Genomic DNA, 56,514 nt, shown 5'->3' on the forward strand with positions numbered 1-56,514 from the left:
GGTCGATCTCACCGGCGACGAGCTTTCGAAGCAGCACATCCGCTACATGGTGGGCGGGCGCTCGCCGCTCGCGCACGACGAGCGTCTGTTCCGCTTCGAGTTTCCGGAGCGGCCGGGCGCGCTCATGCGCTTCCTGTCGTCGATGGCGCCGAACTGGAACATCAGCCTCTTCCATTACCGTAACCAGGGCGCCGACTACAGTTCGATTCTGGTGGGCATCCAGGTGCCCGCCGCCGAGGACGCCGAATTCCGCCGCTTCCTCGCCACGCTCGGCTATCCGCACTGGGAAGAGACGAGCAATCCGGCGTACCGGCTCTTCCTCGCCTAACTGGCCGCCATCGTGTCCGTTTCGCTCTCCGACAAACTCGTCGTCGCCATTTCGTCGCGGGCCCTCTTCGATTTCGAGGAGGAAAACCACGTGTTCGAGGGCGGCGACCTGCAAGCCTACGAGGCGCTACAGCGCGAGCGCCTGACCGTGCCCGCGCGGCCGGGCGTGGCGTTCGCGCTCATTCGCAAGCTGCTCGCGCTCAACAACGGCGCGCATCACGTGGAAGTCGTGATCCTCTCGCGCAGCGATCCCATCAGCGGCTTGCGCGCGTTCAGTTCGTGCCGCGAGCACGGGCTCGACATCCAGCGCGGTGTGTTCACGCGCGGGCGCGAGCCCTGGCACTACCTCAAGCCGCTCAACGCGTCGCTCTTTCTCTCCGCGAACCCGGCGGACGTGAAGAGCGCGCTCGACGCCGGCTTCCCCGCCGCACGCGTCTTTCCGGAATCGGCGACAATGGCGGAACGCAACGCGCACGAGATTCGCATCGCGTTCGACGGCGATGCGGTGCTGTTTTCCGATGAAGCCGAGCAGATCTTCCAGAGCAAGGGCCTTTCCGCCTTCGTGAGCCACGAGCGCGACAACCGCGAACTGCCGCTCGCGCAAGGCCCGCTGCAGCCGCTGCTGGCCGCGCTCAACCGTCTGCAGAAGCTCGCCGACGCGAACGCGCAGATGCGCATTCGCACCGCCCTCGTCACCGCGCGCTCCGCGCCCGCGCACGAGCGCGCAATCCGTACGCTGATGGCCTGGAACATCGAGATCGACGAAGCGATGTTCCTTGGCGGACTCGACAAAGGCCCGTTCCTGCGCGAGTTCGAACCCGATTTTTTCTTCGACGACCAGATCCGCACCTGCGAATCCGCGCGCTCGGTCACGGCCACCGGGCACGTGGCAAGCGGCGTGACCAATCTCGCTACCGAAGCCAACGCATCATGACTCCCGACCAATCTCCGCTCGGCAAGGCCTCCACCTACACCGAGCAATACGACGCCTCGCTCCTGTTCCCGATCCCGCGTGCCGCCGCGCGCGAGCAGATCGGCATTGGCGCGCAACTGCCCTTCTTCGGCAGCGATATCTGGAACGCCTACGAGCTTTCGTGGCTCAACGCGCGCGGCAAGCCGCAGATCGCGATCGCCACGTTCTTCATTCCCGCCGATTCGCCGAACATCATCGAATCGAAGTCGTTCAAGCTGTATCTGGGTTCGTTCGCGCAAACGCCGTTCGAATCGGCCGACGTGGTGCGCGACACGATCAAACGCGACGTGACGGCGGCTTGCGGCGCATCGGTTTCGGTGAGGCTCGAGCAGCCGGGCGCGTTCGGCAAGATCCCATTCGAGGAATTCGACGGCCTCTCGCTCGATCGCCTCGATCTCGACACGGAGATCTATCACCCGGAGCCGACGCTCCTGAAAGCGGCTTTCGACGAAGCGCCGGTCGAGGAAACGCTGATCTCGAATCTGCTCAAGTCGAACTGCCCGGTGACGGGCCAGCCCGACTGGGGCAGCGTGCAGATCCACTACGTCGGGCCGCAGATCGATCAGGCGGGCCTCTTGCGCTACATCATCTCGTATCGCAATCACACGGGCTTTCACGAGCAGTGCGCCGAGCGCATCTTCATGGACATCCTGCGCGAGTGCAAACCGGACCGGCTCGCCGTCTACGCGCGCTACACGCGGCGCGGCGGCCTCGACATCAATCCGTTTCGCACCAACTTCAACATGCCGATGCCGGATAACGCGCGGCTCGCGCGCCAGTAAGCGCAACATCGAAGCACCCGGTAGAAAGCAAAACGCGCCGCAAATGCGGCGCGTTTTTTATTGGCGTACCAGCGTGCCTCAATGCGGCAATTCAGCCGCACCCATGCGCCGCGCAATCACAGCGGTGCGCTGCGCGAGATACGCCGAGTTGCGATGCTCATCGAAGTACTTGGGACGCGGCAGCATCACCGCAAGCCGCGCCGACTGCCACGGCGTGAGCTTCGCAGCTGTCGTGCGGTAGTAGTAGCGCGCGGCGGCTTGCGCGCCGTACACGCCGTTGCCCCACTCCACCGAATTCAGATAGATCTCGAAGATGCGCTCCTTGTCGAGCAGCGCCTGCAGCATCCACGTGATGATGAACTCCTGACCTTTGCGGATATAGCTCTGCTCGCGCGAGAGGAACAGGTTGCGCGCGAGTTGCTGCGTGATGGTCGAGCCGCCGCGCACGATATGGCCACGCTTCTTGTTCTTCTCCCACGCCTGGAGGATGGCGTCGGTTTCGTAGCCGTTGTTGTTGACGAAGTTCGCGTCCTCGGACGCGATGATCGCGCGCTTCAGGTTGCGCGAAATCTGGTCGTACGGCACCCATTCGTGCTGGATCGAAAGACCGGGCCGCTCGGCGGAAAGCCGCGCGGCGTCGGTGCGCATGAACGCTGTGGTTTGCGGATCGACGAAGTTCCACAGCGCGATTTGCGCGAAGTAGAAGAGTTGCGTGGCGATCCAAGCAATGGCGAACACGCAGACGATCCAGGCGAGCCAGCGCCGCGCGCCGGGACGGTTGCGGGACTGCGCACGCCGCCCACTGCCGCTCGCGACCGTCGCGGCTTGCGCACCGATGGCTTGCCTGCGCATGGCGTCGTCTCCGTGTTGTGCGAGCTTGTCCGAGCAGCGCCGGGCGTTACGCGGCCTGCGCGGCCAACTGCGCGCGCAATGCCGCCAGCACCGGTGCGCCCTCGGGCCGCACGCCGCGCCAAACGAAGAACGACTCCGCAGCCTGCTCGACGAGCATGCCGAGGCCGTCGGCCGCGCGCGCGCCGAGTGCCTGCGCATGGCGCATGAATACAGTGGGCTGCGCGCCGTACATCATGTCGTAGGCAAGCGTGCCCGTGCCGAACGCGCGTTCGTCGCACTCGGGCAACGCTGCGTCGAGGCTGCCCGCCGTCGCGTTCACGATCACGTCGTAAGGCTTGGGGTCAACGGCTTGCGGGCCTCCGCCGTTCAGCAGAGTTCCAAACTCGCCCGCCGCGCCTGCGAACTGCTCGATGAGCGCGTGCGCCTTGGGCGCCGTGCGGTTCACGATCGTGATCTCGCGCGGACGGCGCTCGAGCATCGGCAGCACGACGCCGCGCGCCGCGCCGCCCGCGCCGAGCAGCAGCACACGCGCGCCTGCGAGCGATACACCCAGGTTCACCTCGATGTCGCGCACGAGGCCGAAGCCGTCGGTGTTGTCGCCGAAGATGCCGTCTGCGTCGAAGCGCAGCGTGTTCACCGCACCCGCCGCCGCCGCGCGCGGCGAGAGCTTGTGCGCCAGCGCGTGCGCTTCCAGCTTGAACGGCACGGTCACGTTCAGGCCGCGTCCGCCCGCTGCGTGAAATGCCTGCACGTGCTCGACGAAACCGTCGAGTGGCGCGAGCAGACGATCGTATTCGACGCGCTCGCCGGTTTGCAGCGCAAACTGCGCGTGGATGAACGGCGACTTGCTGTGCGCCACCGGGTTGCCGACGACGGCGTAACGGTCGGCGTGCACAACGGGCTTCGACTCGCTAACGCTCATGCGCGCGGCTCCGTGGCGTGCTGTTCGCTCGATTGTTCTTCTGCCGCCGGCGCATCGCCTGCCGCTTCGTCTTCGGCTTCGCCCGCTTCCGCGACGGCTTCCGCTTCGCTTTGCGCAGACTCGTCGGCGGCTTCGATCAATTCTTCGTCTTCGCCCGCATCCTCTTCCGCCTGCTCGCCGCTCGTCACGACGGGCGCGTCGAGCACGCGCAGCATGCGCACCGAAGCCTCGATGGTCAGCTCGTCGATCGACAGCACTTCCATCATCAAACGCGTACCGCGCGCGTGCACGCCAAGCGCGGGCACATGCATGAGCAGCGGCACTTCCTCAAAGCGCACGAGGTCGTCCTTCACCACGCTCGCCGGGAATTCGCGGCGCGGTTCGCCACCGCCCTCTCCGCGCATTTCCTGCTGCAGCCAGCGCAGGCACCAGAAGTACTCCATGCGGCGCTGATGGTCGGCGTAGGCGGTGTAGGTCTCGTCGAAGCCCTGCACGACGGCGAACAGATCGGCGTCCTTGGGCTTGAACGGCGCGACGAGCTTGGCGGCCACGCCATGCTCCACGCATGCGAGCAATTGCCACTGGTTCACGAGGTCCACATAGCGGCGCAGCGGCGAGGTGCTCCACGCATACTGCGCAACGCCGAGACCTTCGTGCGGGGCGGCGTTGGTCTGCATGCGCGTGCGCTTGGGGCCGCTCGGCGCGCCGAACGCACGCTGCGAGCGATAGATGCCCGGCACGCCATGATCGTGCAGGAAGGCGCCCCACGTGGAGTTCGCGAGAATCGCCAGTTCCGCGACGATCATGTCGAGCGGCGAACCGCGGCGGCGCGGCGAGATGGTCACATGCTCGCCTTCCACGTAGAAGTTGAAGTCCGTATTGCGCTGGACTTCGCGGCGCAGGCCGTAACCCGCGCGCGCCTGCTGGCGCTTCTCGAACAGCGCCTGCGCGAACGGCCACAGCACGGCGATGTCGTCCTTGTGCGCATATTCGCCCGTGCCCGCCGCGAGCGTCTCTTCGGTCACGACCTCGTCGAGCGTGTTGTGGCGCAGATTGTTCTTCACGAACACGCGCTCGGCGCGCGTTTCGGTCGCGACGATCTCCTGCGTCTCGCGGTTCACGATGCAGTAGAGCGAAAGCGCCGGGCGCAGGCCGCCTTCCTTGAGCGTGAAGGCGTCGACGAAATCGTCGGGCAGCATCGTGATCTTGTCGCCGGGCATGTAGACCGTCGAAAGACGCGTGCGCGCGATCGTATCCGCCGTGTCGCCGCGCTGGATGCCAAGCGCCGGCGCCGCGATGTGAATGCCGATGCGCACGCGGCCGTCAGCCAGATGCTCGATGGAAAACGCGTCGTCGATTTCGGTCGTCGTGACGTCGTCGATCGAGAAAGCCTGCACGTGCTCGGCGGCGGTGGGCAGATCCTCGGGCAGCGTGCCCACTTCGACGGGCGGGAAGCCCGTACCGTGCGGGAAGAAGTCTGCGAGGAAGCGCGCCTCGTGCAGCGCGCGCGGCGAAGCAATGCCACCGCATTCGAGCATGAGGCGCGGCATCGAAATGCCGCGCGCGGCCGCCGCCGCTTCGAGCGCCTTATATTCGATCGAATTCTTGTCGGGCTTCGTGAGGAGTCCGAGTGCCTTGCCCTTGAACGCCTCGGGCAACCCGCCCGCCTTCAGCTCATCTTCGTAGCCAGCCTGAACCAGCGCCTGCTGACGCTTGCGCTCGAGCGAGGCCAGCGCCATCTTGAGCTGCTCTTCAGGCGCGCGCTGATACTGGCCGCGGCCCTTGCGGCGGAAGTACACGGGCGATCCATGCAGGCGCAGCACGAGCGCGGCGCGTTCGACAGGGCCATACGTTTCGCCGAAGTACTCGCTCGCCAGCGCCGTGTAGGCGAATTCCTCTGCGGGCGCGCACTCCCAGAGGAAGTCGAGATCGATCTCCTCGGCAGCGGCGTCCGCCTGCTCCAGCAGTTCGCTTGCTGCGGGCTTCTCGAACTCGATCAGCACGTCTTTCGCGCGCACCTTGGCGCGCCGCCCGCCGGGCAGTTCGACCTGGAACGCGTCGCCCTGACGCGACAGCACGCTGCCGGCCTTGAAACTGCCCGATTCCTCAAAGAAAACGTTCACTCAATACTCTCGTTCAGACTTGCTTCGACCGCCGGCGCGGCGCGCGGGCGGTGCTGTATACATATAGATATAGGCGTTCGCACGCATCAAGCGGCGTCGCAGAAACGGATCACTTCGTCGACGTAATCGGCGAACTCGCTGATGCCATGATCGCTGCCTTCGATCAGGTGTGTGGGCACACCTGGATAATGCGCGAGCATCTCGCGGTAATCGAGCACTTCGTCGCCGGTCGCGGCCATCAAATAGTAGCGCGCGGGCTGCGTCACCCTCGCGACGGCCAGCGCACGCAACTCTTCCAGATGGCGCGGTTCGACGACGATGCTGCCGCCGCCGTGCCAGAGCGGCTGCTCGCCGAGATACTTCGACAGATCGCGGTCGGGCACCACGGCGGGGTTCAGCAGCGCGGCGCGCCAGCCGTGCTTTTCCGCGAGATGCGTGGCGAAGTAGCCGCCAAGCGAACTGCCGATGAGCGTGACGCGCTCGCCCGGCTTCAACTGCGCGCCGATGTCCTGCTCAGCGAGCGCAATCGCCTCCTGCGGCGAAACCGGCAGCGTCGGGCACAGCCATTCGCCGCTGCGGCCCAGCTCAGCCATGCGCGCCGCGAGCAGGCGCGCCTTGAACGACTGGGGCGACGAACGAAAGCCGTGCAGATAGACGATCACGCCGCGCTCCGTACCGAAAGGGCATCGAGCAGCTTTTGATGCACGCCGCCGAAGCCGCCGTTGCTCATCACGAGCACCTGGTCGCCGGGGCGCGCCGCCGCTGCGACCGCCTTCACGAGCGCTTCGAGATCGTGGTACGCGCGGGCCTTCTCGCCTAGCGGCGCGAGCGCACCCGCGAGATCCCAGCCGAGCGCGTCCTTGCCGCTCGGGGCGCCGTAGCCGAACACGAGGTCGGCGTCGGCGAGACTGGCAGGCAGTTGCGCCTTCATCACGCCGAGCTTCATCGTGTTCGAGCGCGGCTCGAGCACGGCGAGGATGCGCGTGTTTTTGTGGCCGACGCGTGTACGCAGGCCGGCGATCGTCGTTTCGATGGCCGTGGGATGGTGCGCGAAGTCGTCATAGACGGTCACGCCGTCCACGCTCCCGCGCACTTCCATGCGGCGCTTCACGTTGCGGAACGTGCCAAGCGAGGCCGCAGCCTGCGCGGGCGGCACGCCCACGCTGCGTGCAGCGGCAATGGCGGCGAGCGCGTTCAGGCGGTTGTGTTCGCCCTGGATCTGCCAGTCCACCACGCCCACGCGTTCGCTGTTGTGATACACGGCGAAGCGCTCGTCCACGGCCACGCCGTCTTCCGCGGGTAGCGCCTGCCAGCCGCCGTCCACGCCGAAGCGCTCGACGTCGCTCCACACGCCGCGCGTGAGCACGCGCTCGAGCGCGTCCGAACGGCCATTCGTGACGATGCGGCCCACGCCAGGAATCGTGCGCACGAGGTGATGGAACTGCGTTTCGATTGCGGCGAGATCGGGGAAGATGTCGGCGTGATCGAACTCGAGGTTGTTGAGCAGCGCCGTGCGCGGACGGTAATGAACGAACTTCGAGCGCTTGTCAAAGAACGCCGTGTCGTACTCGTCGGCTTCGATCACGAAGAAGCTCGAGTCGGTCAGGCGCGCCGACACGCCGAAGTTCAGCGGCACGCCGCCGATCAGGAAACCTGGGTTCAGGCCAGCGTCTTCGAGCAGCCACGTGAGCATCGAGCTCGTGGTGGTCTTGCCGTGCGTGCCCGCCACCGCGAGCACCCATTTGTCGCGCAGCACGTGCTCGCCGAGCCACTGCGGGCCCGACGTATACGGCAGGCCGCGATTGAGGATCTCTTCCATCAGCGGGTTGCCGCGCGTGACCACGTTGCCGATCACATAGAGATCGGGGTTCAGTTCGGTCTGGCTCGCGTCGTAACCCTCGATGAGGCGGATGCCCTGCGCTTCGAGCTGGGTGCTCATCGGCGGGTACACGCCGGCGTCGCAGCCGGTCACCGTGTGGCCCGCGCTGCGCGCGAGCACCGCGAGTCCGCCCATGAACGTGCCGCAGATGCCGAGGATATGGATGTGCATAAGCCTGTCGCGCCGCGCGGGCGTCGTGAACGCGTCGATCGGATTGATCGGGTTGAAGGATGCAGAAGCTGGAACGGCGGCAGTCCTGCGCCGCCGCAGCAAAGACCGGTATTGTACCCGAGGCCCCGAGCCCTATTGGCTCGACCTCGGCCCGTCCACCGACGGAAAATCCCTGGCGCACCCGACAGCGGGCGCGGCTCAATGGCCAGTGCCCGGAGCCCAGGGCGATCTCTAGTATCATTGAAGGATGGTTCGCAGATCACATTTCGATCCCCAGCGCGTGCGCGAGGAAATCGCCATCGCGGCAGCAAGGATGATTGCCGAGGACGGCCTCGACTACGCCACCGCCAAACGCAAGGCAGCCCGGCAGGTGGTGGGGGAAACGCGTATCGAAGGCACCTGGCTGCCCGACAACGACCAGATCGAGGAAGAGATCCGCGAATATCAGGCCCTCTTTCAGAGCGACAGCCAGCCCGCGGTGCTGCGCCGCCTGCGCGAAATCGCGCTCGAATGGATGCAGCGGCTCCAGCCGTTCAATCCGTTCCTGACCGGCGCGGTGCTCAACGGCACGGCGGGCGAGCACTCCGACATCCATCTGCAGATTTTTTGTGACAACGCGAAGGATGTCGCGATCTGGCTCCTGAATGCGAACGTGCAGTACGACGTGTCGGAAACGCGCCATTTCGCGGCGCGCGGCCTCGTGGAAACGCTCAGCTTCATGTGGCGTCCGTCACGCGCCGAGGAGCCGGTGGGCATCCACGTTGCGCTCTACAATACGGACGACTTGCGCGGCGCCGTGCGCGCCGATGCGCGTGGCAGGCTGCCACGCGCCAACGCGCAGGCCCTCCAGGCGCTGATCGACGAGAGCGGCGCCACTTCTTCCACAACCTGAAAACGGCAGCGATGAATACGAAGCGGATTCTGGCCGGCGTGGCAGTGGCGGCAATCGCCGCAGGCGGCGGCATACTGGCTGGGCACTGGGCCACGAGCGGCAGCGCCGGCGTGGCCGACGCGGCCTCGGTGAGCAGCAACGCGGCCTCGGCGAGCGGCAAGCAGAATGCGGTCGACCAGCTCTGGTCGGCGGCGGTCACGAACCCGGACGGCAAGGCGCAATCGCTCGCCATCTACAAGGGCCGGCCCATCGTGGTCAACTTCTGGGCCTCGTGGTGCGGTCCGTGCGTCGAGGAGATGCCGGAGCTTTCCGCGCTCCAGCGTGAATACGCGAAGAAGGGCATTCAGTTCGTGGGTGTGGGCGTGGACTCGGCGGCGAACATCAAGACGTTCCTCAAGAAGGTACCCGTCGATTACCCGATCTACATCGCCGGTTTCGGCGGCGCGGACGTCGCGCGCGCGTTCGGCAACAACGCGGGCGGCTTACCTTACACGGTGGTAATCGACGCGAACGGCACCGTTCGTGCGACAAAATTAGGACAAATCAAGCCGGACGAGCTTCGGCGCACGCTCGACGCGCTTTGACGCAGTGGATCGTCTGACAAGATCTTAAGCGCCGTATCGCTGGTTTTGCCGTGGAAATCCCGTCATTTGACTGAAGATCGGCCCAAACCTTCGCTGCAAAGCGCAGTCGGGGCCATATCCCCTTATCGGAAAACTAGACAAATTTCTCTAATCGGCGCTAAAGTTCGCGCAATTCCACGGAAAAAGAAGCGACCATGACGCGACTGCTGGTTCTGCACGGCCCCAACCTCAATCTTCTCGGCACCCGGGAACCGGAGGTGTATGGGCGCGTGACGCTGCCGCAGATCGATCAGGCGCTCTCGGACCGCGCGGCGGACGCCGGCGTCGAACTCGCGACTTTCCAGAGCAACCACGAAGGCGCGCTGGTCGACCGCATCCAGTCGGCCCGCACCGAGCAAACCGACTTCATCCTGATCAACCCGGCCGCGTACACGCATACGAGCGTCGCGATTCGGGATGCGCTGGCAGGCGTCGGCATCCCGTTCGTCGAGATTCACCTGTCGAACGTGCATCGCCGCGAGTCCTTCCGGCACCATTCGTATTTCTCCGACCAGGCCGAGGGTGTGATTTGCGGCCTCGGCTGGAAGGGTTATCTCTACGCGCTCGAATACGCGCTCGACCGGCTCGCTGCCCGGTCGGCGGACTGATTCCTGCGCCGGATGACCGTCAATACCTGAACAACAACCCGTGTCGGGACGCGCGCGCCCCGGCACTTCACGTATTCAAAGTAAAAGGGGCTGCACCATGGATCTACGTAAGCTGAAGACTCTGATCGACCTCGTCTCCGAATCGGGCATCTCGGAGCTCGAAGTGACCGAGGGTGAAGGCAAGGTGCGCATCGTCAAGAACGCGCCGCCCGTTTACGTGCAGCCGGCCCCCGCGCAATACGCGGCACCGGCCATGGGCGCTCCGCTCGCCGCTCCCGGCCACGTCGGCGAAGCCGCCGCAGCGGCCCCCGCCGTGCCGCAAGGCCACATCGTGACCTCGCCGATGGTGGGCACGTTCTACCGCGCGCCGTCGCCGGGCGCCGACCCGTTCGTCCAGGTTGGCGACACGGTCAAGGAAGGCCAGACGCTTTGCATCATCGAAGCGATGAAGCTGCTCAACGAGATCGAGTCGGACGCGGCTGGCGTGGTCAAGGAAATCCTCGTCGAGAACGGCCAGGCAGTCGAATACGGCCAGCCGCTTTACGTGATCGCCTAAGCTTTTCTGCGCGCGGCGGTGGCCTTCTTGTTCGGCCACGCCGCGTTTGTCGCGTTTGGCGCCCCATGACGGCGACGCACGCGACCGATCCTCTGAGGCGTCGGCACATATGACTTGCGACGCCCTTTGATGAGTCGAATACCCACCATGTTTGAAAAAATCCTCATTGCCAATCGTGGCGAAATCGCGCTCCGCATTCAGCGCGCGTGCCGCGAACTCGGCGTCAAGACGGTCGTCGTCTATTCGGAAGCCGACAAGGAAGCCAAGTACGTGAAGCTCGCCGACGAGGCGGTCTGTATCGGCCCGGCGCCTTCGAACCTGAGCTACCTGAACATGCCGGCGCTCATCAGCGCGGCAGAAGTCACCGACGCAGAAGCGATCCACCCCGGCTACGGCTTCCTCTCCGAGAACGCCGACTTTGCCGAACGTGTGGAGCAGTCGGGCTTCACGTTCATCGGCCCGCGCCCGGAAACGATCCGCATGATGGGCGACAAGGTCACGGCGAAGCAGACCATGATCAAGACCGGCGTGCCCTGCGTGCCGGGCTCGGAAGGCGCACTGCCCGACGATCCGAAAGAAATCGTGAAGATCGCGCGCGCGATCGGCTACCCCGTCATCATCAAGGCAGCGGGCGGCGGCGGCGGGCGCGGCATGCGCGTCGTGCACACGGAAGCGGCGCTCGTGAACGCGGTCAACATGACCCGCGAGGAAGCCGGCCGTGCGTTCGGCAACCCGCAGGTCTACATGGAGAAGTACCTCGAGAACCCGCGTCACATCGAGATCCAGATTCTCGCGGACTCGTTCAAGAACGCCGTGTGGCTCGGCGAGCGCGACTGCTCCATGCAGCGCCGTCACCAGAAGGTGATCGAGGAAGCGCCGGCGCCGGGCATCGCGCGCCGCCTGCTCGATCGCATCGGCGACCGTTGCGCCGATGCGTGCAAGAAGATGGGCTACCTCGGCGCGGGCACGTTCGAGTTCCTGTATGAAAACGGCGAGTTCTACTTCATCGAGATGAACACGCGCGTGCAGGTCGAACACCCGGTCACCGAGCTGATCACGGGCATCGACATCGTGCAGGAACAGATCCGCATTGCCGCAGGCGAGAAGCTCTCGTTCCGTCAGCGCGACATCCAGCTGAAGGGCCATGCGATCGAATGCCGTATCAACGCGGAAGATCCGTTCAAGTTCACGCCGTCGCCGGGCCGTCTCACGTCGTGGCACATGCCGGGTGGTCCTGGCGTGCGTGTTGACTCGCATGCCTACAATGGCTATTTCGTGCCGCCGAACTATGATTCGATGATCGGCAAGCTGATCACCTACGGCGCCACGCGCGAACAGGCCATTCAGCGCATGCGCATCGCGCTCTCGGAAATGGTGGTCGAAGGCATTCAGACCAACATCCCGCTGCACCGCGAGCTGATGCTCGACGCGAAGTTCGTCGAGGGCGGCACGAGCATTCACTACCTCGAAAGCCGCCTGGCCGAACGTCAGGCAGTGAAGAAGGACGAAGCGTAATTCATGAGCTACCGGGAACTGATCGTCGAGCTGGATCGCAATCGCGCGGAGGCACTGTCCGACGCGCTGATCGAGCTTGGCGCCCTCTCGGTGTCGGTGGAAGACGCCGACGCCGACACGCCCGACGAGCAACCGCTCTTTGGCGAACCGGGCCTCACCCCCGATCGCACCGCGTGGCAGCATTCGCGCGTGATTGCGCTGATCGGCGCCGACCAGGATCCCGCCGTGCTGCTTGCGGCCGCTTCGAACGAGTTGGGCCTCGCTGAAACGCCGAAGTTCTCGCTGCGCGAAGTCGAGGAGCAGGACTGGGTGCGTTTGACGCAATCGCAGTTCGACCCGATCCAGATCGGTGAGCGCATCTGGGTCGTGCCGTCGTGGCACGATGCACCGGACCCGAACGCGCTCGTGCTCGAACTGGACCCGGGCCTCGCGTTCGGCACGGGCAGCCATCCCACCACGCGTTTGTGCATGGAATGGCTCGAACAGCACGTGCAGCCCGGCAACTCGCTGCTCGACTATGGCTGCGGCTCGGGCATTCTCGCGATCCTCGCGAAGAAGTGCGGCGCGAATCCGGTGATCGGCATCGACATCGACCCGCAGGCCGTCGAGTCGGCGCGCCATAACAGCGAGCGCAACCGCGCGGAGGTCACGTATGGCCTGCCCGACGATTGCCCCGCCGGCGAGTTCGACATCGTCGTCGCCAACATTCTCTCGAATCCGCTCAAGCTGATGGCCTCGATGCTCTCCTCGCGCGTGAAGCCGGGCGGACGCATCGCACTTTCGGGCATTCTCGCGCGCCAAGCCGAGGAAGTCGCGCAGGTGTACGCCCAGTGGATCGACATCTCGGTCTGGCGCGAACACGAAGGGTGGGTCTGCCTCGCGGGCACGCGCCGCGCATAATCCCTTCGCGTTTCGATCAGGCTCACGCGAGCCTGATCGCGCCCCAAGCGGCATGACCGAAGTCGTAGGCTGCGGTGGATTGCCAGTAGAATGCGGGTATCACCAATCCTCCGGTCTACCCAGATCTTCGGCCCACATGCTTCTGGCAACGCGCTGCCCCTTCTGTGAAACCGTATTCCGCATCCAGCCCACGCAGCTTGCCGTGCGGCGCGGCCTCGTGCGTTGCGGACATTGTCAGGAAGCGTTCGACGCGTCGGGCAGTTTGTACGAGATGCCCGAAGGCGGCGACTTCACGCGCGCCGTGCCCGTTGCTGCCGAGATCGCGGCCAGCCTGACCTCGCCGCCATCGGAGCCTGCTACACATGAAGCTTCACACGTTGCTTCACAGTTTGTTGCGCAGCCTGCTTTAGAGCCCGATTCACGACGCGATTCACAGTCCGCGTCACAGTCCGCGTCACAGCCCCTATCGCAGCCGATTTCCCAGCAAGCCGATGTCGAGCGTGCTGAGGCGAGTCAGCCTGCAGCTGCAGCGCCGTCGCAAGAACCGCCTCCGCAGCTGAGCGCCACGCCCAATTTCACGAATCGCGCGTGGGACCCGTGGGCGCCGCCCCAGGACAGCAAGCTCGATCCGCGCCTGCAATACAACGCCGACAAACTCCCCGGGGCAAGCATTGCCCCGGGCGCCACGCCGGGTGTCACGCGCGGCGTCGAGTCGCGGATCATTTTCGACGACGAACCAACGCTTGCGCGCACGCCGCATGATGCGCCTCACGCGCCAGCGACACCAGCAGCAGCGCCAGCCGCCGCTACACCCGTGCCGCCGCCCGAGCAACCGGCAGCCACCGAGCCCTTCCCGCCCGCCACGCGCTGGACGCGCAGCGAGCCGAACCTGGGCACGAGCGGCCCGACCGAGCCCACCTTTTCTGCAAACGAAGCATCGGCAGCGGCTCACATGAACGACCCCGAGCCCGCGCTCGGCCCTCGCGCCGGCGAACCCGCGCCCGAGCCCGCATTCAGCGCGCTCTCCCCCAACGACGGCACCTCGCCATTCGCCGTCACCCGCGAAGCGCCGGCCCGTCCGCGCGGCTCGCGCGGCCTCGTCTGGCGCATTCTCGGCACGCTCATTGCCATCGTGTTGCTCGCGTTGCTCGTCGTGCAACTCGCGTGGTGGCAGCGCGAAACGGTCATGGTCTACTGGCCCGACTCGCAGCCGCTCTATCAGCAGGCGTGCGCGCAGCTCGGCTGCCGCGTGCTGCCGCCGCGCGACATCGACGGCCTGCTGGTCGAGCCATCCGATCTGCGCCAGGTCGACAACGAGCCGCACCACCTCGAACTGAAGGTGCCGCTGCGCAACCGCTTTAACGTCGCGCTTGCCTACCCCGCCATCGAGTTGTCGCTGCTCGACCGGCAGAACAACATCGTCGTGCGGCGCGTGCTGTGGCCGCAGGACTACGTCACGCCCGGCACGTCCATCGAAGCCGGTCTGCCCGCACGCACCACGCAGACCATGATCGTGCGGCTCGACACGGGCGACGTGGTGGCGTCGAACTTCCGCATCGAAATTTTCTACCCCTGATGTTCCGTTTGTGCGCGGGCGCACTGGCGTGCCCCGCGCGTTTCCCGGCGTCCCGCTTCGCGCGGGCGCGCCTTTCACCACAACATGCATTTCCGGAGAGCACATCATGAGTCAAGTCACGCTAGGCGGTAACCCGATCGACGTCGCCGGCACGTTCCCGAGCGTCGGCCAGAAGGCCCCGGCGTTCTCGCTCGTCGGCAAGGATCTGAAGCCTGTCTCGCTCGCCGATTTCGCCGGCAAGCGCAAGGTGCTGAACATCGTGCCGAGCCTCGACACGCCGACCTGCGCCACCTCCACGCGCAAGTTCAACGAAGCGGCAGCCGGCCTGAGCAACACGGCCGTCGTCGTGATTTCGGGCGACCTGCCGTTCGCCGCTTCGCGCTTCTGCACGACCGAAGGCATCGCCAACGTCGTCACGGCCTCGACCTTCCGCGGCCATGAATTCGCGCAAGCCTATGGCGTGGACGTGACGAGCGGCCCGCTCACCGGCCTGACCGCGCGCGCTGTGGTCGTGCTCGACGAAAACGACAACGTCCTGCACGCCGAGCGCGTGAGCGAAATCAAGAACGAACCGAACTACGACGCCGCACTCGCCGCGCTGAAGTAATCCGGCGGCGGCGCACACGAACAGAGCCTGCTTTCCGGTCGGATTCGCAGGCCGGTGCGCCGCCCCCTCTCCTACCACGCCCTACAGGAATTCCCGCCTTGGCTACGCTGATCTGCGGCTCGCTCGCCTACGACAACATCATGACCTTTGAAGGTCGCTTTCGGGAGCACATCCTGCCCGAGCAGGTGCACATTCTGAACGTGAGCTTTCTCGTGCCGACGATGCGCCGCGAGTTCGGCGGCTGTGCCGGCAACATTGCGTACGCGCTGCATCTGCTCGGCGGCGACGCGCGCATCATGGCGACGCTCGGCGCAGCCGACGCGCGCCCTTATCTCGAACGCCTCGACACGCTCGGCCTCTCGAAGGCGCACGTGCGCGTGCTCGACGATACGTGGTCCGCACAGGCGATGATCACGACCGACCTCGAGAACAACCAGATCACCGCGTTCCACCCGGGCGCGATGATGCAATCACATTTGAACCGCGCCGACGAAGCGCCTGGCATCAAGCTCGGCATCGTCGCACCGGACGGCTTTGACGGCATGGTTCAGCACGTCGAGCAATTCGCGAAGGCAGGCATCCCGTTTATCTTTGATCCGGGTCAAGGCCTCCCGCTCTTCGACGGTGCGTCTTTGCGCCGCGCAATTGAACTTGCGACCTACGTAGCGGTCAACGACTACGAAGCCAACCTTGTCAGCCATCGCACCGGCTGGTCGTTCGACGAAATCGCCAGCCATGTCGACGCGCTGATCATCACGCGCGGCGAGCACGGCTCGCAGATCCACCACGGCGGCAAGATCGAGGAGATTCCTCCGGTCAAGGCCGCTCAGGTGCTCGACCCGACCGGCTGCGGCGACGCTTTCCGCGGCGGCCTGCTCTACGGCATCGAGAACGGCCTCGACTGGGCAACCACGGGGCGTCTCGCGAGCCTGATGGGCGCGCTCAAGATCGAGCATCTCGGTCCGCAAAACTATGCGCCTACGCGGGCGCAGATCAACGAACGGTTCAAGGAGGCATTCGGCTACGAACTGCCGAACTGAACGCGGGCGCCGCACACGAACGGCGCCCATTGGAGCTACGGGAATGAAAATAACGAGTCGTCTGATTGTTGCAGCTGGGGTCGCGGGGTCGCTCGCGCTGTCGGGCTGTGCCTATAACAGCAGTTCCGCCGATGTGTACACGGCCTCGCAGGCGCAGCGCGAGCAAACAGTGCGCATGGCCACGGTCGAAAGCGTGCGCGCGGTGAAGATCAGCTCGAACAACGGCCAGCCTAGCGGCCTCGGCGCGATCGGCGGCGGTGCACTCGGCGCGGTGGCCGGCAGTCAGATCGGCGGCGGCACGGGCTCGATCGTCACCGGCATCATCGGCGGCATTGCGGGTGCCGTGGCCGGCAACGCGGTCGAGAACGGAGTGGCCATGCGCGACGGCCTCGAGATCACCGTGCGCCTCGACAACGGCGACTACCGGGCCATCACGCAAACGGCGACCGGCGAAGTCTTCAACGCGGGCGACCGCGTGCGGCTGCTCTCGAGCGGCGGCGTGACGCGCGTCACGCACTAAAGCTTTCCCCTGTACCGCAGCGGCGCCTCGCGCCGGATGCGGAACCTCAGGCGCATGTGCTCCCCTGTGCATGCGCCTTTTTTCATGCCCGCGCGCGGCGTGAGCACGAACTCGCACCCCCGACCTCGATTATTACGAACTCCAGACGAAAAAAATCCCGTCGCTGACAACCCAGCGACGGGATCGGGATCGAGCCTTGCGCGTGATGCCGCCCGGCCCGGCCAACGAAGCGCGCGAACGATGTGGCCTGCGCGCTTCGTCTCGGACTGCTTACGGACGGCTGCCGGTCGGGAACGGCCATGCTGCGGCCGGGTTCAGGGCAGTCTTGACCGTTGCTGCGGGCGCGGACGGTTGCGCAGCAGGGGCAGCAGGTGCGGCAGCGGCCTTCGCAGGCGCCTTCTTGGCAGCCTTCTTGGCGGCAGCCTTCTTCGCAGGCGCAGCCTTCTTGGCAGCAGCCTTCTTCGCAGGCGCCTTCTTGGCTGCAACCTTCTTCGCTGCGGCCTTCTTCGCCGGTGCTGCCTTCTTCGCAGCAACCTTCTTCACGGCAACTTTCTTGGCTGCAACCTTCTTTGCTGCGGCCTTCTTCGCCGGTGCTGCCTTCTTCGCAGCAACCTTCTTCACGGCAACTTTCTTGGCTGCAACCTTCTTCGCTGCGGCCTTCTTCGCCGGTGCTGCCTTCTTCGCAGCAACCTTCTTCACGGCGACTTTCTTGGCTGCGACCTTCTTGACCGCGACCTTCTTCGCTGCGGCCTTCTTCGCCGGAGCTGCCTTCTTCGCTGCAACCTTCTTCACTGCGGCCTTCTTAGCCGCCGGTTTCTTCTTGGCAGTAGCCATTTTTTTTCTCCTTCAGGTTCAGATGAGAGTCAGTTCAAACTACACCCTTCGTCAAAACCCGCTTCCCGCGAACGCTTCTCACGGCGCACGCTGCGAAGCGGGCTATTCATCGGCGTACGCTGATCCCGCGCGCTTACGCTAATGAATGCGGTAAGGCGCGCCGTGCCACGAGGCACAGCGCGCCAAGTCATTCCGGCGTCGGCTACCGACACCGGGCAACGTTCGTTGAAAGCGGCGGCTACATAGCCAGCACGCTTTTCCGGGGGGAAGTTTGCCCATCCCTCTGAAGGGTTCGCAAAGTGCCTGTCACGTCGGTGAGCCAACCTGGCTCCGGGCATGCTTTGCATCAGGCGTTCCTGCTCCTAATCATCATGCCGGTCGAGGCGGCTCGCGCGCCGCCTCCGGCAACCCCTAAAGACTTGCACCGCAGTGCGCCCGGGTTATTCCCAGGACAGCGCACCGCCCGTCTGATATTCGATCACGCGCGTCTCGAAGAAGTTGCGTTCCTTCTTCAAGTCGATCATCTCGCTCATCCACGGGAACGGATTCTCTTCGTTCGGGAACAGCTGATCGAGACCGATCTGCTGGCAACGGCGGTTGCAGATGAAGCGCAGATAGCTCTTGAACATCGATGCGTTCAGACCCAGCACGCCACGCGGCATGGTGTCTTCAGCATAGCGGTACTCGAGGTCGACCGCATGCTTGAACAGTTCGGTGATCTCCGCACGGAACGCCGGGGTCCACAGGTGCGGGTTTTCAAGCTTGATCTGGTTGATGAGGTCGATGCCGAAGTTGCAGTGCATCGACTCGTCGCGCAGGATGTACTGGTACTGCTCCGCGGCGCCGGTCATCTTGTTCTGGCGGCCGAGCGCCAGAATTTGCGTGAAGCCCACATAGAAGAACAGGCCTTCCATGATGCAGGCGAACACGATGAGCGACTTGAGCAGGCTCTGGTCGGCTTCGAGCGTGCCGGTCTTGAACGCGGGATCGGTCAGCGTCTGGATGAACGGGATCAGGAACTCGTCCTTGTCGCGGATCGACTTGACCTCGTGGTACGCGTTGAAGATCTCGCTCTCGTCCAGACCCAGCGACTCGACGATGTACTGGTAGGCGTGCGTGTGGATCGCCTCTTCGAACGCCTGGCGCAGCAGGAACTGGCGGCATTCGGGCGCCGTGATGTGCCGGTAGGTGCCGAGCACGATGTTGTTCGCGGCGAGCGAGTCGGCCGTCACGAAGAAGCCGAGGTTACGCTTGACGATGCGGCGCTCGTCCTCGGTCAGACCGTTCGGGTCTTTCCACAGGGCGATGTCGCGGGACATGTTGATTTCCTGGGGCATCCAGTGGTTCGCGCAGCCTGCCAGGTATTTTTCCCAAGCCCACTTGTACTTGAACGGGACCAACTGATTCACGTCGGTCTGACCGTTGATGATGCGCTTGTCGGCGACATTCACGCGCGCTTCGGTCGAGACCGGTGCTTGCGGCGGCGGTGCAACGGCGAAGTCGCTGGCGAAGATGTTCGTCGCCGTGGAAGCCTGAGGAGCGGAACGCAGACCAAACTGCATCTCGGCAGCCTGGACAGCCTGACCCGCGGGGTTGCGCATTGCGTTTTGCTGCGCACCGCTCGACGGAGTTACGGCCGTGATCTCGTCATCCCAGTTGAGCATAAATGTCACCATCAATTTAGATCGGTTTGTACCATCTTTTCGTGAGCGATAAAAGGGTTCGCACACGAAAAATCCTGTTTTCGATTCGCGTTGCGACCTCGATACAACACTTTGTTATCGCGTCGTGTCGATTGCATCGCATGAGCACTGCGTAGTGAGCACTGCTTCGTCGTGCTCACTTCGCATGTGCGATGTGCTTCGAAGGTCTTCGCGACATCGAGAGCGTGTGTGAAAGACGGCGTTCGCCGCGCGCTGTTCGCTCGCGCTGCGAGTGCGTTTTCACTCGCCGTTCACTGCCTGCCGCGCGCGGCGCTAGATGCTCGCGCGGCCTCAAGTCTTGTCCCTGCGCGAAACTCCAGGGATTCCTTCCTGTTGCCTCTTTCGCGTACTGCAACGCGCGGGGTGCGAGTTGCCGGGAGAGTCGGCGCGCATTGCGCGCGCCTCTTTCGTTGTTACATCTCGCTACGACCAACTACTACTGTTTACTACCGATGCTTCGGTCCGCGCATGATGCGCGCGGCGTTGCACCGCACGCATCATGCGCAGCCAGCTCACCTCGTGGTTACTGGCAAGCCTCGCACTCTTCGAAGCCAGCATCGCCCGGACGCATCATGCACACCGGACCCTCTGCTTCCTGCGCGGCTTCGACCGCAGCTTCCGGTGCAGCCTGCATCGTGGTCGATCCTGCTGCACCGCCGAATGCGCCACCCGACGCACCGCCGAATGCACCACCGGCATTGCCGCCGCCTTCACCGCCCGTCGGCACGGCGTTGAGCGCGCCGTGCGCAACCGTCGACTTCTCGACGTGCGTGGCCGCCATCGTGCGCAGGTAGTACGTGGTCTTCAGGCCGCGCACCCAGGCGAGCTTGTAGATCTCGTCGAGCTTCTTGCCCGATGCACCCGCCATGAAGATGTTCAGCGACTGCGCCTGGTCGATCCACTTCTGACGACGCGAAGCGGCTTCGACGAGCCACGTCGGATCGACTTCGAACGCCGTTGCATACACAGCGCGTAGATCGGCCGGCACGCGGTCGATGCGCGAGAGCATGCCGTCGAAGTACTTCAGGTCGGCGACCATGACTTCGTCCCACAGGCCGCGCGACTTCAGATCGCGAACGAGGTAGTCGTTCACCACCGTGAATTCGCCCGAGAGGTTCGACTTCACATAGAGGTTCTGGAACGTCGGCTCGATGCAAGGCGACACGCCGATGATGTTCGAGATGGTCGCGGTCGGTGCGATCGCGATGCAGTTCGAATTGCGCATGCCGTGCTGGGCGATGCGCTCGCGCAGCGACGTCCAGTCCATCGACTCGCTCGAGTCGACTTCCACATAGCCGCCGCGCGCTTCGGCGAGCAGCTTGAGCGTGTCTTGCGGGAGGATGCCGCGATCCCACAGCGAGCCGCGGTAGGTCGAGTAGCGGCCGCGCTCGGCTGCCAGCTCGGTCGACGCCCAGTATGCGTAGTAGCAGACGGCTTCCATCGAGCGGTCGGCGAACTCCACGGCTTCCTGCGAAGCAAACGGCGTGCGCAGAACGTGCAGGCAGTCCTGGAAGCCCATGATGCCCATGCCCACCGGACGGTGCTTCAGGTTCGAGTTGCGCGCCTTCGACACCGCGTAGTAGTTGATGTCGATGACGTTGTCGAGCATGCGCATCGCCACGCTGATGGTGCGCTTGAGCTTGTCGTGGTCGAGTGCGAACGTGCCGTCGGCCTGTTCGACCATGTGCGCGACCAGGTTCACCGAACCCAGGTTGCACACGGCGATTTCGCTGTCGCTCGTGTTCAGCGTGATTTCCGTGCACAGGTTCGACGAGTGGACGACGCCCACGTGCTGCTGCGGCGAACGGATGTTGCACGGATCCTTGAACGTGATCCACGGGTGACCCGTTTCGAACAGCATGCCGAGCATCTTGCGCCACAGTTGCGCGGCCGGCAGCTTCTTGAACAGCTTGATCTCGCCGCGCGCGACCTTCTCTTCGTAAGCCGTGTAAGCCTGTTCGAATTCCGCGCCGAACTTGTCGTGCAGGTCCGGGCAGGTCGAGGGCGAGAAGAGCGTCCAGTCGCCGCCTTCCATCACGCGCTTCATGAACAGGTCGGGAATCCAGTTCGCCGTGTTCATGTCGTGGGTGCGGCGGCGGTCGTCGCCGGTGTTCTTGCGCAGCTCGAGGAATTCTTCGATGTCGAGGTGCCACGATTCCAGGTAGGCGCACACCGCGCCCTTGCGCTTGCCGCCCTGGTTCACGGCCACAGCCGTGTCGTTCACGACCTTCAGGAACGGCACCACGCCCTGCGACTTGCCGTTGGTGCCCTTGATGTGCGAACCGAGCGCGCGCACGCGCGTCCAGTCGTTACCCAGACCGCCTGCAAACTTCGACAGCAGTGCGTTGTCCTTCAGCGCTTCGTAGATGCCGTCGAGGTCGTCGGCAACCGTCGTGAGGTAGCACGACGAGAGCTGCGAGCGGTGCGTGCCCGAATTGAACAGCGTGGGCGTGGACGACATGAAGTCGAACGACGAGAGCACGTTGTAGAACTCAATCGCGCGCGCTTCGCGGTCGATCTCGTTGAGCGAAAGGCCCATCGCGACACGCATGAAGAATGCCTGCGGCATTTCAATGCGCGTGCCATGCACGTGCAGGAAGTAGCGGTCGTACAGCGTCTGCAGGCCGAGGTAGCCGAACTGCAGGTCGCGGCTCGCGTCGAGCGCGTTGCCGAGGCGCTTCAGGTCGAACTGCTGGAGCTTGTCGTCGAGCAGGCCGGCTTCCACGCCGCGCTTGATGAACTGCGGGAAGTAGTCCGCGTAACGCACGGCCATTTCGGCTTGCGTCACTTCCTCTTCGAGAATTTCGCGACGGATCGTGTGCAGCAGGATGCGCGAGGTCACCTGGCTATACGCCGGGTCCTTTTCGATCATCGTGCGCGCAGCGAGGATGGCCGAGTCGTAGACCTGGGTCATCGGCACGCCGTCGTACAGATTCTTCACCGTTTCCGCGACGATCGGGTCAGCGTTGACCGCATCGCCGAGACCGTCGCACGACGACGCGATCAGCGCGCGCAGCGCTTGCATGTCGAGCGGGCGCGTCACGCCGTTGTCCGTGACGTTGATGCCAGGCGCTGCGGGCGCTGCCGTTTCCGGCGAATGCGCGCGTTCCTGGTTGCGCTTCTCGCGATACAGCACGTAGGCACGCGCGACGTTGTGCTCGCCGCCGCGCATCAGCGCGAGTTCGACCTGATCCTGGATGTCTTCGATATGGAACGTGCCGCCGTTCGGACGGCTGCGCACGAGTGCGCGCACGACGCTCTGCGTGAGCTGTTCGACCAGCTCGCGAATGCGCGCCGAAGCCGCGCCCTGGCCGCCGTTCACGGCGAGGAAAGCCTTCGTCATCGCGATCGCGACTTTCGAAGGTTCGAACGACACCACGCTACCGTTGCGGCGAATCACCTTGTGGTCGGCGAACTGCTGCGCGCTCGTCTGACCGTCCTGCGGCTGGCCACCCAGCGTGTGCGCGGGCGCGCCTTCATACCGGGTCGAGACGTTATCGGTCGTTTGCATGTGCAAAGCTCCTGGGTCCTGGAAAGGTGCGAAGAGAGTTCGCGGATTAGTACGGACGCCGACGCCGCGCCCCCGTGTGCGCGATCGATCGGGCAGAGAAAAAAGTCCAGCCTGGCGAGGCTGCCGGATGCGACAAGGCAGATGAATCACGGACTGCTTCGGTCTTCATCGTGGATGTCGCGATCATTGGCTGTACCTTCTCTCTCGATTACAGCCGGTGCGCCGGTTCTCTCGGCCGACGGCACCGTACAAAGTTTCTGTTTTTTCTATGCTGGTAACGCGCGCGGCGCCTTGCTCATGAAGCGGGGCGCCGCGGTACAACACAACATATGGTGTGAAGCCTTGTTTCGGGTACAAAGTATAGTGGAAGAAACAAGGCGATCAAATGGCTTTTTTTGCTGGTCCTATCTTGACAAGACCGCAAGCCAAGCAGCGCGGGCCTTACCGGCCAATGCGCTTTCGAGTGGTCTGCGAGGCGCGCGCCAAGACCCTGCGTTTGCGCGCGAGAGGTGCTTATTTCTTGTGCAGCCGAAGGGTGATTAGCCTGCGTTCGAACGTGTCATGACGCCGCGTTCTGCGCATCGTGCCCCTGGATATAGGGGAAGCTGGCATCGGCGAGCTGCGTATCGTGTTTGAGGCGTGCCCAGTCGAAGTGTGGGCCGGGATCGGTCTTGCGCCCAGGGGCGATGTCCGAATGGCCCGCCAGCGCCTCGATCGGATAGTGCGCAACGAGTGCCTTCACGAGCGCCGCAAGCGTGGCGTATTGCGCCGCCTCGAAGGCGGTCGTGTCGCTGCCTTCCAGTTCGATGCCGATCGCGAAATCGTTGCAGCGCTCGCGCCCGAAGAAGCTCGATGCGCCCGCGTGCCACGCGCGCTCGTCGCACGAGACGAACTGCTCGAGCGCGCCATCGCGATGAATGACGAAGTGCGCCGAGACGCGCACGCCGCGCAGGTTGGCGTCGAAGTACGGATGCGCGTCGCAGTCGAGGCGGTTGAGGAACAGATCGGCGATCTCGGGGCCGCCGAACACATTGGGCGGCAGGCTGATGTTGTGGACGACGATAAGCGTCGGCACGGCGCCTTGCGGACGTGCCTCGAAGTTCGGCGAAGGCAGGTGGCGCGCGCCCGGCACCCAGCCTTGCGCATCGACTTCGTATGCGCGCGATCCCGGCAATTCCGGCGATGCAGCAGCGCTCATCGTGCGGGGCGATCCTGGGCGGTGGTGCGCGCATCGTAGGCGCGCGCATGCTCGGCGCTGCAGAACGAGCGCGCGCCGACATTCACCGATTCACTGCGCGGCGCATGCACGCCGCACTCGGCGCAGCGCACCATCGGCTCGGGCAGCGCGGCCTGGCCGCCCGCGCTCGTGCCGCCATTGGCATTGCGCGCGGCGCCTTGCCCCGGCTGCGCACCCTGCCCCGGCTGCGCACCGGGACGCGACTGTGTCTGCGCACGGCGCAGGGCCTTGACGAACCACTGTCCGATCACGAACAGCAGCACGAGGAGGAAAATCTGTCTCATCGGAACACGCGACTCAAACGACTCAAACCACAGGGCGGTGCAGCAGCACCTCGAAGACGAAACGGCTGCCCACATAAGCGAGCAGCAAGGCGATGAACGACGCGATCACCCAGCGCAGCGCGGCGCGTCCGCGCCAGCCGGAAATCTTGCGCGCGGTGAGCAGCGCACCGAACATCAGCCAGGACAAAATCGCGAAGACGGTCTTGTGATCGAGCGAGAGCGGCCGGTCGATCAACTGCTCGCTGAACACGATGCCGGAAACGAGCGTGGCCGTGAGCAGCACGAAGCCCGCGCCGATCAGGCGGAACAGCAGCTTCTCCATCGTGAGGAGCGGCGGCAACGTCTCGATCCAGTTCGACAGCCAGCCGCCGCCGCGATTGCTCGCGTTGCGCTGAAAGCCGGCGCCCTTGAGCGCATGCAGCCGGCGCTCGACAGCGAGCATCAGCACCGCGTGCAACGCGGCGATCGCGAAGAGCCCGTAAGCGACGTTCGCGATGACGAAGTGCAGCTTGAACATGGGCGCCGCCGCATAGGGCAGCACGCGCACACCGCCGAACACGAGCGGCAGGATCGACGCGACTGCGGCGAGCGGCAGCAACAACAGACGCAGACCGTCGAGCGCAAAGAAAAAGCTCTCGATCCAGTAGATGCCCGCGCCGAGCCAGAACATGGCCGACAACGCGAAGGCGAAGCCGAACACCATTTCGTTGGCGGGGAAGATCGTCGTGTGCAGCAGCAGGCCGTGCGCGGCGAGCGCGCCAAAGAGCAGCGTGCGCGAAAGCGGGCCGAAGGTCCGGGCGCGCAGGGCGTCGCCACCCAAGCCCGCGCCCGCGCCGACCGTCACCGGAACGGGCGGCACGCTGCCAAGCAGCGGCGCGGTGCCCGCGCGGCGCAGCGCGCGCCAGTCGGCGGCGCACAATCCGCCGTACAGGAGGACGGTGAGGGCATACAGTACAATATCCATGTTCGAAGTTTACTATAGGCCCCCTGGCCGCGCGGCAAACACACAGAAGCGCGACGAAACGCGGCGCTTTCCCGTTTAACGTGCGCGGGCCGGGCCGCACTGCTCACCGCCTCCCCATGCTCGACAATCTCACTCAACGGATGGCGCGCGTCGTCAAGACGCTGCGCGGCGAAGCCCGGCTGACCGAAGCCAACACGCAGGAAATGCTGCGCGAGGTGCGTCTCGCCCTGCTCGAAGCGGACGTGGCGCTGCCCGTCGTGCGCGAATTCATCGCCAAGGTGAAGGAGAAGGCGCTCGGCGAGGAAGTGATCGCCAGCCTCTCGCCTGGACAAGCGCTCGTCGGCGTGGTGCAGCGCGAGCTGACCGCCGTGATCGGCGGCGACTACGAAGGCAAGGCCGCCGAACTCGATCTCGCCGTCACACCGCCTGCCGTCATCCTCATGGCGGGTCTGCAGGGCGCGGGTAAAACCACCACCACCGGCAAGCTCGCCAAGCTCCTGCGCGAGAAGTACAAGAAGAAGGTCCTCACCGTTTCGTGCGACGTCTACCGCCCTGCCGCCATCGCGCAGTTGAAGACGGTGACGGAACAGGTCGGCGCCGACTTCTTCCCCTCGCAGCCGGACCAGAAGCCCGTCGAGATCGCCGCCGCCGCGGTCGACTGGGCCAAGCGCCACTATCACGATGTGCTGCTCGTCGACACGGCTGGCCGCCTCGGTATCGACGAGGCGATGATGAACGAGATCACCGCGCTGCACGCGTCGCTCAAGCCGGCTGAAACGCTGTTCGTCGTCGACGCGATGCTCGGTCAGGACGCGGTCAACACCGCGAAAGCGTTCAACGACGCCCTGCCGCTCACCGGCGTCGTGCTCACCAAGCTCGACGGCGACTCGCGCGGTGGCGCGGCGCTCTCCGTGCGCCACATCACGGGCAAGCCGATCAAGTTCGTCGGCGTTGCGGAAAAGCTCGACGGCCTCGAGGTGTTCCACCCGGACCGCATGGCCAACCGTATTCTCGGCATGGGCGACATTCTCGCGCTCGTCGAGGAAGCGCAGCGCGGCGTGGACGTGCAGGCCGCACAAAAGCTCGCCGACAAGGTCAAGAAAGGCGGCGACTTCGACCTCAACGACTTCCGCGCGCAGCTCTCGCAAATGAAGAACATGGGCGGTCTGTCGTCGCTCATGGACAAGCTGCCCGCCCAGTTCCAGCAGGCCGCCTCGGGCGCCGACATGGGCCAGGCCGAGAAGCAGATGCGCCGCATGGAAGGCATCATCAACTCGATGACGCCCGCCGAGCGCGCCAAGCCCGAACTCATCAAGGCCACGCGCAAGCGCCGCATCGCAGCGGGCGCGGGCGTGCAGGTTCAGGAAGTGAACCGCATGCTCAACCAGTACGAGCAGATGCGCACCATGATGAAGAAGCTGAAGGGCGGCAATCTGCAAAAGATGATGCGCGGCATGAAGGGCATGATGCCCGGCATGCGCTGATCCTGCGGGCCGCACGGCGCACATCGCGCGCAGGCGGCCCGACTCGACGCGGCGCGCGACGGAACAAATGCGCGGGTTTATGCTGTAGCGCGCGCCGCCGTTATTTTCCACACTTCATAGCTACAGCTACCTTCCCGCCAGAGTCATGAATCGCGAAGAAGCCCTGCACATTTTCCGCCACTCCGAAGAGATCGTTTCCGAGGGCGACGTCAATGCGTCGATCGGCCGGATGGCCGAAGCCATCCGCGCCGAGATCAGCGAGGACTTCCCGCTCGTGCTGTCGGTGATGGGCGGCGCCGCCGTGTTCACCGGCATGCTGCTGCCGCACCTCGACTTCCCGCTCGAGTTCGACTACATCCACCTCACGCGCTACCGCAACGCGATCAAGGGCAGCGCCGAGATGCAATGGCGCGTGGCGCCGCGCGAGTCGGTGAAAGACCGCGTGGTGCTCGTGCTCGACGACATCCTCGACGAAGGCGAGACCATGGCCGCGATTCGCGACCGCATCATGGACATGGGCGCGAAGCGTTTCCTCTCGGCCGTGCTGTGCGAGAAGACGCTCACGAAGGCCAAGCCGCTGCATCCCGACTACTGCGGCTTTTCGGTGCCGGACCGCTACGTGTTCGGCTGCGGCATGGACGCCAAAGGTTACTGGCGCAATCTGCCGACCATCCGTGCGCTGACCGAAGGCGCGTGAAGCGCGCGTCGACTATCTGGAGCGCCATGAAAAAAAGCAGCCCGTGGGCTGCTTTTTTATTGCCTGCGACGCCCGCTGCATGCGGCGTCAGAGGTGATGCACGAAGTTGGCGATACCCGCGAGGATCATCTCCACCGAGATCGCCACGAGCACGAGGCCCATCAGCCGCTCGAATGCCGTCACGACACGCTCGCCCAGCCACTGCTGGATGCGCTCCGCCAGCACCAGCACGATCGCGCAGATCACCATCGTCACGACGAGCGCCGCGACCCATTCATAGAGCTTGCCCGGTGCCTGCGAGGTGAGCAGCATGACCGTGGCGAGCGCCGAAGGCCCCGCGAGCGCGGGAATGGCGAGCGGCACGATGAGCGGCTCGCCGCCCTTGTCGCCGCCGCCGAACGGCCCGCCCGGATGCGGGAAGATCATGCGCAGCGCGATGAGGAACAGCACGATGCCGCCGCCGATGCGCAGCGACGTGTCCGTGAGCCCCATCATGCGCAGGAAGGCGTTGCCCGCCACCATGAAGATGAGCAGGATCACGAACGCAATCGCGACCTCGCGCAGGATCACGATCGCGCGGCGCTGCTGGGCAACGCCGCGCAGGCAGGTGATAAAGAGCGGAATGTTACCGAGCGGGTCGGTGATAAGGAGCAGCAGGACCGTAGCGGACAGAAAACTGTACTCCACGCTCAGAGCGCTCCTTTAACCGTGATGGATCGTCGTTAAACCGCAAGCGCCGCGCGGATCTTCTGCGCCACCGTCTGCGCAGCCTCATCGGCGGCGAGCAGCGTCGCTTCGGTGTCGCGGCGGCCCTGGTACTCGATCTTGCCGTCCTTCAGACCGCGCTCGCCGATGACGAGACGATGCGGCACGCCAATCAGCTCCCAGTCGGCGAACATCACGCCCGGGCGCTCGCCGCGGTCGTCGAGGATCACGTCCACGCCCGCTTCGACGAGTTCGCTGTACACGCGCTCGGCGTGCTCGCGCACGAGCTCGCTGCGGTCCATGCCCATCGGGCACACGACGACCTGGAACGGCGCAATCGACTCAGGCCAGATGATGCCCTTCTCGTCGAAGTTCTGCTCGATGGCTGCACCGAGAATACGCGTGATGCCGATGCCGTAGCAGCCCATCTGCATCGGCGCGGGCTTGCCGTTCTCGGCGAGGAACGTGGCGTTCATCGCTTCCGAGTACTTCGTCCCGAGCTGGAACACGTGGCCCACTTCGATGCCGCGGCAGATGTCGATCACGCCCTTGCCGTCCGGCGACGGGTCGCCCTTCTTCACGTTGCGGATATCGGCGACGACCGGCTCCGGCAGGTCACGGCCCCAGTTCACACCCGTGGTGTGGAAGTCGACTTCGTTCGTGCCCACCACGAAGTCGCTCATGTTCGCGACCGTGCGGTCGGCGATCACCTTGACCGGCTTCTTCGTGTTGAGCGGGCCGAGGTAACCCGGCGGCGTGCCGAACCACTCGACGATTTCCGCTTCGGTAGCGAAGCGGAAGCCGCTCAGGCCTTCGAGCTTGCCGACCTTGATCTCGTTCAGATCGTGGTCGCCGCGCAGCATCAGCAGCCAGATGGTCGGCTCGGCGCCTTCGTTGTCCGTCGCGAGAATAATCGACTTGATCGTGCTTTCGAGCGGAATGCCGAGCAGCTCAGCCACTGCCTCGCACTTGGCCGCGCCCGGCGTGGGCGTTTTCGTGAGTGCTTGCGTCGCGGCGCCGCGCTGCGCGATGAGCGGCAGCGCTTCGGCGGCTTCGACGTTGGCTGCGAATTCCGAGGTCGGGCAGTAGGCGATATCGTCCTCGCCCGTTTCCGCGATCACGTGGAACTCGTGCGAACCGCTGCCACCGATCGAACCGTTGTCGGCCGCGACCGCGCGGAACTGCAGGCCGAGGCGCGTGAAAATGCGCACGTAGGCGTCATACATCTTCTGGTACGAAACCTTGAGACCTTCGACGTCCTTATCGAACGAATACGCGTCCTTCATGATGAATTCGCGCCCGCGCATCACGCCGAAACGGGGACGGATTTCGTCGCGGAACTTCGTCTGCACCTGATAGAAGTTCACCGGCAACTGGCGATAGCTCTTGATCTGGCCACGCGCGATGTCGGTAACGACCTCTTCGTGCGTCGGCCCCATCACGAAGTCGCTCTGCTTGCGGTCCTTGAAGCGCAGCAGTTCCGGCCCGTATTGTTCCCAGCGCCCCGATTCCTGCCACAGTTCGGCCGGCTGCACGGCCGGCATGAGCAGCTCGATTGCGCCGGCGCGGTTCATTTCCTCGCGCACGATCTGCTCGACCTTGCGGATCGAACGCAGGCCGATCGGCAAGTAGTTGTAGATGCCGCCAGCGATGCGACGGATCATGCCCGCGCGAACCATCAGCTTGTGGCTGACGATTTCCGCGTCAGCGGGCGCTTCCTTCAGGGTGCCGATAAAGAAACGGGAGGCTTTCATTCAAATTATCCAAAAGCGGCGGCCCGGTGCAGACCGCCCGAAGAAGTGACCAACGGAGGAGTTCACGAACCCGCCATTATGACAACGCGCCACGTGCCGCGCCGATGACGCCAGCCAGATTCGAAGCCGATTGCGCCCCGAGACCGTTTTGCGCGGTCGCGGCCATTCGCTCAACTTTCCGGACGGCGGGTGCGTGAGGACCGTTATCTGTTTATAATCAAAGCAATTTTAAAGGATTCGAAGGTGGTTGTATGCTGGATCGTGAGGGGTTTCGCCCGAACGTCGGCATCATCCTCTTGAACGCGCGAAACGAGGTGTTTTGGGGCAAGCGGGTTCGCGAACATTCCTGGCAGTTTCCGCAAGGGGGCATCAAGTATGGTGAAACCCCCATGCAGGCAATGTTTCGGGAGTTGCACGAAGAAACCGGTTTGCATCCGGAGCACGTCAAGATCGTCGGTCGCACACGCGACTGGTTGCGTTATGAGGTGCCGGACAAGTTCATCAAGCGCGAAGTGCGCGGCCATTATCGCGGCCAGAAACAGATCTGGTTTCTGCTGCGTATGGTCGGGCGCGACTGCGATATCTGCCTGCGGGCAACGGAGCATCCCGAGTTCGATGCGTGGCGCTGGAACGAATACTGGGTGCCGCTCGAAGCGGTCATCGAGTTCAAGCGTGACGTCTACCAGCTCGCGCTGACCGAGCTCTCGCGCTTCTTGCGCCGGCCTGCGCCGCGCCAGGAGCGGCTGGGCGTGCAAGCTCACGAGGTGCGTTACCCGCGCATCGTGACGTCGGCGCACGCAGACGCGGTGCATGCCGAGCCGTACGAGGCCGTAACAGAAAGCGTGCCCGAACGAACGCCGATCGAAAGCGATTGCGCGTCGGCGCAGAGTATCATCGAGCCTGCGCAGGACGAGCAGGATCAGGGGGCTTGAGCCAACGCAAAGAACGCCCGAACCGGCGGGGTCCGGCGCATCACGCGCCAGGCCCCGCCGGTTCGCATTCGCGGCGCAGTTCGGTTGTAACGTGCGCCCGTGCTTCGAGGAAAACCAATTTGAAACGATTTGCTCTTGCTGCGGCATGCGCCGCAGGCGGTGTGCTGCTTGTGTCGGGACTGGCCGCGTGCTCCAGTTCCGGTCCCACGAACAAGGACGACAGCGCGTTCGTCTACCTTCTGGACCGCAAGGGCGAATGGCAGGAAAACAAGCTCGAAGGCCTGCCGCCGCTGCCGCAGGCCGGCGCGAAGCTGCTGCCGTTCGACGTATCGAACAATTCGCCGCTCCAGTTCGCGATCGACCCGGCTTCGCTCACGGTCGGCACGGATGGCGTTGTGCGCTACACGATCGTCATCACGAGCCCGACGGGCGCGCGTAACGTGAACTACGAAGGCATTCGCTGCGACACCTACGAGTGGCGCCTCTACGCGAGCCTCGACGCCGATCACAACGGCTGGGACCAGACCGTCGCGAACAACTGGTCGCGCATCGAGAACGGCACGCTCAACGCGTACCAGTCGAGGCTTTATCAGGACTACTTCTGCGCCAACAAGATGCCGATCGCGAAGGCGCCGACCCTCATCGAGAACCTGCGCTACGGCCGCACGCAGTCGACGCTGGTGCGCTAATAGCCGCGCCGCCGTACGCGGCGATGGACATGAAAAAAGCCGCTGCGGCCATTGGCCACAGCGGCTTTTCAATTTTTGGCGATGCGCGGCTGGCCGGGACAGCGTCAGACCAGCACGAGATTGTCGCGGTGAATCAGCTCCGGCTCAAGCATATAGCCGAGGATGCCCTCGATCTCGCCGCTCGGATGGCGCTGGATCAGCTTCGTTTCCGCGCTGCTGTAGTTGGTGATCCCGCGCGCGACTTCCGCGCCTGCGCCGTTCAGGCAAGCAATCACCTCACCGCGTGCAAACGCGCCCTGCACGCCGGTCACGCCGATCGGCAGCAGGCTCTTGCCGTCTGCCGTGAGCTTCTGCACCGCGCCGTCATCGATCACGACGTGGCCGCGCACCTGAAGGTGGTCGGCCATCCACTGCTTGCGCGCCGCCATGCGCGCCGTGCGTGCGATGAGTTGCGTGCCGATCGCCTCGCCCGCAGCCAGCCGCACGAGCACCTGCGCTTCGCGCCCGCTCGCGATCACCGTGTTCGCGCCGCTATGCGCAGCGCGCTTGGCTGCGAGGATCTTGGTGAGCATGCCGCCGCGGCCGATGCTCGACCCCGCGCCGCCCGCCATGGCCTCGAGTTCCGGCTTGCCTGCGTCGGCTTCCTGCACGAGCGTTGCGTTCGGGTCCTTGCGCGGATCGGCCGTATACAAGCCGCTCTGGTCGGTGAGGATGATGAGCGCGTCGCCTTCGATCAGGTTCGCGACGAGCGCGCCGAGCGTGTCGTTGTCGCCGAACTTGATTTCGTCGGTGACCACGGTGTCGTTCTCGTTGATGATCGGCACGACGCCCAGACGCAGCAGCGTGAGCAACGTGGAGCGCGCATTGAGATAGCGTTCGCGGTCAGCGAGGTCGGCGTGCGTAAGCAGGATCTGCGCAGTGCGGATGTCGTGCTCGGCAAAGCGGCTCTCATAAACCTGCGCGAGCCCCATCTGGCCGACCGCCGCAGCGGCCTGAAGCTCGTCGATCTCGCGCGGTCGCTTCGTCCAGCCGAGCCGCTGCATGCCTTCGGCGATCGCGCCCGAACTCACGAGCACGACTTCCTTGCCCTGTGCGCGCAGCGCCGCGATCTGCGCGGCCCAGCGGCCGATTGCCGCATGATCGAGCCCGCGGCCGTCGTTGGTGACGAGGCTCGAGCCGACTTTCACTACCAGACGCCGCGAATCGGCGATGACGGAACGCATGCTGCGCGGTCTCCCAAATGACTGATGACGCGTGAAGTTTCCTGAGAGCGGCCGGCGCGGCTCGCGCGCCGGCCGATGCGGCGAATTACTCCTGCGGCTGCTCCGCGTTTCCGCCTTGCCCCTCGCGGAAGCGCACGTCGGATGCGAGGTCTTCGGCTTCTTCAGCACGGCGTGCGTCCGAGTGCGCGGAGACGTAGTCGTATATCGCGTAACACAGGTTTTCGCAGCCCTGCCCCGTGAGAGCGGAGATCTCGAACACAGGCCCTTCCCACTCGAAGCGCTTCACGAAGTCGGCAATACGCGCCGCACGCTCTTCTTCCGGCACCATGTCGAGCTTGTTCAGCACGAGCCAGCGCGGCTTGTCATAGAGCGTCTCGTCGTACTTGCGCAGTTCGCCGACGATCGCCTTCGCCTCCGCAACCGGATCGACGCTTTCGTCGAACGGCGCGAGATCGACCAGATGCAGCAGCAGGTTCGTACGCTGCAGGTGGCGCAGGAACTGGTGACCGAGGCCCGCACCTTCGGCGGCGCCTTCGATCAGGCCCGGAATATCGGCGATCACGAAGCTCTTGCTCGGCCCCACGCGCACCACGCCCAGATTCGGCGCGAGCGTCGTGAACGGGTAGTCGGCAATCTTGGGCTTCGCGTTCGATACCGAGGCGATGAACGTGGATTTGCCCGCGTTCGGCATGCCGAGCAGGCCGACGTCGGCCAGCACCTTCAGTTCCAGCTTGAGCATGCGGCGCTCGCCGGGCTTGCCGTCGGTCTTCTGACGCGGCGCGCGGTTCGTGGACGACTTGAAATGCAGGTTGCCGAGGCCACCCGCGCCGCCCTTCGCGACCATCACCTGCTGCTCGTGCTCGGTCAGGTCGGCGATCAGCTCGCCCGTGTCCAGGTCGGTGATGACCGTGCCCACCGGCATGCGCAGCGTGATGTCGTCGCCGCCCTTGCCGTAGCAGTCCGAGCCACGGCCGTTCTCGCCGTTGCGCGCCTGGTGCTTTTTCGTGTAGCGGTAGTCGATGAGGGTGTTGATGTTGCGGTCGCCGACCGCGTAGACGCTGCCGCCGCGCCCGCCGTCACCGCCGTCCGGCCCGCCGAACGGGACGAACTTCTCGCGTCGCATCGACGCGCTGCCATCGCCCCCATCGCCGGCGATGACTTCGATCTTCGCTTCGTCAATGAACTTCATGAGTTACTCCGTCCCGTGAATGTCGATATTTTGCCCGCCATGGCCAAAACTGGCCAACCTGGCCGAACGGCCAACGACGCTCGCAAAGCCAGACGGAAGCCCACTACGACCCCGAAAGACTGCAGATAAACAAAAAGGCCCCGCAAACTTCGCGGGGCCTTCTTAGCGTCGCGTGTAGCCCGCTCGCGAGCGGTCTAAAGCTTAGGCCGCTGCCGGGACGACGTTGACCTGTTGCTTGTTGGCTGCGCCCTTGATCGAGAACGAGACGTGGCCGTCGACCAGCGCGTAGAGCGTGTGGTCCTTGCCGATGCCGACGTTCAGGCCCGGGTGCATACGCGTACCGCGCTGGCGAACGATGATGCCGCCTGCGAGGATAGCCTGGCCGCCGAACACCTTCACGCCAAGTCGTTTCGACTCTGAGTCGCGGCCGTTACGTGACGACCCGCCTGCCTTTTTGTGTGCCATTTGTTTGCTCCTTTACCTGCGTGCGCTTACGCGTTGATCGCGTCGATGCGCAGTTCGGTGTAGTTCTGGCGGTGGCCGCCATGCTTCTGGTAGTGCTTCCGGCGACGCATCTTGAAGATGGTCACTTTGGCGTGTCGGCCTTGCGACACAACGGTGGCCTTGACGGAAGCCCCACTGACCAGCGGCGTACCGAACTTAATCGATTCGCCTTCGCCCACTGCGAGAACCTGGTCGAGCGTGATTTCTGCGTCAATGTCAGCCGGTATCTGTTCTACTTTAAGTTTTTCGCCAACGGCAACTTTGTATTGCTTGCCGCCGGTTTTTATGACCGCGTACATTGAGAACCTCACTCTGAGTAATCTTTTCAGGCACACTGCGCGCCCGAAACCTTAGATTATACATAGAGTTAGCTACGCGGTCAAAAGACATGCAAGTCCGTTGTGCTGATGCGCGAGGGCGCCTGGGGATCGCCAGACAGGTCCGCGGCTGTCCGATCGGCATAGCGCCAACATCCATGCGCCCGCCCGGGCCGCGTAAAAATAGAGGGAGCCATCAGCCGGACGGCAGCGGAGCGTCCGGCATGCCGTCGATTCGCCTTATAATCCGCGGCACTACCCATATTTGCCATCATGTCGTCCACCGCCACCCCATCCCCCAGCGCAGCCACCCTGCTCGCCCCCATCGCCAGTGACATGGAGCAGGTGAATCGTGTCATCCGGCAAAGCCTGGCGTCCGAGGTGATGCTGATCAACCAGATCTCCGAGTACATCATCGGCGCGGGCGGCAAGCGGCTGCGTCCGGCGCTCCTGCTGATGGTGGCCGGCGCGCTCGGCGACGTCGGCACGCAGCGTCACGTGCTCGCGGCGGTCGTCGAGTTCATTCACACGGCTACGCTCCTGCACGACGATGTCGTCGACGAATCGGATCTGCGGCGCGGCCGCCAGACGGCTAATGCTCTCTTCGGCAACGCCGCCAGTGTGCTGGTGGGCGACTACCTGTACTCGCGCTCGTTCGAGATGATGGTGGGCGTCGGCAAGATGCGCGTGATGGAAATTCTTTCGGCGGCCACGACGATCATCTCCGAGGGTGAAGTCCTGCAGCTCCTGAACATGCACGACGCCGACGTGGACACCGACCGCTACATGCAGGTGATCCGCTACAAGACCGCCAAGCTTTTCGAAGCCGCGGCGCAGCTTGGCGCGGTGCTTTCGGGGGCGGATGCGCGCACCGAGGAGGCCGCGGCCGAATACGGGCGGCGCATCGGCACGGCATTCCAGATCATGGACGACTGGCTCGACTACACGGGCACGCCTGAATCGATGGGCAAGAACGCCGGCGACGACCTGCGCGAAGGCAAGCCCACGCTGCCGCTCATCTGGCTGATCGAGCACGGCACGGCGGCGGAAGCCGCACTTGCACGCGAAGCGATCGAGCAAGGCGGCACGACGCGCTTCGACGAAATCTTCGCGGCAATTACCCGCTCGGGCGCGCTCGAACACACGCTGCAATGCGCGCGCGCCGAGGCGCAGGCTGCCGCCGATGCGATTTCAGCGTTCCCCCCTTCCATTTACAAAGATAGCCTGCTAGAATTATGTTCTTACTCGACGACGCGCCAGTCTTGAAACAGACGAAGCGGGTTGTGGAGTCCAGCAGTAAATTCGGGGTGTAGCTTAGCCTGGTAGAGCGCTACGTTCGGGACGTAGAGGCCGGAGGTTCGAATCCTCTCACCCCGACCAGAATTCAAAAAAAACCGCGCATGCAATGCGCGGTTTTTTTTCGTCTGTACCTCCTGTGCGGCGGGCCACGCGGGGGCGCGGCGGCCACGGCCTTGTCCGTTCGGCCAGTGGCCCTGGAAGTGCGGAACCCCTCTGTTATAGTTTCCCCATCCGCCCCCCTCATTTTCTCGACGCGTGGACCACCTTCCCTTATGGGCGCAGATTTGCGCCGTCTTCGTCCTGCTCATCTGCTCCAGCTTTTTCTCCATCTCCGAAACGGCGATGATGGCGCTCAATCGCCATCGGCTCAAATACCTCGCCAATCACGGCACGCTCGGCGCGAAGACCACCCAGAAGCTGCTCGCGCGCACCGACCTGCTGCTTTCGGTCATCCTGATCGGCAACAATCTGTTCAACACCATCATCCCGGTGCTGACGACTTCGATAGCACTGCACACGTTCGGTCACGACAATCTCGTGCTCTCGGTCGCAACGGGCATCGTCGCGTTTCTCATCATCGTGTTCGCGGAAATCACGCCGAAGATTGTGGGCGCAACGTTCCCCGAGAAAATCGCGCTGCCCGCAAGCCTGTTGATCGCGCCGCTTATGCGCGTGACGAAGCCGCTCATCTGGTTCGTCAACATGTTCGCAAACGGCATTTTGCGCGTCCTGCACATCAATACGCACAAGGCACACGACCAGCGGCTCTCCACCGAGGAGTTGCGCACCATCGTGCTCGAGTCGGGCAGCTTCATGCCGACCAAGCACCGCAGCATCTTGCTGAACCTGTTCGATCTGGAGAACATCACCGTCGACGACGTGATGATTCCGCGCCGGCGCATCGAGGCGCTCGACTACGACGCTCCTCTCGAAGACATCCTGCATCAGCTCGAGACCTGCTATCACAACAAGCTGATCGTCTATCAAGGCGACATCGACCGTGTACTCGGCGTGCTGCATGTGCGCAAGACGCTGGCCGCGCTGCATAACCAGGAGTTCGAGCGCGAGACCTTGCGCGAACTGCTCGCCGAGCCGTATTTCGTGCCTACGGGCACACCAGGGTTCCAGCAACTTCAGTACTTCCAGGAAAGCCGTCATCGCATCGCCCTCGTCGTGAACGAGTACGGCGAGATGGAAGGGCTCGTGACGCCCGAAGACATCATCGAAGAGTTGATCGGCGAATTCACCACGTCGATGCCGCGCAGCGGCACCGGGCGCGGCGGCTGGAACGAAGAAGGCGAATGCATCGTGCCGGGCAGCATGCCTTTGCGCGAGCTCAATCGCTGGCTTCACATCAAGCTGCCCACCGACGGTCCCAAGACGCTCAACGGCCTGATTCTCGAAGTGCTCGAAGAGATTCCCGAGGGCGATGTGTGCCTGCAGATCGGCGATGTGAAGCTCGAAGTGCTGCGCAGCGACGACCAGGCTGTGCGCACGGTCAAGCTCTTCAAGCCAGGCGCCAAAGCACGCCCAAGCACGCTGCAAAAGGCGAAGAAGCTGCTTCCGGGACGTTAGCCGTTCGGCCAGGTGGCGGCGCAGTGCGCCGCACGCCATGATGAAGGCGTCATTTGTTCGAGGCGGCTTCGCGCTGGCATGTCGATGCTTTCTACTCCTTATCGTGCGCGCCCTTTCGCCGCCATGCCTGCCGAAGGCGGTATGGGCGGCGGGGCAACGGCACGCGCACCCGCGCCTATTTCTGCACCGCAGCTCGACGACGCCCCGGCCGTTCGCCTGCTCTCCGAGACGCTGCGCGAAGCCACACGGCGCAACGCCTCGGATCTGCACATCGAGCCAATGGAACACGGCTGGCGCGTACGTCTGCGCATCGACGGCGTGCTGCATGAATTGGCGAGGCCGCCCGCGCATCTGCGCGATGCGTTCGTCACACGCATCAAGGTGCTCGCACGCATGGACATCGCCGAGCGGCGCGTTCCACAGGACGGCAGGCTGCGGCTCGCGGCCTCCACGACGTCGCAAGCCGCCGAGGACTATCGCGTGAATTCGCTGCCCACCCTTCACGGCGAAAAGCTCGTGTTGCGCAGGCTCGAAGCGCTACCCGCAGACCTATCCCTTGCCGAACTCGGGCTCGACGAAGCGCAACAGCGCACGCTTGCCGATGCGATCAGCGCGCCGCATGGTCTCGTGCTCGTCACGGGCCCCACGGGCAGCGGCAAGACGCTCTCGCTCTACTGTTTCCTGCAGAGACTCAACGGCACGGCGCGCAATCTCTGCTCGGTGGAAGACCCCGCCGAAATCCAGCTCGCGGGCATCAATCAGGTCAACGTGCGCGAGAAGGCCGGGCTCACTTTTGCGGTGGCACTGCGCGCGCTGCTGCGCCAGGACCCGGACGTCATCATGATCGGCGAAATTCGCGACGAAGAAACCGCCAGCGTCGCCGTGAAGGCCGCGCAAACCGGCCATCTCGTACTCTCGACCGTGCACACGAACGACGCGAGCGCGGCCTGCGCACGGCTCGTCGACATCGGTGTCGAGCCGTACAACCTGGCGGGCTCGCTGCGGCTCGTCACGGCGCAACGTCTCGTGCGGCGGTTGTGTCCGCAATGCCGCGTGCGCGGCGATGCTTCGCAGGCGGTGCTCGTCGCGGCGGGACTGAGCACGCAAGAGTGTGACATCGCGCAACCTTATGTTGCGCGCGGCTGCGAAGCTTGCCACGGCATTGGCTATCGCGGCCGCGTGGGCATACACGAAGTCTTGCCGATATCAGAGGCCATACGCGACCTGATCGTCGCCGGGCGCGGTGCACACGAAATCGCTCGCGAAGCACGCAGAAACGGTGTGGCGACCTTGCGCGAAGCGGCGCTCGCCCGCGTGCGCGACGGCACCACGAGCCTGGCCGAAGCGCTCGCCGCAACGGACGCGTCATGAGCACTCTGGGCACCACGCGCGCCCATCGCGGTCCATCCGAGTGGCGCTTCGCGTGGCGCGGTCTCGATTCGTCGGGCGCCGCGAAACGCGGCACGATGATCGCACTCGACGCCGCCGCTGTGCGCCTCGCACTCAAGCGCGAGCGCGAGCGCATCACCGTACTCGCCATCGAGCGCAAGTCGAGCGCAGGCGCGCCCAAGGCAAGCCACGCGGACGTCACGCGCTTTACGCGCCAACTCGCGAGCCTCCTGCGCGCCGGCCTGCCGCTTGCGAATGCGCTCGACTTGCTTGCACTGTCACCGGGGCCGCACGGCATGCCACGCATTGCTGCCGCACTCGCACGTGATATCGCCGGCGGCCTGCGCTTTGCCGACTCGCTCGCCCTGCACCCCGCGCGCTTCAACGCGCTCTATTGCCAGCTCGTCGCCGTTGGCGAAGCCTCAGGAGCGCTCGCAGCCGTACTCGGGCGTCTCGCCGACGACCGCGAGCGCGCCGCCGTGCAGCGCGCCAAAGTACGCGCGGCGCTCACCTACCCCGTCGCGGTGTTGCTGCTCGCGTTCGTCATTACCGCGGCGCTGCTGGTTTGGGTCGTGCCCACGTTCAAGCAGATCTTCGACGGCTTCGGCGCCGCACTGCCAGCGCCAACGCAATTCGTGCTGATGCTCTCGGCGGGTGCCGCACGTTGGAGCGTGCCGGCCGTTGTCGCTGCCGCGACCGGCGCGCTCGCCCTGCAAGCGTGCTTGCGCCGCTCGGAAGCCGCGCGCATCGCGTTCGGACGAACGATGCTGAAACTCCCGCTTTGCGGCGCGCTGCTCACCACGTTGTGCGCCGCCCGCTGGAGCCGTGCGCTCGGTACGCTGCTCGCCGCCGGCACACCGCTCGCCGACGCCTTCGATTCGCTCGCGCACGCGAGCGGCAACGCATTCTTCGATCGCGCGAGCGCGGGCATCAGCGAGCGTCTGCGGCACGGCGAGCGGCTCGCCGCCGCCATGCGCGCGGCGGGATGCTTTCCGGTCGACGTGGTTCAGCCCGTTGCGGTCGCGGAAGAGTCCGGCGCGCTCGACGCCATGCTGCTCGATGTGGCCTCGCTCGCCGACCGTCAGGTCGACGAAAAGATCGCGCTCGTATCGAGCCTGTGCGAGCCGCTCGTGATCGTCGTGCTGGGTGCGCTCGTCGGCGGCCTCGTCGTGGCGATGTATCTTCCCATCATTCAACTGGGCAACGTGGTGTAGCATCGCTGCCAGACTCCGGTTCCGTCCCATGCCCGTCCAACTTCTTTCCGCGCCCGACACCGCAACGCCGCTCGCCGCCGCTCTCGCCGGCCTGCCCTCCGGCGTGCTCATGGGCTTCACCATCGCATTCGGGCTCGTCATCGGCAGCTTTCTCAACGTAGTCGTGCACCGGCTGCCGATCATGCTGGAGCGCGCGTGGCGCGCCGATGTGGCGGAAGCCACCGGCACACCCGGCCCGCTCTTCGAAGAAGACGGGCTGCCCGCGCGCTACAACCTCTGGCTCCCGCGCAGCGCGTGCCCGCACTGCGGCCACGTCTTGCGCGCCTGGGAAAACATTCCCGTGATCAGCTGGGTCGCGCTGCGCGGGCGCTGCTCGCACTGTCATGCGCGCGTGAGCTTGCGCTATCCGGTCATCGAAATCGCGAGCGCGGCTTGCGCAGCCGGCGCGTTGCTCGCCTTCGGGCCCACGGGCAAGGCGCTCGCCGCCTTCGTGCTGTGCGCCGCGCTCATCGCGGCGAGCGCCATCGACCTCGAACACCAGATGCTGCACGACGAGATCACGCAGCCGCTGTTGTGGGCCGGGCTGCTGGTCAACTTTGCGGGCACCTTCGTCACACTGCGCGAAGCTGTGATTGGCGCGGTCGCGGGCTATCTGGCGCTCTGGTGCGTCTATTGGGTCTTCAAGCTGTTGCGTGGCGTAGAAGGCATGGGCCACGGTGACTTCAAACTGCTCGCCGCGCTCGGCGCCTGGCTCGGCTGGAGCGCGCTGCCGCAAATCGTCGTGATCGCAGCCGTAGCCGGCGCGCTCGTCGGCATCATCGCTACGTTGACGGGACGCATGCGCTACGAGGAGCCGCTGCCGTTCGGCCCGTATCTGGCCGCAGGCGCGCTCATCACATTGTTTGCAGGCACACCGCTGTATAGCGTATTTGCGTGGGGGAACTGATCAAATGTTCGCGGTCGGATTGACAGGTGGCATCGGCAGCGGCAAGTCCACCGTTGCGGATTGCTTTGCCGCGCGCGGCGTGACGATCGTCGACACCGATCTCATCGCGCATCGCATTACCGCGCCGCATGGCGTCGCGATGGCGCAGATCGCCGCTGAATTCGGGGCTGAATTCGTCGCGCCGGACGGCTCGATGGACCGCGCGCGCATGCGCACACTCGTATTCGGCGACGAAGCCGCGCGCAAGCGGCTCGAGGCCATCACGCACCCGCTGATCCGCTCCGAGACAGAACGCGAAACGCGAGAGGCGAGCGGCCCTTACGTGATCGTGGTCGTGCCTTTGCTCGTGGAGTCGGGCACCTGGAAGACACGTGTCGATCGCGTGCTTACCGTCGATTGCAGCGTGGAAACCCAAGTCTCCCGTGTCATGCGCCGCAATGGCTTTACGCGCGAGCAGGTGCTCGCGATCATCGCGCGGCAAGCCACGCGCGAGGCACGCCTCGCGGCCGCCGACAACGTGGTGGTGAACGACAACGGGGCCACGCTCGAAACACTCGCCCAGGACGTCGACGCATTGCATCAGACGTATCTCAAGCTCGCTGCCGCAAAGGCCAGTCAAACTTAAAGCGCGCCACCTGCGTGCAGGAAACTCACGCTCGCCACGCCAGTCGAAACGCATCGCGGGACAATGCTCAGGGCAAATTAGCGGGACATATCGGCAAAGGGCCGAGCCGGCGCGATTGCGACCGTAGTCCCACGGCATTAGAATGTCCTGCAATCCGTCACCTACCACGCCCGAGGCGAGCGCGCTTGATTCTTTACGAGTATCCCTTCAACGAGCGAATCCGAACGCTGCTGCGCCTCGAAGACCTGTTCGAGCGCTTCACGTTTTTCCTGACCCAGGAGGATCCGAGGGAACATCACGTCGCGCTCACGACGCTCTTCGAAATCGCCGAAGTCGCAGGCCGTGCCGACCTGAAGTCGGATCTCATGAAGGAACTCGAGCGGCAGCGCCAAACGCTCGCGCCGTTCCGCGGCAATCCCGGCATCGAGCAGAATGCGCTCGAAACCGTGCTGGGCGAAATCGAGCAAACGCTGGCCGGCCTCACGCAGATGCAAGGCAAAACGGGCCAGCATTTGATGGACAACGAGTGGCTCACGAGCATCCGCAGCCGCGCGATCATTCCCGGCGGCACCTGCAAGTTCGATCTGCCGTCGTATTACGCGTGGCAGCAGCTGCATCCCGATCAACGCCGCCAGGACATCGCGAAGTGGGTCACGCCGCTGCTGCCGCTGCGCGACGCCGCCGCCATCGTGCTGCGCCTTGCGCGCGAGTCGGGCCAGGCGTCGAAAGTGATGGCCATGCAGGGCAGCTATCAGCAAATGCTGTCGGGCCGTGCGTATCAGCTCATGCAAGTGCGCGTGGCGCCGGAGCTGCGCATGATTCCCGAAGCGAGCGCCAACAAGTACATGCTGTGGGTGCGCTTCACCGTGCAGGATGGCGATCTGCGTCCGCGCGCCGTCGATCAGGACGTGCCGTTCCAGCTCACGCTCTGCAGCCTGTGAATCAGCCTGTGAAGCCGAACGCCTCGCCACGCCAGACACAACGCAACCCAAGTTCTATCGCATGACCACTGTCGTCAAATGTCCGACCTGCGGCAAGGAAGTCCGCTGGGTACCGGAAAACCGCTTCCGGCCTTTCTGCTCCGAGCGCTGCAAGCAGATGGATCTCGGCGCATGGGCGGCCGAAAAGTACCGCATCGGCGGCGCCGACGACGAAACGCCGCCTGAAGACGCGCCGCCCACGGATACGCGTCAATAAGCGAAGCGACGCGCGCACCAAACGAAAAAGGCCGCTGCATCTCGCACAGCGGCCTTTTGCATCGTAGCGGCCCGGAACGTGTTACTCGGCGGCCAGCCACTCCAGCACGGGAATCGTCGCAGGCAAGAGCGGCTCGACGCTCGCCGGCAACGACTGCCAGACAAACGCCTGACCTTCGCGGCCATGCGGCTCGCCAGTCCACTCCGTCACCTTGCAGAAGAAGAGCCGCACATAGGCGTGCGGGTAATCGTGCTCGAGCGTGTGCCACAGGTGGCACGCCTTCACGTCGATGCCCAGTTCCTCGTGCAGTTCGCGCGCAAGCGCGGCTTCGACCGTCTCGCCCGCTTCCAGCTTGCCGCCCGGGAACTCCCAGTAGCCTGCGTACGGCTTGCCTTCGGGGCGCTGCGCGAGCAGATAGCGGCCATTGGGCTGCACCAGCACGCCCACCGCGACTTCCGTCACGGGGCGTGCATTTGCGGACGCGTCCTTTGCGGCGTTGCCTTCGGCGCTCATGCCTCTTGCGCCTTCTTGCCCGACCAGTCGCGTGCGAACTGCCATGCCACGCGGCCCGAACGCGAGCCGCGCTCCAGCGCCCAGACGAGCGCGTCGCCGCGCGCCGATTCGACTTCGGCGTCGCCGCAGCCGAAATGGCGCAGCCAGTGGCCGACGATCGTCAGGTAGTCGTCCTGCTTGAACGGATAGAAGCTCACCCAGAGGCCAAAGCGCTCGGAGAGCGAAATCTTCTCTTCCACCACTTCGCCCGGATGAATCTCGCCGTCGGGCATGTGCTTGTACGTCTCGTTGTCGCTCATGTACTCGGGCAGCAGATGGCGGCGGTTCGAGGTCGCGTAAATGAGCACGTTGTCCGACTGGGCGGCCACCGAGCCGTCCAGCGCCACCTTCAGCGCCTTGTAGCCCGATTCGCCTTCCTCGAACGAGAGGTCGTCGCAGAACACGATGAAGCGCTCGGGGCGCGTCGAGATCAGATCGACGATATCGCCGAGGTCATGCAGATCGTCCTTATCGACTTCGATCAGGCGCAGGCCGTCCCTCGCGTACGCGTTCAGGCAGGCCTTGATCAGCGACGACTTGCCGGTGCCGCGCGCACCGGTCAGCAGCACGTTGTTCGCAGGCTTCTTCTGCACGAACTGGCGCGTGTTGCGGTCGATCAGATCTTTCTGTCGGTCGATGTTCTGCAGGTCGTCGAGCGAGATCAGCGAGATCGCGGGCACCGGCTGCAGGAAGCCGCGGCCCTGGCGCTTGCGCCAGCGAAACGCAACAGCCGCGTTCCAGTCGACATCGGGTGCCGACGGCGGCAGCACGGCTTCGAGGCGGCCGAGCAGCGCTTCGGCGCGGGTCAGAAACTGTTCGAGCTTGTCCATGTGATAGAGGCGTGAATCAGGAGCAGCAGTTAGGAACCGCAGTTATGAACGATAGTCGGCGTTGATGCTCACGTAGTCGTGCGAGAGGTCGCAGGTCCAGATCGTGGCCTGCGCATCGCCACGGCCGAGCAGCACGCGGATCAGGATCTCGCTCTTCTTCATGACGCGCTGGCCGTCCTCTTCGCGGTACGCCGGGTTACGGCCGCCCGCCTTGGCGACGAGCACGTCGTCGAGATAGAGGTCGATCTTGTCGACGTCGAGGTCCGTCACGCCCGCGTAGCCGATCGCGGCGAGGATACGGCCGAGGTTCGGGTCCGAGGCGTAAAACGCCGTCTTCACGAGCGGCGAGTGGCCGATTGCGTAGGCGATCTGACGGCACTCGGCCACGTCCTTGCCGCCTTCCACCTGCACGGTCATGAACTTGGTCGCGCCTTCGCCGTCGCGCACGATCAGTTGCGAGAGTTCCTGGGCGACGGCCGTCACGGCGTCGCGCAGCGCGGCGTAGGCGGGCGCGTCCGTCGACGTGATCGCGGGCAGGCTCGACTTGCCCGAGGCGATCATGATGAACGAGTCGTTGGTCGAGGTATCGCCGTCGATCGTGACGCAGTTGAACGAGCGGTCGGCCACGTACTTCACGAGCTCGTCGAGCACAGGCTGCGCGACGTTCGCGTCGAAGGCGAGGAAGCCGAGCATGGTCGCCATGTTCGGCTTGATCATGCCTGCGCCCTTGCTGATGCCCGTGAACGTGATCGTGTGGCCGTCGATCACGACCTGGCGCGACACGGCCTTCGGCAGCGTGTCGGTCGTCATGATCGCCTGCGCGGCGTCGTACCAGTTTGCGGCCTTGCGGTTCTCCAGCGCGGCGGGCAGGCCCGCCTTCAGACGGTCGATGGGCAGGGGCTCGAGAATCACGCCCGTCGAGAACGGCAGCACCTGCGAGGACTCGAGGCCCGCGAGGCGCGCGAGTTCATCGCAGGTCTCGCGCGCATGCTTCATGCCCGGCTCGCCAGTGCCGGCGTTCGCGTTGCCGGTGTTCACCACCAGCGCGCGGATACCCTTGCCGCCTGCGCGCACCTTCGCGAGATGCTCGCGGCACACCGTCACCGGCGCGGCGCAGAAGCGGTTCAGCGTGAACACGCCAGCCACGCTCGCGCCTTCGTCGACGGAAATCACCAGCACGTCCTTGCGATTGGGCTTGCGGATATTGGCTTCCGCCCAGCCGAGCGTCACGCCGGCGACCGGATGAAGTTGAGCGGGATCAATCGAGGGGAAATTGACAGCCATGGTGGCGACCTGTCGAAAAGGCGATGCCGGCCAAGGCGCTGGAGCCTGGCCGGCATCGGGATTCAAAACGCAAGGCCCGCCAGAAGGAGCGGGCCACCGGAATCTATTAAGCCTGCGTCACGCGATCTTGCCGTGACACTGCTTGTACTTCTTGCCGCTGCCGCACGGGCACGGATCGTTGCGGCCCACCTTGGGCAGCTCGCCGCCCACCGGCGGCGTGTGGCTCATGGCCGCGCCCACCATGGCGGCGGCGGCGTCCGCGGCCACCGGTGCGGCACCCGCGGGAGCCGATGCTGTGTCGGCTTCGGCGAATTCGGCATGGCGGAACTCGACGTTCTCGACGTGATGGCCCTGCTCTTCGATCTGCTCGGCCGCCTGTTCGAGCTGCTCCGGCGACTGGATCTGCACGTTCATCACGATACGCGTGACTTCGAGCTTCACGGCTTCGAGCATGGCGGCGAACAGTTCGAACGCCTCGCGCTTGTACTCCTGCTTCGGGTTCTTCTGCGCATAGCCGCGCAGATGGATGCCTTGACGCAGATGGTCGAGCGCCGCGAGGTGTTCGCGCCAGCTGCGGTCCAGCGTTTGCAGCATGACCGAGCGCTCGAACGCGCTGAACGATTCGCGGCCCACGAGCCCGACCTTCTGCTCGTACGCTTCGTCGCCGGCGGCCTGCACCGCTTCGAGAATTTCATCGGCGTCGATCGACGACGACTCGTTGATCATCTCCTGGATCGCGAGGTCGAGCTGCCATTCGTTGCGCAGCACTTCTTCGAGCTCGGGCACGTCCCACTGCTCTTCGATACTGCCGTGCGGCACGAACTGGCGCACGATGTCGGTGATCACGCCATGACGCATCGCGCCGATCGTTTCGGTGATGTCATGCGCTTCGAGCAGTTCGTTGCGCTGCTGGTAGATCACCTTGCGCTGGTCGTTCGACACGTCGTCGTATTCGAGCAGCTGCTTGCGGATGTCGAAGTTGCGCGCTTCGACCTTGCGCTGAGCCGACTCGATCGAGCGCGTGACGATGCCCGCCTCGATCGCCTCACCTTCCGGCATCTTCAGGCGGTCCATGATCGCGCGCACGCGGTCGCCCGCGAAAATGCGCAGCAGCGGGTCTTCGAGCGAGAGATAGAAGCGCGACGAACCCGGGTCGCCCTGACGGCCCGCACGGCCTCGCAGCTGGTTGTCGATCCGGCGCGACTCGTGACGCTCGGTGCCGATGATGTGCAGGCCGCCAGCGGCCTTCACCTGATCGTGCAGCGTCTGCCACTCGTCGTTCAGTTGCTGGATGCGGCGCGCCTTTTCGTCGGCGGGAATGGCATCGTCGGCTTCGATGAACGCCGACTGCTTCTCGACGTTGCCGCCGAGCACGATGTCGGTACCGCGGCCCGCCATGTTGGTGGCGATGGTCACGCGCTGCGGACGGCCGGCTTCAGCAACGATCGCGGCTTCACGCGCGTGCTGCTTCGCGTTGAGCACTTCGTGCGGCAGAGCGGCCTTGGTCAGCAGGTTCGAAAGCAGTTCGGAGTTTTCGATCGACGTCGTGCCGACCAGCACCGGCTGGCCACGCTCGTAGCAGTCGCGGATGTCGCGAATCACGGCGTCGTAGCGCTCCTTCGCCGTCTTGTAGATCTGGTCCTGCTTGTCGATCCGCTTGGGCGTGCGGTTCGTCGGGATCACGACCGTTTCGAGGCCGTAGATCTCGTTGAATTCGTACGCTTCGGTATCGGCCGTACCCGTCATGCCCGAAAGCTTCGCGTACATGCGGAAGTAGTTCTGGAACGTGATCGAGGCGAGCGTCTGGTTCTCGCTCTGGATCTTCACGTGCTCCTTCGCTTCCACGGCCTGGTGCAAACCGTCCGACCAGCGGCGGCCGGCCATGAGACGGCCGGTGAATTCGTCGACGATGATGACTTCGCCGTTCTGCACCACGTAGTGCTGGTCCTTGTGGAACAGCGTGTGGGCGCGCAGCGCGGCGTACACGTGGTGCATCAGCGTGATGTTCTGCGGCGCATAGAGGCTTTCGCCCTGGCCGATCAGGCCCCACTCGGCGAGCATGCGCTCGGCCTTCTCGTGGCCCGATTCGGTCAGGAAGACCTGACGCGCCTTTTCGTCGAGCGTGTAGTCGCCCGGCTTTTCCACGCCCGTGCCGTCGGCCTTCTCTTCGCCGATCTGCTGCTCGAGCAGCGGCGGCAGTGCGTTCATGCGCACGTAGAGTTCGGTGTGGTCTTCGGCCTGGCCCGAGATGATGAGCGGCGTACGCGCTTCGTCGATCAGGATCGAGTCCACCTCGTCGACCACGGCGAAGTTCAGCGCGCGCTGCACGCGCGCCTCGGTCTCGTAGACCATGTTGTCGCGCAGGTAGTCGAAGCCGAACTCGTTGTTCGTGCCGTAGGTGATGTCCGCCGCGTAAGCTTCCTGCTTCGTCGCGTGGTCCATCTGCGACAGGTTGATGCCGACCGAGAGACCGAGGAAGTTGTAGAGGCGCGCCATCCATTCGGCGTCGCGCTGGGCGAGGTAGTCGTTCACCGTCACCACGTGGACGCCGCGGCCCGACAGCGCATTCAGATACACGGGCAGCGTGGCGACGAGCGTCTTGCCTTCGCCGGTGCGCATTTCAGCGATCTTGCCGTAATGCAGCACCATGCCGCCGATCAGCTGCACGTCGAAGTGGCGCATCTTCAGCACGCGCTTGCTCGCCTCGCGGCAAACGGCGAACGCCTCGGGCAGCAGTTCGTCGAGCGAGGTGCCTTTGGCCACGCGCTCGCGGAACTCGACCGTCTTCGCGCGCAGTTGCTCGTCGGTGTACTGCTCGATCTTCGGTTCGAGCGCGTTGATCGCCACGACCGTCTTCTGATATTGCTTGATCAGGCGCTGATTGCGGCTGCCAAAGATTTTCTGTAAGAAACCGGTGGTCATCGGATCGGTGTCTGCGTCGCGGCTTCGGCCGGGATTCCTGAGGGTGGGTTCAGCGGGTCGTGCAACGTCTACCGACGTCGGCACTACGCATCCGGACCGGAGGGACCTCGGCGGCTTTAGCCCAAAATTGGTGGATTCGAATCGGGCATTTTAGCACGCGCCCTCTCACCCGCCTGTGTCAGCGCGAAGACGGCTCTGGCGCGTGCGATGCCCGCACGGACGGCCTTCCCGCCGTGCGGCGAAGGGCCGCGATGCGGCCCTGGCCGAATGGCCTGAAGGCGCTTGAATGAGCGATGCGCAGGCTACAATGACAGCATCGCAGGCAACGAGACGCCGCTTGCGCTCTCCCATCCTTACGCCACATGAGCCGTTTCTCGCCGTTTTCAAGGTCCAGGGCACCACGCGCCCCGCAGCCGCTCGCCGAAGTGCTGAGCCGCACGGACGCGTTCGCGCCGCTGCGCGCCGGCGTCGAGCAGATCGCGGCGATCCAGCGCGACCTGAACGCCTTGCTGCCCGACTATCTCGCGGCGAGCGTGGAACCCGGCTTCATCAAGGACGGCACGCTGGCCCTTTTCACTGCGCACAATGCGCTCGCGGCGCGGCTGCGGCATCTGGAGCCGCGGCTCGTGGCCGACCTGCAGGCGCGCGGCTGGGCGTTGAACACCGTGCGCATCCGTGTGCGCCCGCAAGCCGTGAAAGATCCCGCTCCGCCCAAGCAGGCGCGCATGTCACCGGCTGGCGCAGCAGCGCTCCAGGCGCTCAGCGAAACGCTCGAAGCGTCGCCGCTGCAAGCGGCCCTCGCGAAGATGGCGGCGCGCCACACGAAAAAGCGCTAATCCGGCGGGCGCAAATCTTACGAAACTGCGCTCACGGCACTGCACTGCAAAGCGCACAAAAAGAAAAAGGGCAGCTTGAAGCTGCCCTTTTTACTGGCAAAACGCGCCTGAAACTCAGGCGAATGCCGTCTGCGCCTCGTAACCGAAGCCGCGCGGCGCCTTTTGCGGATCGTCGAACGTGACGATCTCGTAGGCGTCCTCATTCGCGAGCAGCTCGCGCAGCAACGCGTTGTTCAGGCCGTGGCCCGACTTGTACGCGTCGTATGCCGCCAGCAGCGGATGGCCGACCACGTAAAGGTCGCCGATCGCGTCGAGCATCTTGTGCTTCACGAACTCGTCGTCGTAGCGCAGGCCGTCGTTGTTCAGGATGCGGTACTCGTCCAGCACGATCGCGTTGTCCATGCTGCCGCCGCGCGCGAGGCCCAGCTCGCGCATCATCTCGACTTCATGCGCGAAGCCGAACGTGCGGGCGCGCGCGATTTCGCGCACGTACGAGGTATTCGCGAAGTCCACTTCGAGCGCCTGCCCCGTCTTGTCGACGGCCGGGTGGCGGAAGTCAATCGTGAACTTGAGCTTGAAGCCGAAGTAAGGCTCGAGGCGTGCGAACTTGTCGCCGTCGCGGATCTCCACCGGCTTCTTGACCTTGATGAACTTCTTCGGAGCGTTCTGCTCCTCAATACCCGCCGACTGGATCAGGAACACGAACGAAGCCGCGCTGCCGTCCATGATCGGAATTTCTTCGGCGGTCACATCCACATAGAGGTTGTCGATGCCAAGGCCTGCGCAGGCGGACATCAGGTGCTCGATCGTCGAGACACGTGCGCCGTCTTTCTGCAGCACCGAGGCGAGGCGAGTGTCGCCGATCGCCATCGCCGATGTGGGGATGTCAACCGGCGTCGGCAAATCCACGCGCGAAAACACGATGCCCGTGTTCGGCGCCGCCGGACGGAGCGTCAGGTCGACCTTGCGGCCCGAGTGCAGGCCGATGCCGACTGTCTTCACGATTGATTTGATGGTTCGCTGCTTCAACATGGTCTTCTTGCTCATTGAAAATCCCAATCGGGATTTTTTAACTCATAGCACGAATTATACTCCAGTTGCACCGAGTCCGTTGTTTTCACCGGCGTGACAAACTGTTTCCCTGTATTACCCACCAGGGATGGACCGCGGGCCGATGCCCGGAACGGAGGCGTTCCCGGGGTGATCGGCCCGCTGGGCTCACGTAACCGCCTGTCACATTTGCGCCGCAGGTGCGCGTTGCATCAGGGCAACGCAGCGCCCGCAAACGCGCTCATGGGCGGGTCAACGTGACAAGTATGCTCGCAGCATCGCTCACTTCGAACTTGCCGGGTGCTTCGAGGTGCAGCGTCTTGACCACGCCGTCGTCGACCACCATCGCATAGCGCTGGGAGCGGATTCCCATGCCACGCGCCGACAAATCCTGCTCCAGTCCGAGTGCACGAGTCAACGCTGCGCTGCCGTCGGCCATCATGCGTACCTTGCCCGAGGTACGCTGATCGCGTCCCCACGCGCCCATGACGAACGCGTCGTTGACGGACACGCACCAGATCTCGTCGACACCGGCCGCGCGCAGCGCGTCAAAGTGTTCGACGTAACCCGGCACGTGCTTCGCAGAGCACGTAGGCGTGAATGCGCCAGGCAATCCGAAGATCACCACGCGCTTGCCCGCCGCTTCCTTTCGCACGTCGAAGCTGTTAGGCCCCAGCGTGCAACCCTCGCGTGCGTCTTCGACGAACTCGAAGAGGGTCGCTTCGGGCAGCGTTTCACCCTGTTTGATCATGACTCGTCCTTCGCAACGATGTTCAAGCTTGTTCAAGCCTCATGCGCTTACAGATTGCAATGTTGGGCAACGATGTACTCCAAGGTTACACAGGTTCGCCCGGCGACACCGCGCCTGTCCCCCACGCTCAACGCGTGGCGGGCAACCGTCCCTGCCGCGCATCCTCGCGGATGCGGCCTTGCTGGTCTTGCTCGCCTTCATTGCACCGCCGCGCACTATCTGTCTGCGGGCGAGGGCAACGCGTGCCCTGCCGCAGTCAGATTGGCTCGCGTCAGTCCGCCTGCTTGCGCAGGAACGCCGGGATATCGTACGTGTCGACGCCCTTTTCCTGCAGCGCCTGCACGTGCGAAGCCGCGGTGTCGCGCGACGTGCGCCACACAGCCGGCGTGTCGAGCGCGCCGTAGTCGGCCGTGTTGCCGTGGCCGCTGTGCTGCGGTGCGTACGCACCTGCCGCAGCCGGGATCGGCTGATTGTCCGTGCCCGTGCGCAGCAGTTGCATCGGCGCGGCTTGCTGCTTCTTCGCAGCGCGGCCAAGGCCCGTTGCCACCACCGTCACGCGCAGCGCGTCGCCCATCGCGTCGTCGTACACCGCACCGAAGATCACCGTTGCGTCTTCTGCCGCGTAGCTCTTGATGGTGTTCATCACTTCGCGAGTTTCCGACAGACGCAGCGAACGGCTCGACGTGATGTTGACCAGCACGCCGCGCGCGCCCGACAGATCGACGCCTTCGAGCAGCGGGCTCGCCACGGCCTGTTCCGCCGCGAGGCGTGCGCGATCGACGCCGGCAACCGTCGCCGTGCCCATCATCGCCTTGCCTTGCTCGCCCATCACCGTCTTCACGTCTTCAAAGTCGACGTTCACGAGACCGTCGACGTTGATGATTTCGGCGATACCGGCAACTGCGTTGTTCAGAACGTCGTCCGCGCACTGGAAGCACTTGTCCATCTCGGCGTCATCGCCCATCACGTCGAACAGCTTGTCGTTCAGGACGACGATCAGCGAGTCGACGTGATCCTCCAGTTGCTGCGAGCCGGCTTCCGCCACGCGCATACGCTTGCCGCCTTCGAACTCGAACGGCTTGCTCACCACGCCAACGGTGAGAATGCCCATTTCCTTGGCGATTTGAGCGACGACCGGAGCTGCGCCCGTGCCGGTGCCACCGCCCATGCCGGCGGTGATGAAGACCATGTGCGCGCCGCGCAGTGCGTCGGCGATGCGCTCACGGGCTTCTTCAGCGGCCGCGCGACCCATCTCCGGCTTTGCACCGGCGCCGAGGCCCGTGTTGCCGAGCTGAATCACAGCCGATGCACGCGAGCGCGAGAGCGCCTGTGCGTCCGTGTTCATCACGATGAAATCGACGCCTTGCACGCCGCGGTTGATCATGTGCTGCACGGCATTGCCGCCAGCACCACCAACGCCTACCACCTTGATGATGGTGCCGTTGGTTTCCGTTTCCAGCATCTGGAATTCCATGTTGCCTCCGTCAAGAAAAAGATTCCGCTCCTCGGCCGTTATCCAGTGGAAGATCGGGCAACCTTCCACTGCGCGCTAGCCGCCGTCACCAGCGCGATTTTTCGAAGCTTGTACTTCGCCTTCTGTCCTGCGCCTGCTTTTAGAAGTTGCCGAGGAACCAGTCCTTCATGCGTGAGAAGACCTGACCCATCGACCCCGACTGCACTGCAACCTTGCGCCCGCGCATGCGCTGCGAGCGGCCTTCGACGAGCAAGCCCATTGCCGTCGAGTAGCGCGGATTGCGCACTACGTCGGCCAGACCGCCCGCGTATTCCGGCACGCCAATGCGCACCGGCTTCAGGAAAATGTCCTCGCCAAGCTCCACCATGCCCGGCATCATCGCGGCGCCGCCCGTGAGCACGACGCCCGAGCTCAGCAGTTCTTCGTAGCCCGACTCGCGCACCACCTGCTGCACGAGCGAAAACAGCTCTTCCACGCGCGGCTCGATCACGGCGGCGAGCGCCTGGCGCGACAGCGTGCGCGGACCGCGCTCGCCAAGACCCGGCACTTCGATCATCTCGTCCGGATCGGCGAGCGCCTGCTTCGCGATGCCGTAGCTCACCTTGATGTCTTCCGCGTCGGGCGTGGGCGTGCGCAGCGCCATGGCGATGTCGCTCGTCACCTGGTCACCCGCGATCGGGATCACCGCGGTGTGGCGAATCGCACCTTCGCTGAAGATCGCGATGTCGGTCGTGCCGCCGCCGACATCGACGAGCACCACGCCCAGTTCCTTCTCGTCCTCGGTCAGCACCGCCAGCGACGACGCGAGCGGCTGCAGAATGAGGTCGTTCACTTCAAGCCCGCAGCGGCGCACGCACTTCACGATGTTCTGTGCCGCGCTCACCGCGCCCGTCACGATATGCACCTTCACTTCCAGACGGATGCCGCTCATGCCGATCGGCTCGCGCACATCTTCCTGGCCGTCGATGATGAATTCCTGCGTGAGGATATGCAGCACCTGCTGATCGGTCGGGATGTTGATCGCCTTCGCCGTTTCGATCACGCGCGCGACATCGGCCTGCGTGACTTCCTTCTCCTTGATGGCGACCATGCCGCTCGAGTTGAAGCTGCGAATGTGGCTGCCCGCAATGCCGGTGAATACGTTAGTGATCTTGCAGTCGGCCATGAGTTCCGCTTCTTCGAGCGCTCGCTGGATAGACTGCACAGTGGCCTCGATGTTCACCACCACGCCCTTCTTGAGACCTTTCGATTCGCTCTGGCCGAGACCGATCACTTCGTAGTGGCCTTCGCCCTTTAGTTCGGCGACGACGGCCACCACCTTCGACGTCCCGATGTCGAGGCTGACCAGCAGATCCTTATAGTCTTTACTCATATCGTGCTCGTTGCGTGTGATGTCTTGTTACTTCTTGCCCGGAGCGGGCGTGTCACTGATGAAGCGCATGCCGGCCGCTCTTATCGCAAACCCATTCGGATAACGCAAGTCCGCGTATTCGATCTCTTTGCCCCAACGTTGCGTGACTGCCGTCCATGCCGCGATGAGGCGGTGCGAACGCTCGCTCAATGTGTCGGCGTTGCGCTCGCGGCCCAGCTCCAGCTGCATGCCGTTCGAGAGCTTCACCGTCCACGCGTAGCGCGCCGAGAGCGTCACCTCATCGGGCGTGAGCCCGATTGGCGCGAACCACTTCTCGAGATCCCGGTAGCGCGCGACCACTTCGGGCGCGGTACCGTCGGGGCCATCGAACGCGGGCAGTTCTTCGTCGAGCTCGCCCTGGTTCGCCGTGAACAGCTCACCGTCTGTGCTCACGAGCTGATCGCTGCCCCACGTGCCCAGCGGTTTGTACTCCTCGAGCGTGACAGCCAGCGCGTTGGGCCACACGCGGCGCACGCTCGCGTGGCGCACCCACGGCATCTGTTCGAACGCGGCGCGCGCCGCATCGAGATCGACTGTGAAAAAGTTGCCCTTCAGCCGGCCAACGACGCTTGCGCGCACGGTGGGCGAATTGATGTGCTCGGTGTCGCCCTCGATGCGGATCTCTCGCAGCGCGAAGTTCGGTCGCTGCACGAGCCAGTAGCAGCCAGCCGCCAGAAGCGCGAGCGCAAGCAGCGCGTGCAACGCGTTGGCGGCAAGGTTGAGCTGGCGTACGTTATTCCACATTTCGAGATTGTCGGGTTAATACGGGTTCGGCAATTCGTCGGTCAGCGATTATTTAGGGGTTCAATCTTTCAGCGTCAGCGCAAGCACGCGCACCACGAGGTCGCGATATTCGATGCCCACCGAGCGCGCGGCCTTCGGCGGCAGCGAGTGATCGGTCATGCCGGGCGCCGTGTTCACTTCGAGGAAATACGCGTTGCCTGCGCCGTCCATCATGAAATCGGCGCGGCCCCAGTCGGTGCAGCCGAGCACGTCGAACGCGCGGCGCGCGAGCTTCTTCAGTTCCGCTTCCTTCTCGGGCGCAACGCCACAGGGAATCAGATACTGCGTCGTGTCGAGGATGTACTTCGCGTCGTAGTCGTAGAACTCGCCCGCCGGCACGATCTTGATGATCGGCAGATCGAGGTCGCCCGCGATGCACGCGGTGTACTCGCCACCGCCTTCGATGCTCTTTTCCACCAGCACGATCTTGTCGAACTTCGCGGCTTCTTCGAGCGCCGGCACGAGTTCGGCTTCGGCCTTCACCTTGATCACGGCCACGCTCGAGCCTTCGCTCGCGGGCTTCACGAAGAGCGGCAGGCCGAGCTTCGCGACGATCTGCGGCGCGCGCGCTGCGTAGTCGTCGCCGCGCAGCACCGCTTCGAACGGCGGCGTGGGAATGCCGAGCTGCTGCCACACGAGCTTGCTGCGGAACTTGTCGAGCCCGAGCGCCGAGCCGAGCACGCCCGTGCCCGTATAGCGGATGCCGTAGAAGTCGAGCGCGCCCTGGATCTGCCCGTTCTCGCCATAGCCGCCATGCAGCGCGTTGAACGCGCGCACGAAGCCTTCTTCTTTCAACGCCGAAAGCGGACGCACGGACGGATCGAACGGATGCGCGTCGATGCCGGCGCTCTGCAGCGCCTGCAGCACCAGCGTGCCCGACTTGAGCGACACCTCGCGCTCGGCGGACACGCCGCCGAACAGCACGGCTACCTTGCCAAATTGCTTCGGATCGAAATTGGGATCGATACTGCTCATGTCACTCACGCCTTCTGTTCCTGAGCTGCGATCCGGCCCGGCACACCGCCGATCGAACCCGCGCCCATCGTAATCACCACGTCGCCGTCGCGCACGACTGCCGCGAGCGCCTCCGGCACTTCATCCACGGTCTCGACGAATACCGGCTCGACCTTGCCCGCCACACGAATCGCGCGTGCGAGCGCGCGGCCATCCGCTGCGACGATCGGCGCTTCGCCGGCCGCATAGACATCGGTCAGCACGAGCGCGTCGACGGTCGAGAGCACGCGCACGAAGTCTTCGAAACAGTCGCGCGTGCGCGTATAGCGGTGCGGCTGGAACGCCAGCACGAGACGCCGGTCGGGAAACGCGCCGCGCGCCGCTGCTATGGTCGCCGCCATTTCCACCGGGTGATGGCCATAGTCGTCGATCAACGTCCAGGCGCCGCCGCCGTTGACGGGGATCTCGCCATAGCGCTGAAAACGACGGCCCACGCCGTTGAATTCCGCGAGCGCGCGTTGAATGTCGG

General features: G+C 64.6%; 54 protein-coding genes, 1 tRNA gene and 1 pseudogene (1 of these 56 only partly in view). 27 read left to right on the forward strand and 29 right to left on the reverse strand.

All coding sequences use genetic code 11. The features are described 5' to 3' along the window. From U5A52_RS36785 to queF, 3 genes and pseudogenes are all read left to right on the forward strand, one after another. Positions 1-328 (forward strand): annotated as a pseudogene (locus U5A52_RS36785) (threonine ammonia-lyase, biosynthetic); the annotation flags it as partial. A gap of 12 nt (positions 329-340) precedes the next feature. After that, positions 341-1,261 carry a 5'-nucleotidase gene (locus U5A52_RS36790; RefSeq protein WP_321916715.1) on the forward strand — a complete coding sequence of 307 codons (921 nt, stop codon included), beginning with the start codon at positions 341-343 and terminating at the stop codon, positions 1,259-1,261. Continuing rightward, positions 1,258-2,082, forward strand: coding sequence for an NADPH-dependent 7-cyano-7-deazaguanine reductase QueF (gene queF, locus U5A52_RS36795; RefSeq protein WP_321938989.1), 825 nt, complete (start codon positions 1,258-1,260; stop codon positions 2,080-2,082). Before U5A52_RS36790 ends, queF begins: the two co-directional genes overlap by 4 nt. A gap of 78 nt (positions 2,083-2,160) precedes the next feature. On the opposite strand, the gene mtgA is transcribed toward queF, so the two are convergent. The 5 genes from mtgA to mpl form a co-directional block, all read right to left on the reverse strand. Beyond that, on the reverse strand, positions 2,161-2,934 hold the full coding sequence (gene mtgA / locus U5A52_RS36800; protein WP_321916718.1) for a monofunctional biosynthetic peptidoglycan transglycosylase: 774 nt from the start codon (positions 2,932-2,934) through the stop codon (positions 2,161-2,163). A 46-nt stretch (positions 2,935-2,980) separates the two neighbouring features. Then, entirely contained in the window at positions 2,981-3,856 is an 876-nt protein-coding gene (aroE, locus tag U5A52_RS36805) for a shikimate dehydrogenase (protein ID WP_321938990.1), read from the reverse strand. After that, positions 3,853-5,979: a ribonuclease catalytic domain-containing protein gene (locus U5A52_RS36810; RefSeq protein ID WP_321938992.1), complete on the reverse strand. Its 2,127-nt coding sequence runs from the start codon at positions 5,977-5,979 to the stop codon at positions 3,853-3,855. The genes aroE and U5A52_RS36810 overlap by 4 nt, the downstream gene beginning before the upstream one ends. A gap of 86 nt (positions 5,980-6,065) precedes the next feature. Beyond that, positions 6,066-6,641, reverse strand: coding sequence for a YqiA/YcfP family alpha/beta fold hydrolase (locus U5A52_RS36815; protein ID WP_321916724.1), 576 nt, complete (start codon positions 6,639-6,641; stop codon positions 6,066-6,068). Further along, the gene (gene mpl, locus U5A52_RS36820) at positions 6,638-8,029 is read right to left on the reverse strand and encodes a UDP-N-acetylmuramate:L-alanyl-gamma-D-glutamyl-meso-diaminopimelate ligase (RefSeq protein ID WP_321938994.1); all 1,392 of its coding nucleotides are present in this window, start codon (positions 8,027-8,029) and stop codon (positions 6,638-6,640) included. Before mpl ends, U5A52_RS36815 begins: the two co-directional genes overlap by 4 nt. Positions 8,030-8,276: 247 nt before the next feature. Between mpl and U5A52_RS36825 the strand changes: the two genes are divergently transcribed. The 10 genes from U5A52_RS36825 (at position 8,277) to U5A52_RS36870 (ending at position 16,866) form a co-directional block, all read left to right on the forward strand. Continuing rightward, positions 8,277-8,921 carry a UDP-N-acetylmuramate--alanine ligase gene (locus U5A52_RS36825; protein WP_321938996.1) on the forward strand — a complete coding sequence of 215 codons (645 nt, stop codon included), beginning with the start codon at positions 8,277-8,279 and terminating at the stop codon, positions 8,919-8,921. Positions 8,922-8,932: 11 nt separating this feature from the next. After that, entirely contained in the window at positions 8,933-9,505 is a 573-nt protein-coding gene (locus U5A52_RS36830; RefSeq protein ID WP_321916730.1) for a TlpA disulfide reductase family protein, read from the forward strand. Between the two features lie 194 nt (positions 9,506-9,699). Continuing rightward, positions 9,700-10,152 carry a type II 3-dehydroquinate dehydratase gene (gene aroQ, locus U5A52_RS36835; protein ID WP_321916731.1) on the forward strand — a complete coding sequence of 151 codons (453 nt, stop codon included), beginning with the start codon at positions 9,700-9,702 and terminating at the stop codon, positions 10,150-10,152. Positions 10,153-10,249: 97 nt separating this feature from the next. Further along, positions 10,250-10,708 carry an acetyl-CoA carboxylase biotin carboxyl carrier protein gene (gene accB / locus U5A52_RS36840; RefSeq protein ID WP_321938998.1) on the forward strand — a complete coding sequence of 153 codons (459 nt, stop codon included), beginning with the start codon at positions 10,250-10,252 and terminating at the stop codon, positions 10,706-10,708. Between the two features lie 147 nt (positions 10,709-10,855). After that, the gene (accC, locus tag U5A52_RS36845; protein WP_028214031.1) at positions 10,856-12,223 is read left to right on the forward strand and encodes an acetyl-CoA carboxylase biotin carboxylase subunit; all 1,368 of its coding nucleotides are present in this window, start codon (positions 10,856-10,858) and stop codon (positions 12,221-12,223) included. A 3-nt stretch (positions 12,224-12,226) separates the two neighbouring features. Then, entirely contained in the window at positions 12,227-13,123 is an 897-nt protein-coding gene (gene prmA, locus U5A52_RS36850; RefSeq protein ID WP_321916735.1) for a 50S ribosomal protein L11 methyltransferase, read from the forward strand. A gap of 136 nt (positions 13,124-13,259) precedes the next feature. Continuing rightward, a complete protein-coding gene (locus tag U5A52_RS36855) occupies positions 13,260-14,699 on the forward strand; it encodes a DUF3426 domain-containing protein (protein ID WP_321939000.1) in 1,440 nt (479 codons plus the stop codon). A 106-nt stretch (positions 14,700-14,805) separates the two neighbouring features. Beyond that, complete coding sequence (gene tpx / locus U5A52_RS36860) at positions 14,806-15,306, forward strand: thiol peroxidase (RefSeq protein ID WP_321916738.1); 501 nt, start codon at positions 14,806-14,808, stop codon at positions 15,304-15,306. A 98-nt stretch (positions 15,307-15,404) separates the two neighbouring features. Then, on the forward strand, positions 15,405-16,346 hold the full coding sequence (locus U5A52_RS36865) for a carbohydrate kinase family protein (protein ID WP_321939002.1): 942 nt from the start codon (positions 15,405-15,407) through the stop codon (positions 16,344-16,346). 43 nt (positions 16,347-16,389) lie between these two features. Beyond that, on the forward strand, positions 16,390-16,866 hold the full coding sequence (locus tag U5A52_RS36870; protein ID WP_321916741.1) for a glycine zipper 2TM domain-containing protein: 477 nt from the start codon (positions 16,390-16,392) through the stop codon (positions 16,864-16,866). A 270-nt stretch (positions 16,867-17,136) separates the two neighbouring features. Here U5A52_RS36870 and U5A52_RS36875 read toward each other — a convergent pair whose 3' ends face one another. From U5A52_RS36875 to U5A52_RS36905, 7 genes are all read right to left on the reverse strand, one after another. After that, positions 17,137-17,700: a histone H1-like DNA-binding protein gene (locus U5A52_RS36875; RefSeq protein WP_110388368.1), complete on the reverse strand. Its 564-nt coding sequence runs from the start codon at positions 17,698-17,700 to the stop codon at positions 17,137-17,139. 29 nt (positions 17,701-17,729) lie between these two features. Further along, the gene (locus tag U5A52_RS36880; RefSeq protein ID WP_321916744.1) at positions 17,730-18,047 is read right to left on the reverse strand and encodes a hypothetical protein; all 318 of its coding nucleotides are present in this window, start codon (positions 18,045-18,047) and stop codon (positions 17,730-17,732) included. Positions 18,048-18,140: 93 nt separating this feature from the next. Beyond that, positions 18,141-19,364 (reverse strand): ribonucleotide-diphosphate reductase subunit beta, encoded by a 1,224-nt coding sequence (locus U5A52_RS36885; RefSeq protein WP_158758656.1) that lies wholly within the window; start codon positions 19,362-19,364, stop codon positions 18,141-18,143. Between the two features lie 562 nt (positions 19,365-19,926). Continuing rightward, positions 19,927-22,914, reverse strand: coding sequence for a ribonucleoside-diphosphate reductase subunit alpha (locus U5A52_RS36890; RefSeq protein ID WP_321939004.1), 2,988 nt, complete (start codon positions 22,912-22,914; stop codon positions 19,927-19,929). A 559-nt stretch (positions 22,915-23,473) separates the two neighbouring features. Then, positions 23,474-24,112 (reverse strand): 1,6-anhydro-N-acetylmuramyl-L-alanine amidase AmpD, encoded by a 639-nt coding sequence (ampD, locus tag U5A52_RS36895; RefSeq protein ID WP_321939006.1) that lies wholly within the window; start codon positions 24,110-24,112, stop codon positions 23,474-23,476. Continuing rightward, positions 24,109-24,435, reverse strand: a complete 327-nt coding sequence (locus U5A52_RS36900) for a PP0621 family protein (protein ID WP_321916750.1) — start codon at positions 24,433-24,435, stop codon at positions 24,109-24,111. Before U5A52_RS36900 ends, ampD begins: the two co-directional genes overlap by 4 nt. Positions 24,436-24,457: 22 nt before the next feature. Further along, positions 24,458-25,399 carry an inner membrane protein YpjD gene (locus tag U5A52_RS36905; RefSeq protein WP_321916751.1) on the reverse strand — a complete coding sequence of 314 codons (942 nt, stop codon included), beginning with the start codon at positions 25,397-25,399 and terminating at the stop codon, positions 24,458-24,460. A 116-nt stretch (positions 25,400-25,515) separates the two neighbouring features. Here U5A52_RS36905 and ffh point away from each other — a divergent pair, with 116 nt between their 5' ends. Both ffh and U5A52_RS36915 read left to right on the forward strand, forming a co-directional pair. After that, on the forward strand, positions 25,516-26,883 hold the full coding sequence (gene ffh, locus U5A52_RS36910; RefSeq protein ID WP_321916752.1) for a signal recognition particle protein: 1,368 nt from the start codon (positions 25,516-25,518) through the stop codon (positions 26,881-26,883). 145 nt (positions 26,884-27,028) lie between these two features. Next, positions 27,029-27,580, forward strand: a complete 552-nt coding sequence (locus U5A52_RS36915) for a hypoxanthine-guanine phosphoribosyltransferase (RefSeq protein ID WP_028207817.1) — start codon at positions 27,029-27,031, stop codon at positions 27,578-27,580. Between the two features lie 87 nt (positions 27,581-27,667). Here the strand turns inward: U5A52_RS36915 and U5A52_RS36920 are convergent, their stop codons facing one another. Continuing rightward, complete coding sequence (locus U5A52_RS36920) at positions 27,668-28,267, reverse strand: MarC family protein (RefSeq protein ID WP_321916754.1); 600 nt, start codon at positions 28,265-28,267, stop codon at positions 27,668-27,670. Positions 28,268-28,302: 35 nt separating this feature from the next. After that, on the reverse strand, positions 28,303-30,039 hold the full coding sequence (locus tag U5A52_RS36925) for a proline--tRNA ligase (protein WP_321916755.1): 1,737 nt from the start codon (positions 30,037-30,039) through the stop codon (positions 28,303-28,305). Between the two features lie 251 nt (positions 30,040-30,290). Between U5A52_RS36925 and U5A52_RS36930 the strand changes: the two genes are divergently transcribed. Both U5A52_RS36930 and U5A52_RS36935 read left to right on the forward strand, forming a co-directional pair. Next, positions 30,291-30,971, forward strand: coding sequence for an RNA pyrophosphohydrolase (locus tag U5A52_RS36930; protein WP_321939008.1), 681 nt, complete (start codon positions 30,291-30,293; stop codon positions 30,969-30,971). A gap of 119 nt (positions 30,972-31,090) precedes the next feature. Further along, positions 31,091-31,660, forward strand: a complete 570-nt coding sequence (locus U5A52_RS36935; protein ID WP_321916758.1) for a CNP1-like family protein — start codon at positions 31,091-31,093, stop codon at positions 31,658-31,660. 104 nt (positions 31,661-31,764) lie between these two features. On the opposite strand, the gene proB is transcribed toward U5A52_RS36935, so the two are convergent. From proB to rplU, 4 genes are all read right to left on the reverse strand, one after another. Then, positions 31,765-32,883, reverse strand: coding sequence for a glutamate 5-kinase (gene proB / locus U5A52_RS36940; protein ID WP_321916760.1), 1,119 nt, complete (start codon positions 32,881-32,883; stop codon positions 31,765-31,767). 85 nt (positions 32,884-32,968) lie between these two features. Next, the gene (cgtA, locus tag U5A52_RS36945; RefSeq protein WP_321939010.1) at positions 32,969-34,072 is read right to left on the reverse strand and encodes an Obg family GTPase CgtA; all 1,104 of its coding nucleotides are present in this window, start codon (positions 34,070-34,072) and stop codon (positions 32,969-32,971) included. A 201-nt stretch (positions 34,073-34,273) separates the two neighbouring features. Further along, a complete protein-coding gene (gene rpmA, locus U5A52_RS36950; protein ID WP_158758669.1) occupies positions 34,274-34,537 on the reverse strand; it encodes a 50S ribosomal protein L27 in 264 nt (87 codons plus the stop codon). A 26-nt stretch (positions 34,538-34,563) separates the two neighbouring features. After that, positions 34,564-34,875, reverse strand: a complete 312-nt coding sequence (gene rplU, locus U5A52_RS36955; protein ID WP_007180329.1) for a 50S ribosomal protein L21 — start codon at positions 34,873-34,875, stop codon at positions 34,564-34,566. Between the two features lie 291 nt (positions 34,876-35,166). Between rplU and U5A52_RS36960 the strand changes: the two genes are divergently transcribed. The 9 genes from U5A52_RS36960 (at position 35,167) to U5A52_RS37000 (ending at position 43,138) form a co-directional block, all read left to right on the forward strand. Next, entirely contained in the window at positions 35,167-36,159 is a 993-nt protein-coding gene (locus U5A52_RS36960) for a polyprenyl synthetase family protein (RefSeq protein ID WP_321916763.1), read from the forward strand. 37 nt (positions 36,160-36,196) lie between these two features. Next, positions 36,197-36,273 (forward strand) — tRNA-Pro (locus U5A52_RS36965). Positions 36,274-36,447: 174 nt separating this feature from the next. Then, positions 36,448-37,767 carry an HlyC/CorC family transporter gene (locus tag U5A52_RS36970; RefSeq protein WP_321916765.1) on the forward strand — a complete coding sequence of 440 codons (1,320 nt, stop codon included), beginning with the start codon at positions 36,448-36,450 and terminating at the stop codon, positions 37,765-37,767. A 141-nt stretch (positions 37,768-37,908) separates the two neighbouring features. Beyond that, positions 37,909-39,138, forward strand: coding sequence for a GspE/PulE family protein (locus U5A52_RS36975; protein ID WP_321939031.1), 1,230 nt, complete (start codon positions 37,909-37,911; stop codon positions 39,136-39,138). Continuing rightward, positions 39,135-40,370 carry a type II secretion system F family protein gene (locus U5A52_RS36980; RefSeq protein ID WP_321939012.1) on the forward strand — a complete coding sequence of 412 codons (1,236 nt, stop codon included), beginning with the start codon at positions 39,135-39,137 and terminating at the stop codon, positions 40,368-40,370. The genes U5A52_RS36975 and U5A52_RS36980 overlap by 4 nt, the downstream gene beginning before the upstream one ends. 28 nt (positions 40,371-40,398) lie before the next feature. Next, positions 40,399-41,316, forward strand: a complete 918-nt coding sequence (locus U5A52_RS36985; RefSeq protein WP_321939013.1) for an A24 family peptidase — start codon at positions 40,399-40,401, stop codon at positions 41,314-41,316. 4 nt (positions 41,317-41,320) lie between these two features. Then, entirely contained in the window at positions 41,321-41,941 is a 621-nt protein-coding gene (gene coaE / locus U5A52_RS36990) for a dephospho-CoA kinase (protein ID WP_321939014.1), read from the forward strand. Between the two features lie 185 nt (positions 41,942-42,126). After that, positions 42,127-42,882, forward strand: coding sequence for a cell division protein ZapD (gene zapD, locus U5A52_RS36995; protein WP_028207804.1), 756 nt, complete (start codon positions 42,127-42,129; stop codon positions 42,880-42,882). A 61-nt stretch (positions 42,883-42,943) separates the two neighbouring features. Next, positions 42,944-43,138, forward strand: a complete 195-nt coding sequence (locus U5A52_RS37000) for a DNA gyrase inhibitor YacG (RefSeq protein ID WP_028207803.1) — start codon at positions 42,944-42,946, stop codon at positions 43,136-43,138. A gap of 81 nt (positions 43,139-43,219) precedes the next feature. On the opposite strand, the gene mutT is transcribed toward U5A52_RS37000, so the two are convergent. The 4 genes from mutT to secA all read right to left on the reverse strand — a co-directional run bounded on the left by mutT (position 43,220) and on the right by secA (position 48,726). Continuing rightward, the gene (gene mutT / locus U5A52_RS37005; RefSeq protein ID WP_321939015.1) at positions 43,220-43,651 is read right to left on the reverse strand and encodes an 8-oxo-dGTP diphosphatase MutT; all 432 of its coding nucleotides are present in this window, start codon (positions 43,649-43,651) and stop codon (positions 43,220-43,222) included. Then, positions 43,648-44,520, reverse strand: coding sequence for an ATP-binding protein (locus tag U5A52_RS37010; protein ID WP_321939017.1), 873 nt, complete (start codon positions 44,518-44,520; stop codon positions 43,648-43,650). The genes mutT and U5A52_RS37010 overlap by 4 nt, the downstream gene beginning before the upstream one ends. Before the next feature lie 42 nt (positions 44,521-44,562). Next, entirely contained in the window at positions 44,563-45,804 is a 1,242-nt protein-coding gene (gene argJ, locus U5A52_RS37015; RefSeq protein ID WP_321939019.1) for a bifunctional glutamate N-acetyltransferase/amino-acid acetyltransferase ArgJ, read from the reverse strand. Between the two features lie 117 nt (positions 45,805-45,921). Beyond that, complete coding sequence (gene secA / locus U5A52_RS37020) at positions 45,922-48,726, reverse strand: preprotein translocase subunit SecA (RefSeq protein ID WP_321916775.1); 2,805 nt, start codon at positions 48,724-48,726, stop codon at positions 45,922-45,924. Between the two features lie 362 nt (positions 48,727-49,088). On the opposite strand from secA, the gene U5A52_RS37025 reads away from it, so the two are divergent. Continuing rightward, entirely contained in the window at positions 49,089-49,562 is a 474-nt protein-coding gene (locus tag U5A52_RS37025; protein WP_321916776.1) for a DciA family protein, read from the forward strand. A gap of 114 nt (positions 49,563-49,676) precedes the next feature. Here U5A52_RS37025 and lpxC read toward each other — a convergent pair whose 3' ends face one another. The 7 genes from lpxC to murC form a co-directional block, all read right to left on the reverse strand. Further along, on the reverse strand, positions 49,677-50,594 hold the full coding sequence (gene lpxC / locus U5A52_RS37030; protein ID WP_321939033.1) for a UDP-3-O-acyl-N-acetylglucosamine deacetylase: 918 nt from the start codon (positions 50,592-50,594) through the stop codon (positions 49,677-49,679). A 259-nt stretch (positions 50,595-50,853) separates the two neighbouring features. Then, on the reverse strand, positions 50,854-51,363 hold the full coding sequence (locus U5A52_RS37035; RefSeq protein ID WP_321916778.1) for a peroxiredoxin: 510 nt from the start codon (positions 51,361-51,363) through the stop codon (positions 50,854-50,856). A gap of 271 nt (positions 51,364-51,634) precedes the next feature. Continuing rightward, on the reverse strand, positions 51,635-52,837 hold the full coding sequence (gene ftsZ, locus U5A52_RS37040; protein WP_321916780.1) for a cell division protein FtsZ: 1,203 nt from the start codon (positions 52,835-52,837) through the stop codon (positions 51,635-51,637). 139 nt (positions 52,838-52,976) lie between these two features. Further along, complete coding sequence (ftsA, locus tag U5A52_RS37045; protein ID WP_042270315.1) at positions 52,977-54,209, reverse strand: cell division protein FtsA; 1,233 nt, start codon at positions 54,207-54,209, stop codon at positions 52,977-52,979. Positions 54,210-54,236: 27 nt separating this feature from the next. Continuing rightward, positions 54,237-54,992 (reverse strand): cell division protein FtsQ/DivIB, encoded by a 756-nt coding sequence (locus U5A52_RS37050; protein WP_321916781.1) that lies wholly within the window; start codon positions 54,990-54,992, stop codon positions 54,237-54,239. 60 nt (positions 54,993-55,052) lie between these two features. Further along, positions 55,053-56,006: a D-alanine--D-alanine ligase gene (locus U5A52_RS37055; protein WP_321916783.1), complete on the reverse strand. Its 954-nt coding sequence runs from the start codon at positions 56,004-56,006 to the stop codon at positions 55,053-55,055. A 5-nt stretch (positions 56,007-56,011) separates the two neighbouring features. Continuing rightward, positions 56,012-56,514, reverse strand: partial view of a UDP-N-acetylmuramate--L-alanine ligase gene (murC, locus tag U5A52_RS37060; RefSeq protein ID WP_321916785.1) — the final stretch only. It continues 892 nt past the right edge of the window; 503 of the gene's 1,395 nt are visible here — the last part of the coding sequence; the start codon falls outside the window, past its right edge — the gene reads right to left on this strand; its stop codon occupies positions 56,012-56,014.

The sequence above is a fragment of the Paraburkholderia sp. J8-2 genome (assembly GCF_905220195.1).
In the GTDB taxonomy this organism is placed as follows: Bacteria; Pseudomonadota; Gammaproteobacteria; order Burkholderiales; family Burkholderiaceae; genus Paraburkholderia.

What these genes read in the sequence shown, in the direction of transcription:
- U5A52_RS37010 (WP_321939017.1), bottom strand. Translation starts at nt 44,520, where the DNA reads ATGGACAAGCTCGAACAGTTTCTGACCCGCGCCGAAGCGCTGCTCGGC.
- U5A52_RS36875 (WP_110388368.1), bottom strand. Translation starts at nt 17,700, where the DNA reads ATGGCTACTGCCAAGAAGAAACCGGCGGCTAAGAAGGCCGCAGTGAAG.
- rplU (WP_007180329.1), bottom strand. Translation starts at nt 34,875, where the DNA reads ATGTACGCGGTCATAAAAACCGGCGGCAAGCAATACAAAGTTGCCGTT.
- U5A52_RS36960 (WP_321916763.1), top strand. Translation starts at nt 35,167, where the DNA reads ATGTCGTCCACCGCCACCCCATCCCCCAGCGCAGCCACCCTGCTCGCC.
- U5A52_RS36930 (WP_321939008.1), top strand. Translation starts at nt 30,291, where the DNA reads ATGCTGGATCGTGAGGGGTTTCGCCCGAACGTCGGCATCATCCTCTTG.
- U5A52_RS36825 (WP_321938996.1), top strand. Translation starts at nt 8,277, where the DNA reads ATGGTTCGCAGATCACATTTCGATCCCCAGCGCGTGCGCGAGGAAATC.
- cgtA (WP_321939010.1), bottom strand. Translation starts at nt 34,072, where the DNA reads ATGAAGTTCATTGACGAAGCGAAGATCGAAGTCATCGCCGGCGATGGG.
- mpl (WP_321938994.1), bottom strand. Translation starts at nt 8,029, where the DNA reads ATGCACATCCATATCCTCGGCATCTGCGGCACGTTCATGGGCGGACTC.
- U5A52_RS36830 (WP_321916730.1), top strand. Translation starts at nt 8,933, where the DNA reads ATGAATACGAAGCGGATTCTGGCCGGCGTGGCAGTGGCGGCAATCGCC.
- U5A52_RS36890 (WP_321939004.1), bottom strand. Translation starts at nt 22,914, where the DNA reads ATGCAAACGACCGATAACGTCTCGACCCGGTATGAAGGCGCGCCCGCG.
- U5A52_RS36925 (WP_321916755.1), bottom strand. Translation starts at nt 30,039, where the DNA reads ATGAAAGCCTCCCGTTTCTTTATCGGCACCCTGAAGGAAGCGCCCGCT.
- ftsZ (WP_321916780.1), bottom strand. Translation starts at nt 52,837, where the DNA reads ATGGAATTCCAGATGCTGGAAACGGAAACCAACGGCACCATCATCAAG.
- U5A52_RS36905 (WP_321916751.1), bottom strand. Translation starts at nt 25,399, where the DNA reads ATGGATATTGTACTGTATGCCCTCACCGTCCTCCTGTACGGCGGATTG.
- aroQ (WP_321916731.1), top strand. Translation starts at nt 9,700, where the DNA reads ATGACGCGACTGCTGGTTCTGCACGGCCCCAACCTCAATCTTCTCGGC.
- secA (WP_321916775.1), bottom strand. Translation starts at nt 48,726, where the DNA reads ATGACCACCGGTTTCTTACAGAAAATCTTTGGCAGCCGCAATCAGCGC.
- prmA (WP_321916735.1), top strand. Translation starts at nt 12,227, where the DNA reads ATGAGCTACCGGGAACTGATCGTCGAGCTGGATCGCAATCGCGCGGAG.
- U5A52_RS36985 (WP_321939013.1), top strand. Translation starts at nt 40,399, where the DNA reads ATGCCCGTCCAACTTCTTTCCGCGCCCGACACCGCAACGCCGCTCGCC.
- ffh (WP_321916752.1), top strand. Translation starts at nt 25,516, where the DNA reads ATGCTCGACAATCTCACTCAACGGATGGCGCGCGTCGTCAAGACGCTG.
- U5A52_RS37055 (WP_321916783.1), bottom strand. Translation starts at nt 56,006, where the DNA reads ATGAGCAGTATCGATCCCAATTTCGATCCGAAGCAATTTGGCAAGGTA.
- aroE (WP_321938990.1), bottom strand. Translation starts at nt 3,856, where the DNA reads ATGAGCGTTAGCGAGTCGAAGCCCGTTGTGCACGCCGACCGTTACGCC.
- accB (WP_321938998.1), top strand. Translation starts at nt 10,250, where the DNA reads ATGGATCTACGTAAGCTGAAGACTCTGATCGACCTCGTCTCCGAATCG.
- U5A52_RS36880 (WP_321916744.1), bottom strand. Translation starts at nt 18,047, where the DNA reads ATGCAAAGCATGCCCGGAGCCAGGTTGGCTCACCGACGTGACAGGCAC.
- coaE (WP_321939014.1), top strand. Translation starts at nt 41,321, where the DNA reads ATGTTCGCGGTCGGATTGACAGGTGGCATCGGCAGCGGCAAGTCCACC.
- U5A52_RS37050 (WP_321916781.1), bottom strand. Translation starts at nt 54,992, where the DNA reads ATGTGGAATAACGTACGCCAGCTCAACCTTGCCGCCAACGCGTTGCAC.
- rpmA (WP_158758669.1), bottom strand. Translation starts at nt 34,537, where the DNA reads ATGGCACACAAAAAGGCAGGCGGGTCGTCACGTAACGGCCGCGACTCA.
- mutT (WP_321939015.1), bottom strand. Translation starts at nt 43,651, where the DNA reads ATGAGCGCCGAAGGCAACGCCGCAAAGGACGCGTCCGCAAATGCACGC.
- tpx (WP_321916738.1), top strand. Translation starts at nt 14,806, where the DNA reads ATGAGTCAAGTCACGCTAGGCGGTAACCCGATCGACGTCGCCGGCACG.
- U5A52_RS36980 (WP_321939012.1), top strand. Translation starts at nt 39,135, where the DNA reads ATGAGCACTCTGGGCACCACGCGCGCCCATCGCGGTCCATCCGAGTGG.
- lpxC (WP_321939033.1), bottom strand. Translation starts at nt 50,594, where the DNA reads ATGTTGAAGCAGCGAACCATCAAATCAATCGTGAAGACAGTCGGCATC.
- argJ (WP_321939019.1), bottom strand. Translation starts at nt 45,804, where the DNA reads ATGGCTGTCAATTTCCCCTCGATTGATCCCGCTCAACTTCATCCGGTC.
- U5A52_RS37035 (WP_321916778.1), bottom strand. Translation starts at nt 51,363, where the DNA reads ATGATCAAACAGGGTGAAACGCTGCCCGAAGCGACCCTCTTCGAGTTC.
- U5A52_RS36915 (WP_028207817.1), top strand. Translation starts at nt 27,029, where the DNA reads ATGAATCGCGAAGAAGCCCTGCACATTTTCCGCCACTCCGAAGAGATC.
- proB (WP_321916760.1), bottom strand. Translation starts at nt 32,883, where the DNA reads ATGCGTTCCGTCATCGCCGATTCGCGGCGTCTGGTAGTGAAAGTCGGC.
- U5A52_RS36885 (WP_158758656.1), bottom strand. Translation starts at nt 19,364, where the DNA reads ATGCTCAACTGGGATGACGAGATCACGGCCGTAACTCCGTCGAGCGGT.
- accC (WP_028214031.1), top strand. Translation starts at nt 10,856, where the DNA reads ATGTTTGAAAAAATCCTCATTGCCAATCGTGGCGAAATCGCGCTCCGC.
- U5A52_RS36975 (WP_321939031.1), top strand. Translation starts at nt 37,909, where the DNA reads ATGGGCGGCGGGGCAACGGCACGCGCACCCGCGCCTATTTCTGCACCG.
- queF (WP_321938989.1), top strand. Translation starts at nt 1,258, where the DNA reads ATGACTCCCGACCAATCTCCGCTCGGCAAGGCCTCCACCTACACCGAG.
- U5A52_RS36855 (WP_321939000.1), top strand. Translation starts at nt 13,260, where the DNA reads ATGCTTCTGGCAACGCGCTGCCCCTTCTGTGAAACCGTATTCCGCATC.
- U5A52_RS36900 (WP_321916750.1), bottom strand. Translation starts at nt 24,435, where the DNA reads ATGAGACAGATTTTCCTCCTCGTGCTGCTGTTCGTGATCGGACAGTGG.
- U5A52_RS37025 (WP_321916776.1), top strand. Translation starts at nt 49,089, where the DNA reads ATGAGCCGTTTCTCGCCGTTTTCAAGGTCCAGGGCACCACGCGCCCCG.
- mtgA (WP_321916718.1), bottom strand. Translation starts at nt 2,934, where the DNA reads ATGCGCAGGCAAGCCATCGGTGCGCAAGCCGCGACGGTCGCGAGCGGC.
- U5A52_RS36870 (WP_321916741.1), top strand. Translation starts at nt 16,390, where the DNA reads ATGAAAATAACGAGTCGTCTGATTGTTGCAGCTGGGGTCGCGGGGTCG.
- U5A52_RS37000 (WP_028207803.1), top strand. Translation starts at nt 42,944, where the DNA reads ATGACCACTGTCGTCAAATGTCCGACCTGCGGCAAGGAAGTCCGCTGG.
- ampD (WP_321939006.1), bottom strand. Translation starts at nt 24,112, where the DNA reads ATGAGCGCTGCTGCATCGCCGGAATTGCCGGGATCGCGCGCATACGAA.
- ftsA (WP_042270315.1), bottom strand. Translation starts at nt 54,209, where the DNA reads ATGAGTAAAGACTATAAGGATCTGCTGGTCAGCCTCGACATCGGGACG.